Source organism: Gluconobacter sp. ESL1110 (assembly GCF_058107395.1).
In genome coordinates, this window is sequence record NZ_JBYLUK010000011.1 from 342,989 (window position 1) to 399,275 (window position 56,287).

The window sequence follows — 56,287 nt, forward strand, 5'->3', positions numbered from 1 at the left end:
ACGTATCCGTATATGGGCCCGATGTATCATAGACGCGTACAGGTTCTTCATTCGCAGACGGATGCAGCGCGATCTCGCGATATGGCACCAGAATGTCCGGACGCCCCGGCGCCTCGGACCACTTCTTACACGAGCCCTGGATCGGACCTGTCGTCACGTGGCCGACAGCCGGCCCTTTGTTCAGATTATTTGGAATATCACCCATGGTCGCCCCCTTTTTCGCAGCGGGGGCAACAGCATGGCGTACCGGCAGCGCCGGTTGTGCTGTGTGTCATCACCATTCCCTCCGCCGGTTCTAACCGGATCAGGTTTCCCGAACGCAGGATGCGCCCGGCAGGGTCGTCACACCGCAGACTTCTCAGTCCTTCAGTGACCTCTCAGCTTCTTGTGGCGAAGCTCCCCCTGGTGAGGGCAACACTCATCGCATTGGTGTCATGCTGTCAATGCGTTTCCCCGTGAGGATCACTTTTCGCGATCCGCAGAAGTGTGCCGTTGTGATCTTCAGACACCAGCAGACTGCCATCTGCCATTTCCGCTACGGATACGGGAGCCTCCACAGGGGAGAGTGACGTACGTCCCTCCCAGCCCCAGACCAGCGGTTCGGGCACACCTACAGGCTCCCCACTTGGGCTGATTTTCAGGGTCATGATCCGATGACCGGTCTTCCGATACCCATGATATGGCAGCACAAGTTGCCCTTGCAGGTCTGAAAGCGCGTCGCCCTGATAAGCCAGCAACCCAAGTGGAGCGGCATGAGCCGGAAGCAGCAAGGCAGGCTTTTCCATGCCTGCACAGGCATAATGCGGGTATTCCGGGCTGGGCTGATTGTCATCAAAGCAATAGGGCCAGCCATAATTCGCCCCCGGACGGATCACGTCATAGGTGTCGTGAGGCAATGCCGTATCAGACAAGGTAGGATCGGCTTTGTTGATGGCGTCCCGTGCGTTAACAGCCGCAACCAGCGTTCCATTCGGCAGCACTGCCAGGCCCATGCTATTGCGTAGACCCGTCGCGACCAGTTTTGTGTCTTTCCAGACGACTGGATTTGGTCCCGGACGAACGCTCATAATACTTGCACGCGGCGGATTTTGTGCTGTTTCAGGGCAGGCTTTCTGCGCGTCAGGCGCATCGCCGTCCGGCGTTTCACAATGATCGGTTGCCGATCCGATATTGATGTAAAGCTGCCCGTCTGGCGCAAAGGCCAGCGCTGTCAGAGGATGCCTCCCCGTTTCAGGGAGGCCTGTGACAACATTCCGCATTTGGGGCTTCGCCCCGGACAGGTCCACACGAACAACCTTTCCTGCAATGCCCATATAGAGGGCACCATCCGTCCCAGAGACCAACGCGCTAGGCTCATCGAGCCCTGACAGCAGAACCTCCGGAGGGGCATGGCCGTCCTGCTTTAGTCGCAGCAACCTGCCTTGGCCTTTTCGCCAACCGCCCATATCCAGAACGAACACATCATGGCCGATAGCTGCCACCCCGCGCGCAAACCCCAGATGACTGGCCACCAGCCCCACACAAAGACCGGGCCGCGTCTTCAGAAAGACCTTCGGAAAGCCATCACAACTGTCCTGCGTCTGATACTCCCGCGCAGACGCAGTTCCCAAAGGAACGAGGATAGCAAGAAGGGCGGCAACTCTAAGCACGGACACCATGGGAAAGATCCTTTTCAAAGCTCTGACCGACTGACTTCATCTCTACGGCACAAAGCTGATATGACGTTTTGGAACCAAGGAGATGCTCTTTTGAAGCTGTATGTGTTCTATCTGGGCGGAAGCGCCCCCGGTGCGAATATCGAAGTCCATGACGTTCAGTTCGCCATCGCTGAAAAACTGGAAGATGCATACCCATCCCTTGGTGAACGCTGGTTCGGCATCCGGAACTCCCTGCATGTCGACGCTTATGGTGAAGTGTCCTGGGCGGACGGCTATGCCGTAACACTCAGCGCAACCAAGCCCACCTCAGACAAAACCCTCTATTTCATCAATATGGGCGGTTATGCGCCGGGTGAACTGAAGGAAGAACACGCCTTCACCTTTCTGGTTGCCAGTTCCGAAGCGGAAGCAAAGGCCAAAGCCAATACCTGTCTTCTGGTTGGATACGACCATCAGCATCGGGACAATTTCATGGAAGTCGATGACTGCCTTCCTCTGGAACAGATCGATGGTCTCTACATCACCCTGACCCCACAGGTAGACGGCCAGCCCGTCACGGCCCTCTGGCAGGGCTACAAACGCATCTGATCCCTGATGACTGGAAACTTTCTCATGACCGAACCCGCCTCAGTCCTCCTGTTCTCTTACGGCACACTCCAGCAGGAAGATGTCCAGCTTTCTTCATTCGGCCGCTTATTGGACGGAGAAGAGGACGCCATGACTGGCCACACGACTGCCATGGTGGAAATCACGGACCCTGACGTCCTGCGTGCAAGTAGAAAGCGCTTCCACCCTGTGGTGATTCCCAGCAAGAACCCATCGGATGAGGTTGCGGGGAAAGTCTTCCGCATTACGGAAGCAGAACTGCGGGCCGCGGATGCCTATGAAGTGTCAGACTACAAACGGGTCGAAGTCACATTGCGCTCTGGCCGGACAGCCTGGGTTTACGTTCAGGCCTGACCCCATGCACAAAAAAAAAGGCAGCCCGATGTGGCTGCCTTTTTTCTTTTAGGTTGAATCGCCCGCTTACGCAGCGACAGAGCGTTTAAGCTGACGCTCACGCCACAGCGTGGAGACGGCTTCAACCAGCTCATCAATCGCTTCATTGGTATGAAGCGGCGTCGGCGTCAGACGCAGACGCTCCGTTCCGCGCGGTACGGTCGGGAAGTTGATCGGCTGGATGTAGTGACCAAACCGGTTCAGCAACTCGTCTGACAGGTCACGACAAAGTTCGGCCTCGCCCACCATAATCGGCACGATATGGCTCGGATTACCAACATGCGGGATGCCAGCCTTGTCGAGCGCCGCACGCAGATAGGCCACGGCGCGCTGCTGCCCCTCACGCTCGGCACTGCTGCGCTTGAGATACCGCACACTCGCCAGCGCACCAGCCGCAATCATTGGCGGCAGAGCCGTGGAGAAAATGAAGCCTGAGCCGAAGGAACGCACAAAATCGCAGAGTGGCGCGGAGGCAGCAATATAGCCACCCACAACGCCATACCCCTTGCCAAGCGTCCCTTCGATGACCGTCAGACGATGGGACAGGCCCAGCTTTTCAGCCACGCCCGCACCGTGATCGCCATACATGCCCACGGCATGGACCTCATCGAGATAGGTCATGGCGCCATACTTATCGGCCAGATCACAGAAGGCCTCGATCGGAGCAATGTCGCCATCCATGGAATAGACGGACTCGAACGCGATGATCTTCGGAACATCCGCCGGGAGCTCCTTCAGACGACGCTCCAGATCTTCAACATCGTTGTGACGAAAAATCTGCTTTTCAGCACGGGAATGGCGGATGCCTTCAATCATGGAGGCGTGATTCAGTTCGTCCGACAGAACCACACAGTTCCGCAAACGCCCTGCAATCGTTCCCAGCGTAACCCAGTTGGAGAGGTAGCCCGAGTTGAAGAGCAGCGCACTTTCCTTGCCGTGCAGGGACGCCAGCTCTTTTTCCAGTTCCACATGATAGTGGTTTGTGCCGGAAATGTTGCGCGTTCCGCCTGCGCCTGCGCCCGTCTCATCAAGGGCATCATGCATCGCTTTGAGAACTTCCGGGTGCTGTCCCATGCCGAGATAATCGTTGGAACACCACACTGTGACGTCACGACCGAGCCCATGATGGTAGGCTTTCGGAAAATTGCCGGACCGGCGCTCGAGTTCCGCAAAGTAACGGTAGCTGCCATCAGCACGCAGACCGTCCAAAGCGGACTGGAACATCGCATCATAATTCATCGCGTTTTCTCCTGCGCGGCACTGTAATCCTGTGACATCTTTCCGCCAAGTGCCCGCTCCAGATAGGCCAGCAGAACACGCAGTCTGGCTGGCATCTGCAGGCGTGTCGCACCACACCCAACGACCATGAACCAGACCGACAGGATATTCCCCTGCCATCCTGGCAAAACCTCGACCAGCCGACCTGCCTCAAGGTCTTTCCGCAACATGAAATCTGGCAAAAGCGCCAGTCCTGTGCCGTTTCTCAGTGCCGGAAGCAGCATATCACCATTATTGACAGTCATTCTGCCGCGCAGTCGAACGGATGCCTGTTTCCCATCATGATGAGTCAGTCTCAACAGATCCGGCAGGTCGGTATTCGCGTACAGCAGACCAGATTTGCCAGAGAGATCTTCCGGAGTCTCCAGAGGGCCAAGACTCGCTTTCAGGTCGAGTGAACACACGAACCTCACCATGGATCGACACAGGAGATGCGCCCCACCGCTGGACGCGGGCGGCAATTCACCCGGCGTAATTCGAACTGCTGCTTCAAACCGTCCGCCGAGCAGATCTACGGTCCGGTCATCCAGATCAATTTCCATCGAAATATCCGGATATTTTTCCAGAAAGGCAGGCAGAACCGGCCCCAGAATATCCAGCCCGAACCCCATTGGAACTGCCAGCCGGATTGTTCCACGCGGGCTGACTGATCCTTCCCGCAGTTCGGCCTCCAGCCACTCCCCATCCGAAAGCATTCGCCTTGCCCGCTCCAGACAGGCGACACCTGCTGCCGTCAGGGAGAGATGGCGTGCGCTCCGTTGAAAGAGCGTTGTTTTCAGACGATGCTCCAGCCGGGCAATGACTTTGGAGACTGTTGGGGCCGATAGTCCCAGTGATCGTGCGGCGGACGCAAACGAACCGCTTTCCGCAACTCGCGCAAAAACAGCCCAGCCTTCAAGATCAGGCAGCATCAGAAGCCTTTTTATGACGTTTCTGGAAACTTTACATTTCCATCAGTTCCATTTTCTTTACCTTGTCCGAGCCCCATGTTGGAAGTCAGAATAAACCAACAGGAGCACATCATGCTCGACATCAGACCTTTTTCTTCGCTTGGACATGCCAACCATGGCTGGCTGGATGCCCGGCACCACTTCTCATTCGCTGGCTACATGGATCGTCACCGCATGCACTGGGGGCGCCTGCGTGTGTGGAACGACGACCGGATCGAGGGTGGCACCGGCTTTGGTGCCCATCCTCACAAGGACATGGAAATCATCACCTATGTCCGCACGGGCGCTATTTCCCACGAAGACAGCCTGGGAAACAAAGGGCGCACAGAAGCTGGCGATGTTCAGGTCATGTCCGCAGGCAGCGGGATCACCCATGCGGAGTTCAACAAGGAAACCGAGGACACCACGCTGTTCCAGATCTGGATCATTCCCAATGAACCAGGAGGAACGCCAGGCTGGGGAACAAGACCCTTCCCGAAAGACGCGCGTAACGGACGGTTCGTCACGCTCGCATCCGGTTTCGAATATGACGATGCGCTACCGATCCGGGCCGAAGCCCGCGTCCTTGGTGCTACTCTGAAAGCAGGCGAGACAGTGACGTTCGAGACGCGACGGGAGAATTTCTCCTATCTCGTACCCGCAACCGGCAGTCTGGAGATTGACGGTCAGAGTGTCGCAACACGGGATGGCGCAGCCCTGACCGACGTGGAACGCATTGTTATTACGGCCAAAGAAGATGCTGAAATTGTTCTGGTCGAAAGCGGCCCTCTGGACTGACGCAAAAAGGGAGGAAACATCACGCGAAGGTGTTTCCGCCCTGTGAGACTGAACCAGACTTCATGCGTTGTCAGTGCAGGGCCAAGTCCCTCCGGATGCGGCCAGTCCCTCCCTTGTTGAGGAGTACAGGTCATGACCACCACCGTTAAAACCAAAGGCGAAAAAGAAACCTCCCTGTTCGTTCGCTTCGGCGACTGGCTCAGCAATGCCAGTATGGACAGGTCAGGCCTAACGGAAGTCACCATCCGCTTGATGCGTGATGACTGTCATCTTGCAACGCGCGTCAGTGAAATCCACAACACTGAAGCCAATCCCCTCACACCGCAGGAAGTTGAAGTCCTGATGGGCGAGAAGCACCTGAAGTACATTGCTGACCAGACCGGACAGTCGCTTGAAGCCATTGAGGATGCCCTGACGGAGGTCCTGCCCATGCTGGGCAATCTCCTCCGAGTCGATCCTGAACGTCTGTTTCAGTATCAGTGTAAAATCTGACGCAAGTGCATGTCGTGTCAGCAGGGTGAGACATCCTGCTGACACTGTCCGTCATAACCCCTCTGCCGTCCGACTCATCCGGCGGCGGCGTGTACGCCCTTCTGTTCCTGCAAAACGCTCTGCAATCTGCGCCGTCGTTTCTGCGGGTAGAAGAGCCAGGCCAGAGGCCTCTACACAACCGTTTTTCTGCACGAAATCCAGTTGTGCTGGTGTATCGACGCCTGTAGCGCGAACATGCAGGTCAAGGGTTCTCACTGCGTCAAGCGCAGCCCGGAAGAATGCCACAGCTCCCTCGTCCAGTTCCGGTACATCTCCCTTCAGAGACCATGAGAGCGTGGACGCTGACAGAACAGACGTATCGAACTGCACCCCATCCAAAAGGCCACTGATGGCCCGGTCTCGCAGGAGTGTCAGGCTGGAAGGGGCAATCCCGAAGCCATTGGTAAAGATCTGCACCCCTCGGTCCCGAAGTGACGCAAGCGTACAGCATACTTCTCGCTCGCTCTGGGCAATACCGCTTTCCTGAAAAACCAGATCCAGACGGGAAACAGGGAAACCGGTCTGGTCCAGAACGTCATTCAACCGCTTGTTGAAAGCAACATCCGGCGCCTGATCGTCTTCAAGAGAGACCATCAGTCGCATGTCGTCGGGCCATGTCGCTGCCTGGGCACAAGCGGTCTGAAGGAGTTCAAGGTCGAACTCCCGCTGCTGCTGATCCAGTGACTTTCGACGACTGCGACGCACTGTCCTTCGGGGAATAGCCAGCCATAACTGGCTCATGTCCACCTGTGCGCCAATCAATTTTTCCATCCCCCCACGCGCACTGGCAAGTCTGGGAAGCCACCTTAACGGAGGCAGCGCACTTTTTTGACGGGCCCGGCGACTGCGCAAGGTCGTAGCAAACATTCCTGCACTTGGCGGAGGGACAGCCCCTACAGGGCTACCGCTTTGCAGTCTGGTCCTTCCGGTTTCTTTTGCCCCCTCCAGAGCACGAGGCGCTGCCGTCCCGTAACTGACCTCCTGTCCCATGTCATCCAATTCGGACATCTCCTGTTCTATCCAGACAGGAAAATGACGCCAGACCCCTAATTTTCCCTTAACAGCCTGCGTTTTCTCCTCACTTTGCCGTGTGATTTCAGTGAATCCTGCTGGAACTGTAGGGGCTCATTCTTCGTTCGCGCAATCAGGACGAATCTGCTACCGATTTATCCCTGCGGATTTTCCGTGCCACTTCCATTAAGCGTGCAGGTTCAATCTGCCTGTCAGGACATTGTTGATGACGGACGCCTCTTCCCGCTCCGCCCCGAACACGTCTTCCCGCAGTTCTCTCAAGGCCCTCCTCCCCTATTGGCAAGTCACGTTCGCCTCTTTTCTGGGATGGTTTCTGGACGCCTTCGATCAGACATCGCTGATGTTCACACTGCCAGACATCGCCCATGAATTCGGATGCACCATCAGCGCTCTGGGCATGATTCTGACGGCCCAATCCATTGGCCGTGCGATTGGCAATACAAGCTGGGGCTGGCTGGCGGATCGCTACGGGCGCCGTCTGGCGTTCATGCTGGGTGTCGTCTGGTTTGGTGTATTTTCCGCCATGACGGGCCTGTCTCATGGATTGCTAATGCTTGGCATTGTGCAATTCCTGTTTGGGATCGGCTTTGGTGGCGAATGGACAGCCTCCGCAGCCCTTCTGATGGAAAGCGTTCCAGCATGGACGCGACCCATGGCGTCCGCGCTCATGATGTCCGGCTATGAAGTCGGTTATTTTGCTGCTGCCGGAGCACAGGCGTTGATCCTGCCGCATTATGGCTGGCGGATGCTGTTTTTCATCGGATTGGCCCCGGCCCTTCTGGCGATCTTCATTCGGCTCGGCGTGAAAGAAAGTCCGGTCTGGCTTCGCAATCGTGCGGAGCGGGCAGCGGGGCAGGCCCGAACACCAACGCAGCCTGTACCAAAGGTTCGGTTCCGTCTGGATGGCGCGGCCATTCAGGCCATTGCCTTCATGGGCTTTCTGGAGTTCCAGAAAGCGGCCATTTATACATTTTATCCCACCATCCTTCGCGGGTCGCATCATCTGACACCGCAGGACGTTTTCATCCCGATCACACTTTACTGCATCGGATCTTTCAGCGGGAAAATCCTTTGTGGATGGTTGGCTGAGCGCTTCGGTGATTTGAAGGTCATGCTTGGTGCGATCGCCATTGTTGTACTGACAATCTGGCCGTTCCTGAGTGCTCCGTCATGGAATATGCTGCTGACGGCTGCTTTCATCATGGGTGCTGCTGCTTCCGGGATTTTCGCACTTGTTCCCCATTATCTGGCCAAGTGCTTCCCGTCCGAAACACGCAGCTTCGGGATGGGCCTGGGTTATGCTCTTGGCTCCATCGGGCAGGGTATCGCTGGATGGATTATTCCGGGCATCGGACGGACGCCCGTTACCCTACCTCTGACGGCTGAAGCATTTGTGGTGGGATCAAGTGCCGTAACGGCGGGTATCGCCCTGCTTCAACCGAAGCATCTGCCGGGCGAGACCATGGAAGGTGACGAGGAAGCAGCGTCTTAAAGAGACGCTGCAAGCCACTCCGCTGTGCGGATGCCATCAATTCCGGCGGATAGTATACCGCCAGCATAACCCGCGCCCTCGCCGGCCGGGAACAGACCCCGCAGGGTCGGGCTTTGTCCGTCCCTGTCTCGCTGAAGACGGATGGGAGACGACGTGCGGGTTTCAACACCTGTCATGACCGCATCTTCCATCGAGAAGCCCTTCAGCTTGCGCTCGAAACGCGGCAGAGCCTCACGGATGGCTTCGCAGACGAAATCTGGCAGACACAGCGTCAGATCGGTTGGGGTCACGCCCGGCTGATAGGACGGCACCACATCGCCCAGCGTGGTGGAGGGTCGTCCCGCCAGAAAGTCACCAACCCGCTGAGCAGGAGCGCGATAATCGCTGCCACCTGCCACAAACGCTGCCTTTTCCCATTTCCGCTGAAATGCGACGCCGCCCAGAACATCATCCGGGAAGTCCTTTTCAGGCGTGACTTCCACGACAATGCCGCTGTTCGCATTCCGCTCAGCGCGGGAATACTGGCTCATGCCATTGGTCACGACCTGTCCAGTTTCAGACGTTGCCGCAACAACCTGCCCACCGGGACACATGCAGAACGAATAAACCGAACGCCCGTTGGAGGCGTGATGCACCAGCTTGTAATCCGCGGCACCAAGGATCTCATTCCCCGCATCGGAACCAAAACGGGCGGTATCAATGACGGACTGTGGATGCTCAATCCTCACACCGATCGAGAACGGCTTCGCATCCATTGCAACATCAACCTGGCGCAGCATTTCGAACGTATCGCGTGCTGAGTGTCCAACCGCGAGAATGACGCGCTCGGCTGAGAGAATTTCTCCCGTTGAAAGGTGAAGCCCGCGCAGACGACGCTCCGTGCCCTCGCCTTCCATGTCAAAACCCTCAACACGGGTTTCGAAGCGGTACTCCCCGCCCAGACGCTCGATTTCTTCACGAATGAACATGACCATCGAGACGAGACGGAACGTGCCGATATGGGGCTTGGACACGTAGAGGATTTCTTCCGGCGCACCGGCCCGAACGAACTCCTCGATAACGCGACGTCCAAGATTCCGTGGATCGGACACACCGGAATAGAGCTTGCCGTCCGAGAACGTTCCTGCCCCACCTTCACCGAACTGCACGTTGCTTTCGGGCGTCAGAACCGATTTGCGCCACAGGGCAAACGTGTCCACCGTCCGGGAACGGACATCCTTTCCGCGCTCGATGATGATTGGCTTGAGGCCGGCTTGCGCCAGTGTCAGGGCCGCCATGATTCCGCATGGTCCAGCCCCAACGACGACAGGGCGCGGCGTCCCTTCTGGCAGGGTCGCTTTGGGAAGATGATAGGTCGTGTCCGGCGTGGGACGGACATGCTGATCGCCCTCATGAGCCGTCAGAACAGCCGCTTCATCCGCAACGTCACAATCGATGCTGTACACCAGAACGATATGGCCGCGCTTGCGGGCGTCATAGCCGCGGCGGGCGATCTTGAAATCTTTAAGAGCGTCAGACGGAATGTTCAGACGCGTCAGGACTGCCTCCCGGAGCGCACCTTCCGGGTGCTCCAGCGGCAGGCGCAGTTCTGTCAGGCGGATCATGCGTCGTGCTTTTCTTTATTCTGGGCGGTTTCTGGCTGCGGGTCAGCGTGATGCGTATCCGGCGAGCCTTCCATGATGCGATCCATGACGGCCATCAGAACACCGGAAACAACAAAGGCCAGATGAATCCCGACGCTCCATTCCAGAGCACGCGTGGATGTCTCATCCACACGAATGAAATCAGCCAGAACATGGATGGCAGACATGGCAACGATGGACGCCATGAGCTTGATCTTGATGTCCCCGAACGTCACATGCCCGATCCAGGACGGGTAGTCCTCATGCTGGCGGATATCGAGACGGGAGACGAAGTTTTCGTACCCTGAGAACATGACGATCAGCAGCAGATTGGCCAGCAGGACCAGATCGATCAGATCCAGCACCCCAACAAACACGTCATCAAAATCCAGGCCTGTGGCTTTCAGGACCAGCCCAATGAGTTGCTGGAAGAACTTGAACGCCACCAGAAGCAAGCCGATCGTCAGACCGAAATACAACGGTGCCGCAATCCAGCGCGTCGCGAAAAACGCACGCTCCATGACGTGTTCCGTGCGTCTGGAAGACAGAGGTTTGTTGCCGGGCTGCTGGCCCTGCGGAGAAGAAGGAGTCGTCATGCTCCCTCTCTACGATTTTGCGCCCCGGTCCGCCAATGCCTCTTTGCTGCGAGGACTCTTTTTAACAGGAAGGCCAGAAGCTTAGTGCTATGGTCCAGACCTTGGCCCCGGCGCCGCTGAGGACGAAGATATCTGCTCGCGCCGCGCTACAGACCACCACACCGTAAAGGCAGACAGCGCCAGCCCTAAAGCCGAAGACACAAGCATGCCCAATGCAGCCCCCATAGCCCCCAGATCCGGCATCAGCAATCCCAGCCCTGCCATCAACGCAAGCGTTCTGACCACCCGAACCTGAAATGCACGACCCGCATGCCCCGTCGCGATCAGCGCCGGCTCAAAGCTCACACCAATCAGATCCAGAGACGCGGCGATACCCAGCACTAGCAGCATAGGGTAGGCGTCCAGATAACTCTGCCCGGCCACCAAACGCAGAACCGGCCTGCCCAGCGTTCCGAGCACAAGCGCAATCGTAACGCCTGCCCCCAAGGCCAGCCGCGTCGTCCGGTGCAGCAGCATTCGCACATTATCCCGGTCCTGACCGGCATGCGCGCGCGCGAGTTCTGGCAGAACAGCGCGGGAAAACATCTCGGATACCCGGGCCAGGGCCTGACTGAGCTGATAGGCCAGCCGATATTGGCCCGCATCGACTGCACCCGTTGCTATGCCGACCACCAGCACAACCAGATTATTACACCCCGTACCCATGACCGAACCCAGATTCACCATCCATGTAAATCGCCAGATACCAGGGTTTTCAGCAGGTGCACGCCAGCCTTGACGCAGATCAGCAAGAGCCAGGGACCGGGGAGCAACCCGTACGACACAGATCCAGTAAGCCAGCGCCGTCACGATATCCGCCACCGCCCAGGCCAGAAGAAAGCCCGTCACCGTGGCTCCACGAGCCACCACCACCAGTGCCCCTATGAAGCGCACCACAGGTGTTACCGCATCCGCCATTGCTCCCACACCAAAACGATCATGCAGACGCAGAAGGCCAACGGCCGTAGAGCGCACAGACAACAGCAGGACGAAACAGAAGGCCAGCGCCGCATGAGATAATCCGCTTGACCAACCCAGCAGAGGGGCAAGCAGCGTCACACCGCCCCATGCGATCAGACAGCCTGCGATGGCTTCGGTAATGTCGAGGCCGATACAGAAACCCGCCAGTCTGGCCAGCGCTCCTTCATTGCCGGCGGAGACGTGATGTACGCCATAACGGATGACGATCTGCCAAGTCTGAAAACTGACAACAGCGGCGATTGTCTGCGCAGTTCCGAAGACCAGCGTGAACTGACCAAAACCTTCGGCACCGAGGGTTCGGACGGCGAGTCCCAAGTAAATAAGACTAAGCACCGCACCAAGACCCTTGCCCGCCAAAAGCCATGCGACATTCGCTAGCGCGCGCCTCAGTAATCCTTTGTTATGTAACAGGGCAGTCAAGGATGCTGTTTTTCATTACAGAAGAAAATTATAGCTGCTGACATTATGAAAATTGCATTCCTATACATTGCCGAAGCCTACCAGTGCTATCACGGGGCGACAATCGCTTTGGAACTGGCGACCCGTCATGGTATAGATATTACGAATTATTACAACGATCCGGAAACGCCCCACCACCTTGAGCGTGTGCGTCTGGCCGCGGGGGCTCCTGCAGCGCCCTGTCTCCCACTACATCGATCCAAATTCACGACCCTGATGCAGTCGATCCGGTCTTTGGGCATGTTCAAAAATCTGGTCCTGCGTGACAATGTGGCGGAACTGAATCATTATGACGCAATTGTCACGGTCGAGGATACTGTGGCGTCTGCCCGATCGCTGGGAATTACGCACCCCCGCCTGATCTACGGCCCCCATGGCTGCGGTGATCGCGCGCGCGGTTTCACAGACGAAGTGCGGGCTTTCGATTACGTTTTGCTTCCAGGCGAAAAATCCGCACGACGGATGCTGAAAAGCGGCCTGATCCAGCCAGACAATCACACAGTCATCGGGTCTGTGAAGCTCGAAACCTGCGCGATGCTACATCGTGCGGATGGCCCTCTTTTCAGCATTCCTCGACCAACAGTCCTCTACAACGCGCATAAAGCGCGTGGTCTGTCATCATGGGGGCGATTCATTGAACCAATGCTTGAACTGTTTGGAAGACAATCCACATTCAATCTGATCGTGGCGCCGCACACCAAGATGTTCCGTCGCCGCAGTCATGCGGTACGCAAGCGGTGGAATACACGCACCACGCCCGGTATTCTAATTGATACCGGCTCGGATCGCTGCGTTGATATGACTTATACTTCCGCCGCCGACATTTATGTCGGGGACGTCAGCAGTCAGGTCTATGAATTCCTTATCACGCCCCGCCCCTGCGTCTTCTTGAACGCTCACGGAATCGACTGGCGCAACAATCCCGACTTCGCCCACTGGCACCTTGGAGACGTGGTGGATGATCCGAAGGATCTGATGGCCATCATCCACGCCGCCCCCGCACGCCACGCCATCTATCGCGATCGACAGGTGGAGATGGCGAGCCGTTCTCTGGGAAATCGTTCACCAGGCGCTGCACGACGGGGCGCGGATGCGATTCTTGATTTCATCCGGTCATGAAAATCCGCCGCGAGTAACATCTCCCATTCGGGGAGAAAGCAGCCTTTCGCGGCGGACAACCTGGTCGGGTAAAAATCAGATTTCGATCTTCGTGCCCAGAACCTTCAGGAACTGGCCAATCCAAGCCGGGTGCGCTGGCCAAGCAGGGGCTGTCACCAGCTTGCCGTCCGTCACAGCACCATCAATCGCAATCGCCTGATAGTCTGCACCTGCCAGGATCATTTCAGCACGACAGGCCGGATAAGCAGAAACCTTGCGACCGGAAATGACATTGGCCGCGGCGAGAAGCTGCGGGCCGTGACAGACAGCGGCAATTGGCTTGTCAGCCGTCACGAAAGCCCGGATCAGATCCAGCACGCTCTCATCAGTGCCGAGTTGTTCAGGCGCACGACCGCCCGGAATGACCAGCGCATCGTAATCCTCCGCTCTCGTGCCCGCATAGGTGGCGTTGAGCGTAAAGTTGTGACCGCGCTTTTCGGTATAGGTCTGATGGCCTTCGAAATCGTGGATGGCCGTCGCCACCTGCTCTCCAGCCTTCTTGCCCGGCGACACCACGTCCACCTTGTGTCCAACCATCAGCAGCATTTGAAAGGGCACCATGATTTCGTAATCTTCAACGAAATCGCCTGCGAGCATTAGAATACGTTTACTGGCCATGAGATCATCCTGGCGATTAGGGGTCAAAAGACAGCGTCCCTCTTACCGTATGCTGAAGGACTATAGGTAATTAGATAACGACACACAGTCCTGCCACCCACTTGCCGGAGAGGCAAAGCTGCCTCAGAACTGTTAGTGATATTGCCTGTCAGGGACCGCGTTCATCCATGAAGACTGCCGCCGCGATCGAGGTTCGGGACCTCCGCAAGACGTATCAGGTCCGCGATGGCGGAAGCTGGCGTGGAAAGACGCGTGAAATCACGGCGCTGGACGGCATTTCCTTCACGGTTCCGGCTGGTGAAATTGCCGGGTTTATCGGTCCGAACGGGGCAGGAAAATCTACGGCCATCAAGATCCTGTCCGGTATTCTGCGCCCGACATCCGGCACGGTACGCGTGGGGAATCTGGTTCCGTGGGAGAACCGGATTGCCCATGTCGCTCGCATTGGCGTCGTGTTCGGTCAGCGGACGCAGTTGTGGTGGGATCTGTCGGTTGCGGAAGGACTGGCACTTCTGCGCGATATTTACAGCGTGGAGCCGGAGCGGTTTAGGCGAAACCGGGACCGTCTGGCGGAGGCACTGGACCTGAATGGAATCATGGATCAGTCCGTCCGGCAGTTGTCACTGGGGCAGCGGATGCGAGCTGAGATCGCTGCGGCTCTGATCCATGATCCGGATGTGGTCATTCTCGATGAGCCGACGATTGGGCTGGATGCACCGTCCAAACTGGCAGTCCGTGCTTTTGTGCGGGACTTGCGGCGAGAACGGGGCACGACGGTTCTGCTCACCACCCATGACATGCACGACATTGAAGCCTTGGCAGACCGGGTTATCGTCATTGGGCATGGCCGTATTCTGGCAGACAGCCCGTTTGAGGCGCTTCAAGCGACAACACTGTCCGAGCGTATTCTGGAAGCGGATTTCACGGGCCCTCCGCCGGAACTGTTTCTGCCAGACGGCGCAGTGGAAACCGAGCGCGGAACACGCAGCGTGACCATCACGTTTGATCCGCAACTCCTCCCCGCTCCGGCTCTTGTTGCGCACCTCTCCACATTCCCGGATCTGGGAGATCTGCGGATCGGCCGCCCGGCGATTGAGGAGATCATCACACGCTTCTACGCGGATCATGCCTCGTGACGATCCGCCCGTATGTGACGTCTTTCGTCCTGCAATGGAAAATTGGGCTGCGGTATCGCCTCGCCGTTCTGGCGGGGCTTGTGGCGCAGATGTGGTTCGGGGCGATCTCGCTGATGGCCTATGCCGCCGTGTATCACCATGCACCGGACGTGAATGCGCCGATGACGCTGCGTCAGGCCATGACCTACACCTGGATTCAGCAGTCTTTTTTCACGCTGCTCCCGCTTGGCTGCCTCCCCGCGATTGGCGAAGCCGCAAAAAGTGGGGCCATTGTCTATGATCTGCTTCGCCCGGTGGATCTGTGGAACTGGTGGCTCTCTGCTTCCCTTGCCCGTCTGTTGGGTAATGCGATTCCCCGCGCCGTTCTTCTGGCTGTCGTCGCCGGCCCTTTGGCCGCACTCGTTGGCCTGAACGGGTGGAGCCTCGCCCCGCCTGCGTCTTTTGAGGCTGCCCTTCTGGCGCTGGTATCTTTTATTCTGGGGGCCTTCATTTCAGCCAGCATCGTGATGTGGTGGAACATCATCGCTGCTCGCACCCTGTCGCCCCTTGGCACCTATGCCGTGGGAACCCCTCTGGCTGTCCTGATGTCCGGCATGTTGCTGCCACTTCCGCTCTATCCGGACTGGGCCCGCGAACTGCTCCTCCTCCAGCCCTTCGCGGGTATTTCGGATATTCCGATCCGGCTTTACATGGGTATGCCCATTCCGGGGGGCGTTGTGGCCGCTCTGGGAATCCAGTGTTTCTGGCTGCTGGCCCTGACCATGATCGGGCGTTTCTGGATGAATCGCACCGTGTCGAGGATGGAGGTTCAGGGCGCATGAATGCCTTTACGCTCTATCGCCGGATGGCTGGTGCCTCGATCAAGGCACAGCTTCGCTATCCCGGAACCTTTGCTCTTCAGCTTGTCGGCAATTTCGTCACGACGCTGCTGAGTTTCTTCGGCATCTGGAGCCTGTTCCACCGTTTTGGCAGTATTGCGGGCTGGGATATTGGAGCGGTCGCCGTTCTTTATGGGCTGGTGAACGTCTCTTTTTCAGTGGCCGAAACGCTTGGTCGTGGCTTTGATGTGTTCGGCAGCGAATACGTCAAGACCGGCTCATTTGACCGGCTTTTGCTTCGCCCACGCTCAACGCTGGTTCTTCTACTCGGGCATGAACTGCGCCTCAGGCCGATCGGTCGCTTTCTGCAAGGAGCGTTCGTGTTGGGGGCAGGTTTCTGGCTCTCGCCTCATGTGTCGTGGAATACAGTCTGGCTTCTGCCCTGGGCCGTGGCAGGCGGAGCTGTGATGTTTCTCGGTATCCTGATCGGGCAGGCCGCGCTGTGTTTCATCACAGTAGAAGGGCTGGAGGTTGTAAACGTGCTGACCTATGGCGGCGTGGAAGCCGGACAGTACCCGATTACCATGTTCGCCCGCTGGCTGCGGCGTTTCCTGACATGGGCCCTTCCGCTCTCTGCCGTTTGCTACTACCCGGCCCTCGCGATGCTGAACCATCCCGACCCGCTGGGGATGCCGCTCTGGTTCGGTCTGCTGTCCCCCGCTATGGGCTTCGTTTTTCTTGCCCTCATGCTGCTGTGGTGGCGGCGGGGGGTCGCGGGATATGTGTCCAGCGGGAGTTGAGACTATTTGGCGGGATAGCCCCATTTGTTGATACGCGGATTGGTATCGAAACACATCATGATCAGCAGGGGGATTGTTCCGATGACTGTAAGGTACAGCAGCGTCCACCAGCCTGAACGATTGATGTCATGCAACCGTCTGACAGACACGCTGAGATCCACGACAAACAGATAAAGCCACGCGAGGGAAATCGCGATCTCCAGCAGGCCGACACTAATCCCGCTGCTGTGCCTCAAGTCACCGGAAATCAGGGAAAACAAGCCGGAACAGACAATTCCGAAGATCCTGAAGTACCAATATTCCTTCCGGCGGGAGCGCCCCTGAAAATCCGTTACCCGACGGAAACAAGCCTGAATGGCCTCTTTGAAAGACATATCCGCTGCGGGTGCGAATTGCCCTGCGCGAACATCCAGAAACACGTTATTGGCCATTGTCCCCCAAGGCTCGAAATCAACGCGCTGCCCCTTCTCAGGCGCCAGAGTGTCCCGCCAGTTTATTTTCGAAAATGAGTACCGAACGTCCTGATCATTCAGGATCACACCTTCACCTGTCAGATTATCAAAACCGAGGACGGTACCCTTCATGAACACTCTCCGTGCAAGTCCCCTCTGCGGACATGCAGGGTGTGACATTCCATGTGTTACGGAACGACACATTCGTGTCCAGTCATGATGATCCGAGACAGCCGCCGCCCTGCCCGACAGAAGGTCACTCAACGCCTCTCGCACCGTTGCCAGATCATTGCTTGGGTTGAAGCATGGACATGCAGTATGATCTTCGGATCAGCCACAGACCTGCCCGGACATGACCACAGAATCCCATCACGCCTGTTCGCATGACCATGCAGATCATGCCCACGATCACTCGCACGGGCACGAGCACACACATGAGCATAGCCATGACGGACACGACCATGATCATGGATCCTGTGATGGACATAACCACGGCTTCGGGTTCGGGCATCAGCATGTTCATGCCCCCGCAAGCTTCGGCCGGGCATTCGCCATCGGGATCGCCCTGAACACGGTTTACGTCATTGCCGAAGCGCTATGGGGTGTCTGGGCGCATTCCCTGTCTCTGCTGGCAGACGCCGGACACAACCTGTCCGATATTCTGGGTCTGGGAGCAGCCTGGCTCGCGGAAAGTCTGGCCCGACGTGCACCGACGACCCGCTTTACCTATGGCCTCCGCCGATCAACCATTCTGGCCGCCTTGGCAAACGCCACGATCCTGCTTCTGGTGACAGGCGGGATCATCTGGGAATCTGTTGTCAGGCTTTTTGTTCACGGGCCGGTTGAAGGCATGACCGTCAGTTGGGTGGCGCTTGTAGGAATTGCGGTCAATGCCGTTACGGCGCTTCTTTTCATGAAGGGCGCCTCCAATGATCTCAATATCCGCGGGGCCTTCCTCCATATGGCTTCGGATGCCATGATGTCCTTCGCCGTGGTTATTGCGGGGCTGCTGATTGTCTGGACGGGCTTCCAGATCATTGACCCGATCGTCAGTCTGGTCGTTTCCGCGTCCATCATCATGGCAACGTGGTCTCTGCTCAAAGGCGCAGTCTCCCTGTCTCTGGATGGTGTGCCAGCAGGCATTACGCCCGAAGAGGTTCAAAATGCCCTGCTTGCTGTTCCGGGTGTCTGTGGGCTGCATCATCTGCACATCTGGCCCATGAGCACCACGGAGACGGCCCTGACCGTGCATCTTCTGCGTGAAGAGGCCGCATCCCAGACCTCTGAACAGATCATCACACAGGCAAGCGTGATTTTGCGGGAGAAGTTTGGTATCTCCCATCCCACGTTCCAGATCGAGAGCCCTCCAGTGTCCTGCGATCTTCAACAGGCCTGCTGTTAAGGACCTTCATGCCTTCGACCCGTATCAAGATTGCCCGCGCTTCCATCGGGGTGAGCGTGGTGGTTCTGGCCATCAAATACGCAGCATTCTGGGTTTCCGGTTCCGAGGCCCTGCTGTCAGATGCCATTGAAACGATCCTGAACGTCATTGCTGCTGCAGGAACACTCTGGGCTCTGTCCATCGCAGCACTCCCCGCAGACGACAATCACCCTTACGGCCACGGCAAGGCAGAATATCTGTCTGCTGTCATTGAGGGTGTTCTGGTTGTTCTGACCGCACTCGGCATCATGGTTATTGCCGTACACGACTGGATGCACCCCACGCCGGTTCATGCGCCATTTCAGGGTGTTGCGCTGAACGCACTGGCCGGAATCGTTAATCTGGTCTGGGCGCGCATTCTCATTGGTTTTGGCCGGAAAAATTCCTCTCAGGCCCTCCTGGCGGCGGGTGAGCATGTCCAGTCCGATGTTTGGGCAACGGTCGCTCTTGTTATTGGTGTGTCGCTGATTCCGCTGGTGAAGTGGGACCGTCTGGATGCTGTACTGTCAGCGCTGGTGGCTCTGAACGTGCTTCGTGCCGGTTTCTCGATGATGAGCATTTCAATGTCCGGCCTGATGGATGAAACGCCGGGCGCTGACACGGTTGAGACCGTCAAAAGCATTATCTCCGTCAGCGGAACAGGAGCGCTGGAAGCGCATGACCTACGGATGCGCAAGGTTGGCGTCCTGCATTTCGTGGAATTTCACCTCGTGGTCCCCAGCGAAATGAGTGTTCATGACGCCCATGAAATCTGCGACAGCATTGAAGCGGCCCTGCGTGAAGAACTCGGACGCGCTTCCATTCACATTCACGTCGAACCCGCAGACAAAGCCAAACATTCCGGCGTTCTGGTGCTGTCCTGAGCGTCGGAGCTTTCTGATATGATCAGCCTTTTTGACCTCTTCCGTATCGGGCTCGGCCCGTCCTCGTCCCATACGGTTGGTCCCATGCGAGCCGGACTGGCCTTTGTGCAGAACCTGCTCGCAGATACGCCCGTGTCCCGCATTCAGGTCACACTGTATGGCTCCCTTGCCTGGACAGGTGTTGGTCATGCAACAGATACCGCCGTACTTCTGGGTCTCGAAGGCTGGTTGCCAGACGACATTGCACCGGATCACGCACGCCACGTCATTGAAACGATCCAGTCCACCAAGCGCCTGACCGTGAATGGACACACAATCCCTTTCGACCCGGCATCAGATGTCGTGTTCGATTATGAAACCGTTCCCCCGGTTCATCCGAACACTCTGCAATTCGAAGCTTTCGATGATACGGACACCGTTATCTCCTGCGAGCGATATTGCTCCATCGGTGGTGGCTTTATTGTGCCGGAAGATACCTCTCCGGCTACGAAAGTTATTCCTCCCGTCAGCGTCCCCTATGATGTGACCTCCGGGCGCAAACTGCTGGAAGACTGTCGAGGGACGGGGCTGGGCATTGCCGGTCTTATCCGGGCCAATGAAGCAACGTTGCGGGCCGATCAGGACGTCACAGCCTATATTGATCGTATTCTCGATACGATGATGGACTGCATTGACCGTGGGCTGAAGGAAGATGGCGTCCTTCCCGGCAAACTCCATGTCAAACGTCGCGCTCCGGCCCTTTTCCGAAAGCTGGAAAATGGTGTTCGCTGGAACCAGCGTGCACCGCACGAGATCATGGACTGGGTTAGTCTTTTCGCCATTGCCGTGAATGAAGAAAATGCGGCCGGCGGCCGTGTCGTAACAGCGCCCACCAATGGTGCATCCGGCGTCATCCCTGCGGTTCTGCGCTATTATCGAGATTTCTGCCCCGGAGCCTCTCGCGAGGGAATGCGGGAGTTTCTTCTCACGGCCACTGCCATCGGTGCCCTGTTCAAGCGCAATGCCTCCATTTCCGGTGCGGAAGTCGGATGTCAGGGCGAAGTGGGCGTTGCGTGTTCCATGGCGGCGGCTGGACTTGCAGCGGCATTAGGCGCCACTCCGGACCAAGTAGAAAATGCAGCAGAGATCGGCATGGAACATCATCTGGGCATGACCTGTGATCCCGTCGGGGGTTTGGTGCAGATTCCGTGTATCGAACGAAATGCTTTTGGCGCGATCAAGGCCATCAACGCGGCGTCTCTTGCGATGCGGGGGGATGGGGTACACCATGTTTCTCTGGATCAGGTCATCCGGACGATGCGGGAGACTGGTGCTGACATGAACCACCGTTACAAGGAAACATCTCTGGGTGGTCTGGCTGTCAGTTTTCCCGAATGTTGAGCCCGGTTTTTCAGTTATTTCACTGATTTTACACTTGATCGGTTCAGACTGCTTGACCCGACGCGAAGAAGACTGGCAGGACCGGGACTGTAACGCGCGGGTCTGAACCGGGCGTATCTTCCCTTGCCCGACACTCCTTCCCGGACGTCTTCCATTGGCCGATACTTCGCCCCAAGTTCCCGACTCCGCACCCAAGCAAATACCCGCAGGGCATTTGTCCTCAAAGCACGCCCTCCGCCGCAAAGACCGCATTCATCATCTGCGCCGGTCTGCACGCGCCACGACGACACAGTGGCGCCGCACAGCCATCTACTGGATCGGTGCGGTTCTCGTCGGCGTCATTGCTGTTCTGTTTGCGCATATGGGTGATGCCGCAGCCGATCTGCGATCCAGAATTATCGCCTGGCACCCATGGGCCATGCTGCTCATTGCTCCTGCTGGTCTGGCCTTCATCACGTGGATGACCCGTACGATCTTCAAAGGTGCACAAGGGTCAGGCATTCCGCAAACAATTGCGACCCTCCACATCGACAATTACACGGTTGTAGACCGTGTTCTGTCTCTCAAGATTTCAGTCGGCAAGATCCTGCTCACCTGCCTGGGGCTGATCTGCGGGGCGTCGATTGGCCGTGAAGGCCCAAGCGTGCAGGTTGGGGCGTCCGTCATGCACGGTTTCTCCCGTCTGCTCGGACAGTCCAATATCGCAGCCAAGCGCAGTATGATCCTTGCGGGAGGCGCGGCCGGTATGGCTGCCGCGTTCAATACGCCTCTGGCAGGGATCGTCTTCGCCATTGAAGAACTGTCTCACTCCTTCGAACAGCGTACGTCCGGCCGCACACTCACGGTTGTTGTGGTTTCCGGTGTCACAGCCATCGCCCTGCTGGGCAATTACACCTATTTCGGCCATGCTGATGTGGATATTCCCGTTGGCACGGCCTGGATTGCCGTACTGACCTGCGGCATCCTTGGGGGGCTGGCCGGCGGCACCTTTGCGGCGCTTGTTATTAAAGCCTCCCGCGGCCTCCCCGGCCCTGTCGGACGCTTTGCCGGACAACGGCCGATTGCGTTTGCCGCTGCCTGCGGACTGGTTCTTGCGATTATCGGCCTGATTTCAAAAGGGACCACTTACGGCACCGGCTACGCACAGGCCCGCGCCATTTTCGCAGGGACGGAGCATTATCCGGCATCCTTCTTCCTGCTGAAATATCTGGCGATGCTGGTCTCTTACTGCTCCGGCATTCCGGGCGGGATGTTTGCGCCTTCGCTGGCCATTGGTGCCGCCATCGGGGGCTGGATCGAGCAGTTTCTGCCTCACACAACACCGGGCGCTGTCGTGCTTCTTGGCACGGTCGCCTATTTCTGTGGGGTGGCGCAGTCCCCGCTGACGGCAACAATTATTGTCATGGAAATGTGTGACAACCAGCAGGTGACGCTGGCGCTTCTAGCCACATCATTCCTGGCCTTTGGCGTCTCGCGAATGGTGTGCCCCCGCCCACTTTATACCGCGCTGGCGGATCGCTTTATGGAAGCCAATGAGCGCGCCAGTCGTCCACCGCCTCAACCTGATATTCAGTCCACCCCTGTTCAGGACGCTAAAAAAGCGCCCTGAATCAAGCCTGTTTCAGCGTTCCGACAAAATGGAATGAGCGGCAGCCTCAACTTCAATGGCGCACTCGGCTGCATCGGGAGCAGGCGTTGCTCCCTTCATGGCTCTTAGCTCTTTCCGCGCCGCAATAAGATCATCCTGAAGTTCCGGTGCATCAAGCAGCGTATCCATCTCGGACGAGGCATTCAGGAAACCGGCCTGCACGTCAGATTTCCAGTGAGCCCCGCAGACAATCCGGCTTTCTCCAAAGACACGTCCGCGCTGCAGGATCATAGTGGCATGTTCCGGCAGCAGGTGAGCCAGCAGAAGAGCCATGCCGTATCCAGCCGTTGTGTGACCGGACGGATAGGAGGAATGAAGCCCTAACCCTTCCGGAGACGTACAGATCGGCAGGTTGGTTCCAACGAAGGGTCGTGTCCGATGCCAGTAATGCTTGGCCTCGGAGGTCCGATGCACAATCGGGTTTTCCATCTGCTTCAGGACTGCCGCGAGATGAGGCGCCTTGGACAAATCCAGCGTATATCCAACCGCACAGGAGAAATCCTTTACCAGATGCGGCACTTCCAGATCCGCATCCCGCTGGGCCAGCGCCCATCTCGGCGTATCTTTCAGACTGCGTGTTTCATGAAAGACCCGATCATCATCTGCCTGTGCTGCGCTGCCTGAAACAGGAGGCGCAGGAAGAACCAACCGCGCATCAGGAATAGCTGTTTCCGGGATCGGCTGATGCACAGGCGCCGTGCAGGCTGCGAGAAGCGTCGTACACATCAGAACTGTAACTGGCAGGCGAGCAGCGATATTCATGCGGTTCAGGACCTCACAAGGTTGAAAAGACAGTTCGTCTTCATAATGTTCTCTGTGGACGGTCGGAAAGTGTTTCTTTGTGACCGCCGCATGACGTGTCTGCTCAAGGCTGTGGCGGAACCCTGCTACTGTGTCATGATGAACTGACATTACGCCTTTCAGGAAAGCCTTATGTCCTCTACAGCGCCCCGCGTCTCAATCCGCTACTGTACACAGTGCAACTGGCTCCTACGATCCGGGTGGATGGCACAGGAACTGCTGTCCACCTTCGGGCAGGCTCTCGGAGAAGTGGCGCTTCTTCCCGATACGGGGGGACGCTTCGAAATTCACGTCGATGATGTGCTGATCTGGGAGCGCAAGCGTGATGGCGGGTTTCCGGGGCCAAAAGAGCTTAAGCAGCGCGTACGGGACGTGATCGCTCCAGAGCAGGATCTGGGTCACACGGATCGTTGATCATGCGCCCCTGTCATAATGATTCCGTAGAAATACCGTCAGATCATTGGCTGGCCAGCTATACGGAATCTGCTTCAGCATGTCGCCGATGAAGCCCCGGTGATAGGTCGCATGATTGATGACGTGGAGAATGATTTCCTCCCGGGTCATGATCCCGGTCTGCCCGTCAATAAACGCAAAGGCAATCTGCTCCTTTAGATCCTCCATGCTCCAGCCAGCACATGCTTTTATATACCACTGATGGAGTGCCTGTGTCGCATGCCACCACTCTTCTCTTCAAGATCCAGTATCTGGTCGGCCTGCCGTGAACGATAACCATGTTCCGTCCCCTGAAGATGGTGATGGAACATGTCGTCCACGACATACACATGCCCCAGCGTCTGCAAGATCGTACCGAACGTTGTCTGGCGAGGCTTCACAATTTCCTCATAGGAAAGCTGAAGAAGGGCCTCATATGTCAGCCTGTCGGCCCACGCCCGATACTCAAGAAACATGCCAGTTGTTCGCAGATGATCCGGAAAAGACTGCCCAGACATAAAGTTACCTTATGACATTTCTAACCTGACTATGAGATAATTTCGGACAAGCAACAACACTCTGCCATCCACCGGAAAGGCAAAACACTTCCCGATGCATATCCTATCTAAATATCAGAACGCATTGAGCGTCTTTATGATATATCCGAGAACGCTCTATCCATGAAAGTATCTCGCAGGTCCTTCTTCAAGCCTGCGGAGATCCCATTATGACCGCAACCTGCGCCAGCCTGCCCTCGGCCTCCGTCGATCTTCCGCGGAACTGCACGTTCGAACCCGCAGACTGGCAGATCCTTGCCAGATCCTGGTATCCGGTTGCGCTGTCCCGCGATCTGGGGGACAGCCCGATGGGCGTGACTCTGCTGGATGCACTGCTGGTCGTCTATCGCGCGGATGGGGATATCGTCATTGCGGACGATCTCTGCCCGCATCGGGGTGTTCCCCTGAGTATGGGGAATGGCAATGGCAAGACGATTGCCTGCGCTTATCACGGTTTCCGGTTTGGGCAGGATGGAAGATGTGTGCGTGTTCCGGCCCATCCCGACAGCAAAATTCCGCCGAAACTGCACCTGCGAACCTATCCGGTCGTCGAACGCTTCGGTCTGATCTGGACGTGTCTGCGCCCGACCGGGGAAACCAACCTGCCGCCCATGCCGCACTGGGATGATCCGGCGTTCCAGCAGATCACATGCCCCTGGATCGACATCAAGGGCTTTGCAGGTCGCCAGGTCGAGGGTTTCATTGACGTTGCGCATTTCGCCTTCGTCCATACCGAGACGTTTGCCGACCCCGAGAACCCGGTCGTTCCGTCCTATTCGCCGAGGCTGACTGAAACGGGTTTCGAGGCCGAATACCGCAGCAACGTCTCCAATTTCCCACATGGGCTTCTGGGCGTTGAAGAGTTTGCAGACTTCGAATGGCTGCGGCATTTCAGGGTTTTCCTGCCGTTTACCGCAACGCTGGAAATCCACTTTCCGAACGACGGCAGGCTCGTCATCATGAATGCTGCCTCCCCGGTTTCTGCCCGCGTGACGCGGATGTTCGCACCGATCTGTCGGAACTTCGATACGACCGGATCGGTGGAGGATGTTTACGAGTTCAACCGGCGCGTTTTTGAAGAAGATCGCCAGATTGTCGAAGCGCAGAAGCCGGAAAACCTGCCGCTCGATCCCAATCTTGAAGCTCATGTCATGGCGGATCGGAGTTCCATTGCCTACCGTCGCGGTCTGCGCGGCATGGGCCTGAGCCACTTCTTCACGGCCTGAATAAAAAAGAGGCGTCCCGGTTCAGGGACGCCCCCTTTTATGGTTCTGCATAACGAACGTACCGATCAGCTATTTTGCGGACAGGTCCACAACGCCAACTGTTCCGTCTTCCGTACCGAAAATGATTGCGCCCCCCTGCGGTGTGAAGCTGATACCCGTCACTTTTCCACGAGCACTTTTCTGCCCTGAGCAAAGAGGAAGGACGCGCTGATCCCCGCCGCCGATTTCGGCAAGCAGGACGGTGCCATCTTCATAGCCACCGGCAATGATGTCTTCCTTGGGGTTCGGGCAGACCGCACTGACGAACAGACCTGGCAGACGCGCCAGTTCGGACGGGGCCTTGCCCATCGGACCGCCACCGAAGAACGGCCACAGCACAATGGCATCCGCACCCGCCGTCGCCAGCCAGCGACCATTGCGTGTGAACGCCATGGACCGCACCTGCTTCGGATAACCGCTCATGCGCATGTTGTGCCCATCGGCCAGACGCCAGCCGTGCAGATCGTTTTCCTGCATGGACGTCACAAGCGCCTCACCGCCAGGATGGATGGCAATCCCAATATGGCTGCCCTTCCATTCGAAGGGGCGCACTGTGTCAATCTTCGCCTGCACGAACCAGACCGACGCACCGTTGTAGTGCGAGGCTGCAACCCGCTTGCCCTTGGCGTCGAACACGATACCCGTCACGGATGACGGGTGATCCAGCGTCTTGAGCATCGTCTTGCCTTCAGCCGCCCGGACTTCCAGTTCACGCCCTGCCGAGAACGCAAGATGCGTGGTGGATGTCGCGATGCAATTAACCCAGCGTCGCCCCTCCCGCAGAACCTCAGTCCGACCATCAGCGTATGTCCGGACCAGCTTGCCGTCTTCCCCACCCGTCAGAAACGCATCAGGCAGGCAGTCCTGTGACAGGCAGAGTGCACCGTCATGAACCTGTAGAACGGTCCATGATCCCAGCGTGGTCATCTGATCGCGCGGGATGAGAATGATCTCGCCATCCGCAGTCGCTGCCGCGAATGTTTTGCCGTCACGCGACGATGCGACACCAATGATCGGGCTTTCGAAACGGCGCTCGGCGCCGCGATCTTCAATGATTTCCCGTGTCATTCCGCGATGCAGCTTTCAAAGCCGCGACGCAGCTGCGGGCGGTTCAGGTTGCGGCCAATGAAGACCAGACGAGAATCCCGGCTTTCACCGTCACGGAACGGGCCGATGAAATCCCCATCTGCCATCATGTGCACGGCCTGAAACGCAAAGCGCTGTTCTTCACCCTTGAAGTTCAGGATGCCCTTGGAGCGCAGAATATCGCCGCCCTGTTCCTGAAGGAGCGCACCAATCCAGGCCTGGAAACGACGCTGGTCAATCTGCTCCTTCACCGAGAGGGAGATGCTGACGATCCCCTCTTCGTGGGAATGGTGATCGTTCTCCAGAAAGTCCGGCATTGTGGAAAGCGCACGCTGAAGATCAAAGCCACCACGGTCCAGAATATCCGTCAGCTTGACGCCACCGTGCTGAGCTTCATGGATCTCCGCAACAGCATTGATCTGACGGATGCGGGCAATGATTTCCTTACGGCGCTCTTCATCCGCAAGATCGATCTTGTTCAGAACAATCACATCCGCAAACGCGATCTGGCTGACAGCCTCGGGGCTTTCGTCCAGTGTCTGCATGACGTTGAAGGCATCCACAACCGTGACGACGGCATCCAGACGGGCCTTTTCGCGGATGTTCTCATCTACGAAAAAAGTCTGCGCGACAGGTGCCGGATCGGCAAGACCAGTCGTCTCGACGATGATCCCGTCAAAACGCCCGCGACGACGCAGCAAACCACCAAGGATGCGGATCAGATCACCGCGTACGGTGCAGCAGATGCAGCCGTTGTTCATTTCGAACACTTCCTCGTCGGCATCCACTACGAGGTCATTGTCCACACCCAGCTCGCCAAATTCATTGACCACCACGGCGTATTTGCGGCCGTGTTCGGCGGTCAGGATATGGTTGAGCAGGGTGGTTTTTCCGGCTCCGAGAAAGCCTGTCAGAACGGTAACGGGAACGGGAACGGTTCCGGTGCGTGCCGGGTCACTGGTGCTGGACATGAAGGGCCTCCGTAATCTGAGTTACGATATAGGCTTCTGCGAGCGGTCTTGAAAGCCATCGCGGAACGCCAGTCCAAGCCCCAGCAACAGAAAGCCCCATCCACCCAAAGGCAGGTTCAGGAAATCGGAGGCCGAAGCAATAGGCCATTCCTGGATGAATACGGCGGCGAACAGGCCAATGGCAATTGCTGAACCCTGCTGCCCCGGCCAGAGGGCCTTGAGCCAGCAAGCAATCATAATAATGAACAGAATCAGGCCGGGAATGCCCGCATTCACCAGAGCCTGAAGGTAATGATTGTGCGGATGCTGGACGCACAGATCCGTCCATCCACCCGGCGGATGCTCCATGGAAAGCCATGGCACCCCATAAAACGTGGAGGGGTTCGCACAATGATGACGATAGGCGTCGTAACCCTGTCCCAGCAGCGGATGCTCCTGTGCCATGACAACAGCATGGGTGTAGATTTCGCCGTAGGGGGACTGGCTGAAATGCGTCAGTTGCTGGCGAGCCAGCACAACAAGATGGGAGAAACTGCCCGGTGAGACCACGCTGGCGGCAAAGACCAGAAGCGGCATCAGCGCAGCGGCCACGAGTGCGGCTGGACGCATCGGACGATAGAGCAGCGCACAGATCCCGATCCCGAACAGGGACAGCGCGAAAGGCATTCTTTGCCCCGCCAGTACCATGATCGCCACGGCCAGAACCGTTGCAGCGCAAAGGCCCAGCGTTCGCGACAGACGCGTCTTCCAGCCTTCGATCAGTGTGCAACCAAGCATGAGCATGGGGAGGATCAGGCGAGAAAGGGGAGCGGCAGCACGCGGGTGCGTGTAAGGGCCGGTCAGGGTTCCGTCATGGAAGCGAGGCACACCGAACAGATTGTACCCGATCGTTGCCTGCAACAGCATCTGGACGGCAATATAGAGCCCGCATCCGCAGGTGGCCCAGAGCGTTCGTTGACGCCAGACAGCGTCACGCAGAACCCAGCATCCCAGAGCAGCCGCGGCCACGGGAAAGCGGATCGCTGCAAGAGACTGTCCCAAAGCACCATGTCCCGGTGAAACCCAAAGCGTGCAGAGCACCTGCCAAGCCCACCAGCAGAATGTGGCGACAATCCACGGTTCCCGCGCCCATCCCCACTGCCTGTTTCGGGCGGAATAAATCAACAGAAGAACCGCCAGACAGTCCATATCCGCTTCCGCCAGCCCCCGAAGATGCGTGAGGGTCAGGGGCAGGATGACGGCAAGCCACTGGCCGAGGCGTGTAAGGGTCAAGGAAGACTGGCGCATAGACAATCTGGATGACGGGTTTCGACTTTCCATGCAACCACCCCGGCGGGTATGCGCTTTTTTGAAATAGTCCATTTCCTACGGAGACAGACATTGTCCACCGACACCATTCTCATTCCAGGCATTGATACGCCAATCTCTCGCGTTGCCCTTGGCACCTGGGCCATCGGCGGCTGGATGTGGGGCGGTCCTGACGATGAAAACGGCGTCCGCACCATTCACGCTGCTCTCGATGACGGTATCAACCTGATTGATACTGCTCCGGTTTACGGCTTCGGACATTCCGAAGAAGTTGTAGGCCGCGCGCTGGCTGAGAAGCCACACAAAGCATTCGTCGCCACAAAACTGGGCCTGAACTGGACGGATGACAAGCCGGAAGACCGGAAGGTTTTCCGTGACTCCCGCCCGGCCCGGATCCGGCAGGAAGTCGAGGACTCCCTGCGCCGCCTGCGCGTTGAGACAATCGACCTTGAGCAGATCCACTGGCCAGATGCCAAGACGCCGGTTGATGAAAGCGCACGCGAGCTTCAGAAGCTGCACCAGGAAGGCAAGATCCGCGCGCTTGGCGTCAGTAATTTCTCACCGGAACAAATGGATATTTTCCGCGAAGTCGCACCGCTGGCCACGATTCAGCCGCCGCTGAACCTGTTTGAGCGGACCTGTGAAAAGGACATTCTGCCGTACGCTAAAAAGAACGATGCCGTTGTTCTGGCGTATGGCGCACTCTGTCGCGGGCTTTTGTCCGGCAAGATGAGCAAGGACACGACGTTCCCGAAGGATGACCTGCGTTCGGGCGATCCGAAGTTCCAGAAGCCGAAGTTCGAGAGCTATCTGGCCGCCGTCGAGGACTTCAAGAAGCTGGCTGCCAAGCGGGACAAGTCCGTTCTCGCCTTTGCCGTTCGGTGGGTGCTGGATCAGGGACCGGTCATTGCCCTCTGGGGCGCTCGCAAGCCGGAGCAGGTCTCAGGCGTGCGAGATGTGTTTGGCTGGTCTCTGACGGATGAAGAAAAGAAGGCCGTGGACGACATTCTGGCGCATCATGTACCAGAAGCCATCGACCCGACCTTTATGGGACCGCCGAACCGCGACTGAAACTAACGGCCTGTTGGCGCAGTTCCAGAAGCTGCGCCCTTGCCTGTTCCAAACCAAACATAGCTGCTCTTTCGCGGCCTTTCTGACCCAGTTCGGATCGGAGGGCCGCCTGATCCATCAGGCGGCAGAGAGCATCCTCCAGCGCACCCGCCTCATCAGGAGGCGCCAGAAGCGCAGCATCTCCTACAACATCAGGCAACGCACCGACGGGTGAGGCAATGACAGCCGCCCCGCAAGCCATGGCCTCCAGAGCAGTCATGCCAAATGGCTCCGGCCACCGACTGGGCACGACCACAATCGAAGCCTCAGCCATGGCCTGCAAAATACAGTCATGAGGCTGATAGCCCGCCATGCGCACTCCGGCCTGTTCAGCCTTGGGGCGCAGATGGGTCAGAAAAGGTGTTTCCGGGGAATCCGGGCCAAATCTGTCTGCTCCCATGAGGGTTGCAGTCCATTCGGAATACCGGGAACTGATCGTTGTCCAGGCTCTGACAAATGCATCCACGCCTTTGTCAGCCACGACACGCCCGACGAAAAGAACCGTCTTCTGGCGTGGACGCGCCTCAGGAACCTCTGCAAGATCCATGCAGTTTGGCTGGATGGCAACGGACAGGGGACCACACCCTTCCAAGAAGCGCTCTGCCACCCAGCGTGACACTCCACAAACCAGCATCCTGTCTGCAAGATGTCGTCGCTGGGCCGGGGTTTTCGCTCCCCGCATTGAACATGGATCATTATGCAAAATCAGCCGAACACGCGCGAATCGGGACAGAAAAAGTGCGAGATCCGGGCGGTTATGGACCTCAATCAGGTCTGGTTTGAACCCTCGCGCCACAGACAGGCAGGCAATGCCATATTTCAGGCGCCGGGAAAGCGGCCAGCCAGATAGTCCAAGGGGAACAAAGTGTCCGCCAGACAAAGCCTGTCCGCTGATCGCCTTCCCGGTAATCCGATCTTCCGGTTGGGCCATCCGGCTGACAAGCAATGCAATCGCACCAGCATGCCCCTCCGCATAAGATTCGCGCGGTGGGAGAACCGTCAATACACGCAATGACACTGCTTCTTGCCTTTCCCAACCCACCTTCCAGCGCTTAGCCCGGAGACGGGACAGGCTTAACAGGCCTCACAAGGGAAGCAAAAGTCTACCGGTCAAGAAGAATGCTGAAGTCTCTGCTCTTCTTCGATGCGCTGACGACGGACAACTTTGCGGGTCTCGCGGAGAATGCGATATTTCTCCAGCGCGGACATATCCTTCCGACCGGACTTTCGGCAGTCGGACGGCCGCCCGGCGGCCGTGCCCGAAGCAGATTTCCCGGCGTTCACAAAAGCGGTCATTGTCTTTCCCTACGGCTTAGAAAGAGAATCCAGACATATTAAGTAACACAAGAAAGACCACTGCTATCGGAATAAGTCCGACCAGACAACCGCTAAACGTACGATACGAACAGGGGGTTCCTTCTCCTCACGCTGCGGGTCTTGAGTTCCAGGTCTCTATCGCGCACATGCCATAAATACTTTCGACATTGCCCCGCGCCCCGCATGCCGGCGCATTTCTCAGGAGCACTCCATGAAGATCAACGGCACGGCCTATCGCAGTCTCTGGCGCCCTTCTGACGACGCCAAAAGCATTCGCATTTTCGATCAGACGCGCTTTCCGTGGGAAGTGGAAATTCTTGAACTGCGCGATATGGGCGCAGTCGCCCACGCAATTCGCAGCATGCAGGTTCGTGGTGCGCCTCTGATTGGCGCTGTTGCAGCCTATGGACTGGTTTTCGCTCTGCAGGATGACGCTTCTGATGCGGCCTTGGAGAAGGCGGCGGCTGATCTGATCGAAACGCGTCCAACAGCCATCAATCTCCGCTGGGCCATTGAGCGCATGGTGACGCATCTTCGCGCCCTGCCAGCAGAACGCCGCGTTGATGCCGGGTATGTGGAAGCTGATGCGATCTGCGATGAAGACGTTCAGGTCAATGAGGCTATCGGCCGTCACGGGTTGGAACTCATCCGGGAGATTTGGGAGCGCAAGGGCCGTCAGGGTCGGGTGAACCTGCTGACGCATTGCAATGCCGGCTGGATTGCAACCGTGGACTGGGGCACCGCACTTGCCCCGATCTACATGGCGCATGACGAGGGCATCCCGGTGCATGTCTGGGTGGACGAGACCCGCCCTCGCAATCAAGGCAGCCTGCTGACGGCCTGGGAACTCGGCAGCCATGGCGTGGCGCATACGGTCATCGTAGACAATGCTGGCGGCCATTACATGCAGGCTGGCGATGTTGATATGGTCATTGTCGGCACGGACCGCGTGACGGCGCAGGGCGACGTTGCCAACAAGATCGGCACCTATCTCAAGGCGTTGGCCGCCAAAGACAACAATGTTCCGTTCTGGGTGGCGCTACCATCCTCGACAATCGACTGGCGCGTTCGCGATGGCGTGAAGGAAATCCCGATCGAAGAGCGGAGCCAGAACGAGGTTCTGTTCATGACAGGCCTGACAGAAAGCGGTGATCCGGGACGTGTCCGCATCGCACCAGAAAACAGCCCGGCGGCCAATCCGGCTTTTGACGTAACACCAGCCCGTCTGGTGACCGGACTCATCACCGAGCGTGGCCGGTGTGATGCTTCCGAAGAAGGGCTGAAAAGTCTGTTCCCGGAAAGCTGAGGACGATGAACTGTAGCCATTCCAGTTCTTCGGGACGAGTGGCTACAGTTTTCTCAGGCGTACACTCCTCAGGCCCATATTGTTAGATGCGGCAGTGTGGGCCTTAAACTGGCCTTAGTAATAAGAACTGCCTTTGCGCGGGGGGCTCAACAACATGTTTGCCGGTCTTCCACCCTGCACGTCCGGATGATTTTCCGGCATCTGATGTGCATCATATCGGCCAAACTGCTCGCTTGTGAAAGTCTGGCACCCTGTCAGTCCAACCAAAAGACATACCATCAACAAGCCAGACGCGATTTTATAAATCATCTGAACCTCATTCTTTACTGTATGCCGCACAAAAACCGAATTCTGTTATTTCAGGCCATTTCAAGAAAACTGAAGCACTACTGGAGCACCATCGCAAGTCATTGGTTCTCCCCCGTATCTGCGCCGCCCAGAACACAGTGACGTTCTCAGCGCCTCAAACCTGTCCCCCTGCTCGAAGAGCGTTGCCCTTGACGCTCCATCGCACTTGCCGTTCAAGATGAGGCTTCATCGAGCCCGCATGAGGATGATTGTGTCAGACTCGCATATCTTCTGGCGAACAGCCGCTACGGCCGCACTGTTCGCACTGACTGGCTGCGCCAGCCAGACCAGTGTCCGCCCGTATCCGGCCCAGACGCCCAACGCTCAGTATGCGAACGGCACAACCGGAACTCTTGGCTACAACAGCCATGTTCCAGATTTCGCCAGTCGGAATTTCGAGCCGTTCAACCGTCAGGATGTCGCAGCCATTGCCCTGCGGGAATGGCGGATGTTTGGCTCTCCGGTTTCGGATGATGATCCGGAAGATCGTCCGGAACCGACTGATCCGGCCCTCAAGCCAGAACGTATTCCCGGCCTGTGGCAACGTATTGGCGAATACTGGTGGATCGGCCAGGACCCTTACGAAACGGAAGTCGCCTGGACGGGTAAAACCGATGCCAACGGTACGCGATTCGATGCGGCTCACGATGGGCATTACGCGTGGTCAGCCGCGTTCATTTCGTACGTCATGCGGGTTGCAGGCGCCAATGATCGCTTCCCGTACTCTCCCAATCACGCCACTTACATCAACGCAGCAGCCAGCGGGCAGTCCAGCGGTGTGAGCGCACATGATCCGGGGAGCTATACCCCCAAATTGGGCGACCTGATTTGCGTCGGACGTGGGCGGAGCAAATCCGTAACGTTCTCTATGCTACCAACGTCCTATGGCTTCCCAGCGCATTGCGGCATTGTCACCGCCGTCAACCAGACTGCCCAACCGTTCGGACATGAGCTGAGCATCGTGGGCGGCAACGTGGACGATACGGTGTCCCTCACCCACGTTCCGACCGATACAAATGGCCGGATCGCGGATGCATCAGGCCACAGCTATGACAGCCGCTACCCGTGGTGTGCGGTTCTTGAAGTCCACTACGATGCGGATCAGGAACCTGACAGCGGTCTGTGAGTGAACGGCAGTCCCTCGGCGCGCCAGCCTGTGCCGGGGCCATGCTTGTCTTCAAAGCCATCAACAATGTTTGTCACATCCGCATAACCGGCATGTTCTGCCAGAAGTGCGGCATTGTGCGAGCGCATCCCTGAACGACACAGGAACAGCACACGGCTGTTCTGATCCGGGACTGCTTCCAGCAGACCTTCCAGAAAAATCTGCTCCAAACCGGGCTGCCAGGTCAGGCACACAACAGGCCGTGGCAGAGCTGAAGAATCGGGCAAACCGATTTCCGCCCATTCCACTGGCGTTCGGACATCCACAAGGACGCTGTCGGCCTCATTTACAAGCACATCCCATGCCTGCTTTGCTGTCAGTACCTTCATGGCCTTCCTCATCCTTATAAAACGCGGTCTAATTCCGTCAGCACAGGAGAAAACGTATGACTGACATCACCGACGCACACCAGTCCGTTTCAAAAGGCTGGCAGGCTCCGTCTGCTGGCATGACGGCCGCCATCGGTGGCACGCCGCTGATCCGCCTGAAACGTGCCTCGGAAGAAACCGGCTGCGAGATTTATGGCAAGGCTGAGTTCATGAATCCGGGCGGCTCTGTGAAAGATCGCGCGGCCCTTGCCATTATCGAAGATGCGTTCCGCACAGGTGCGCTCAAGCCAGACGGCACGGTTGTTGAAGGAACGGCCGGGAATACCGGCATTGGCCTGACGCTGGTGGCACAGGCCATGGGCTGCAAAGCGATCATTGTCGTGCCTGAAACACAGAGCCGTGAGAAGCTCGATTTCCTGCGTATGATTGGTGCCGACCTGCGCCTCGTTCCCGCCAAACCCTTCCGTGATCCGGGCAACTATGTCCATGTTTCGCGGCGACTTGCTGAAGAAACCGGTGGTTTCTGGGCTAACCAGTTTGACAATACCGCCAACCGCGAGGGTCATCGCACAACAACAGCAGTGGAAATCTGGAACCAGACGGGCGGGAAGATTGATGCCTTCACCTGCGCCTGCGGGACCGGCGGCACATTGGCTGGTATCGGAATTGGTCTGCGCGAACAGGCTGCAACAGCCGGAAAGACGGCTCCGAAAATCATTCTGGCTGATCCGGAAGGATCTGCGCTGTATGGCTGGGTGAAATCCAACGATCTAACGATCAGCGGTGGTTCCATCACAGAAGGAATCGGTCAGGGCCGCGTGACTGCGAATCTTGAGGGCTGCGCGCCGGACGATGCTGAACGCATTCCAGACCCGGAAGCTCTGGAGCAGATCTTTGCTCTCACGGCTGAAGAAGGGCTCTCCGTAGGTGGCTCCTCAGGCATCAATGTTGCAGCGGCCATTCGCACTGCAAGGAAGCTTGGCCCCGGACATACGATTGTTACAATTCTGTGCGACGGTGGCGCCAGGTACCAGTCAAAACTGTTCAACCCTGAATTCCTTCGCGCCAAGAACCTGCCTGTTCCATTCTGGCTGGCCTGAGCACGAAAGTGGCGCGGGGGACCTGAACCGCGCCACAAGCCTACGGAAGGTAATACGATCATGGGTACGGAAACCCTGCCCCATCTTCTGGTTGTAGATGACGACCGCGAAATCCGGGAACTGCTGAGCAAGTTCCTTGAACGCAACCATTTCCGCGTTACTGCGGCACGCGACGGCCGTGAAGCCCGCAAGGCATGGGCCAATGGCCATTACCAGCTCGTCGTGCTGGATCTGATGCTTCCGGGCGAGAGCGGCCTTGAAGTTGCGCGCTGGCTGCGGTCTCAGGATAATGTTCCTATTATCATGCTGACGGCCATGAGCGATGAAACGGATCGTATCATCGGGCTGGAATTCGGCGCAGATGATTATGTCGCCAAACCATTCAACCCGCGGGAATTGCTCGCCCGCATCCGTGCAGTTCTGCGCCGTACGGTTGACGCTTCCGAAAAACGGCAAGCCACGGATACCCGCAAGATCATATTCGCCGGATGGTGCCTCGACCCGGTCAGACGCCGCCTGCTCAACCCGGATGGTGCAGAAATTTCCCTAACGGGAGGCGAGTATGATTTGCTGATGGCCCTTCTGGACCGTGCAAACAGGGTTCTGACCCGCGACATGCTGCTTGAACTGCTCCGTGGCCGTCAGGCTGGTCCTTTTGACCGCGCCATCGACGTCGCCATCAGCCGCCTGCGTCGCAAGCTTGAAGACGATGGTCGCAATGCTCAGGTCATCAAAACCGTCCGTGGCGGCGGTTATGTTCTGGCCGCAGAAGTCGAACGCATCTGACCATGAAGTTCCTGCCAGGCTCTCTTGTTGCCCGAACCAGCCTTGTCCTGATCGTAGGACTTGCCGTTATTGAGCTGGCAGGATTGGGTATCCATGCGCTTGACCGTCTCGATATGGCCGAGCGCAGTGAGATGCATGATTACCAGATGCAGGCCTTCTCCATTTACCGCACCATTGCAGAAGCAAAGCCTGAAGATCGTCAGGCTGTCATTGACGATCTGCATATTCCCTCAAACACAACGGTCCTGTTGCGCTCCGGCCCAGATCAGGAAATTCACAGCCACAAGATCCCGCTCCCTTTTTTCCCTCCTCCAAAACCGGCTTTTTCAGACCATTTCCAACCCGGCCCTCACGATGTCTCCCCTCATGCAGGTCCTTTTGAGCCGCCTAACCCGATGCAGGAAGGGCCAGACGGCCACTCACCGGCAGACATGGAGCCTTTTCCAGATCCGGGACATCCGCCATTTACACACCCTGACGGTCCAGACGGATGGCACTTGCCCAATGCGGAAGAACACCGTCATTTCCAGAATACTTCCCCGGGTGGGCGCTGGCCGTTCCTTCCTGTTTCCCTTTACCCCCGGGAAATCTGGAGCGGACAGGAACTGCGAACACATTCAACGTCCCTGCTATTACCAGATACACAGTCCTGGGTCGTGGTGCGCTATGCCATGCCATTGCCCAACCCATTCGAAGCGCCCACATTCATCATAGCCTTTCTGGTGATGTCTCTTTGCGGTGGCGCCCTGATCGTCTGGGCTACACGAAGACTGATTTTACCCGTTACAACCCTGGCGGACGCTGCCGAAGCCCTTGGTCGTGACGTCAACAGTTCGACCGTTCTGCCAGAAAACGGGCCTTCCGAAATTCGTCGGGCGGCCATTGCCTTCAATACCATGTCCATGCGGATCAGACGCTTCGTCTCTGACCGCACCCTGATGCTGACAGCCATCGGACATGATCTGCGGACACCCATCACACGCTTGAAACTGCGAGCAGAATTCATTGACGATGATGAGCTTCGCACCAAGATGCTCGCGGATCTTGATGAGATGGAATCCATGGTGGCGGCAACTCTGGCATTCGGCCGTGACAGCGCATCAAACGAACAGGTTGTTTCCCTCGACCTCCGCGCCCTTCTTCAGACGATCATGGACGAAGCAGCAGAAGCCTACCCGGATCATGCCGATGCTCTGGTGTATGAATCGCCCAGTGTCCCCGTCCGGGTCATGGCGCGATCTGTGGCGCTGAAACGTGCATTGAACAATCTGATTCTCAATGCCGTGAAATATGGCAACAGCGCCCACGTCACTCTGCTCCCGCCTCCTCAGAAGAAAGAAAAGGACAGGTACGCGCGCATAATCGTGGAAGACAACGGTCCCGGCCTGCCCGACGAAGAGCTGGATCGTGTCTTCGAGCCTTTCGTCAGGATCGAAACCAGCCGCAATCGGGAAACAGGCGGAACGGGACTGGGCCTGTCCATTGCCCGGACAATCCTTCGGGCTCAGGGCGGCGATGTGCGTCTTATGAACCGTCCCGAAGGGGGACTGCGCGCCATCATCACACTGGAAGCCTGATTACACAGCCCATCACAAATCCGAAAACTGGTCTTTTTTAACCAGCCTGCCGGTTACAATCTGCGTCAGTTATCTTTCTATGTCAGAGACAGTCTCGGAATAAGGATAATCGATCATGAGCGAACAAGGCTTCCGGAGCATTCTTACAGGTTCGTTTTCCACCCCCTGCGCCGACAATCCTACCGTGGCGATGGTGGAAGCAGGCTACCACCATGCCGGTCTTGATGCCCGATACATCAACTGTGACGTCAAAGCCTCCGGTCTTGCGGATGCCGTCAAAGGCGCCAAGGCCATGGAGTGGGTGGGTTTCAACTGCTCCCTGCCCCACAAGGTCGCCGTTCTCGATCATCTGGATGATATTGCGGAGTCCGCCCGGCTGATCGGCGCGGTCAACTGCGTGGCCATTCGGGAAGGAAAGCTGATTGGCCATAACACTGATGGCAAAGGCTTTCTGGCATCCCTGAAAACGGTAACCTCTCCTGCCGGCAAAAGGGTTGTGATCCTTGGAGCGGGCGGAGCAGCCCGCGCAATTGCGGTAGAACTTGCTCTGGCAGGGGCGGCGCATATCACGATCGTCAACCGGGATGCCTCAAAAGCAGAAACCATCGCAGCACTGATCAACGACAAAACCGAAGCGACCGGCGAAGCTCAGGCCTGGTCCGGGAAATTTTCCCTTCCCACTGGAACGGACATTCTCATCAACGCAACGTCTATCGGTCTGGGTGATCCCAATGCGGCCCCTCCCGTTGAAATGGGCAGTTTGACAAAAGAGACCGTCGTTGCGGACGTCATTCCCAACCCGCCTCAGACCCGCTTCCTGAAAGATGCCAAATCCCTCGGCTGTACGACGCTGGATGGACTAGGAATGCTCGTCAATCAGGGAGTCATCGGTGTGGAAATCTGGCTGGGCCGCACACTCGACAGCGCTGTCATGGCTCAGACGCTGGAAAATATCTTTGGAACAGAAAACAAGTAAGCTGTTTCGCCTCTGCCCGACCGATGGGCAGGGGCATATCGTGTAACTGAGACGATTTTTGCGCGGCAACGCAACCAGACCGTCAAGGCAGGACAGGTAGGTCCAATGCCCCCCATCATAGATCCTAAGCAGAAAACAGTTCCGTAAAACTGAGGCACGTCATGCTGCTGAACGGACGTATGGTCGATGACCCGTACTTGCCTCAGACTGATCCCCGCAAGGAAGAAAATCAGTTCGAAACCAGATTGACAATCTTACCTTTGAGTCGTTCCACCATGCCTGTGATGTCCAACGCAGCCGGTCGTTTCTTGAAGAGCATTGCCAAACAGCATCATGGATTTCCCATACTCTCCTTATGGGATAGCTCAACCATCCCCGATCAGGGTCGCATCCATCAAAGTCTCTTCGAGAGCCTCAATCTGCCGTATTGCTTCGGAAAACGATCCTTTTTCCTGCGCCCTACACAGAAACACCGCATCATGAATACAAAGCGATTTAATGGTACAGCTTTAATGCTTACACAGATCTAGAACAACGCCCTATCAGGAATTGTATTTCCCTCAGGAGAAATCATTTCTATTGTTCGTTCATAATGATCATTATCAGCATATTTTTCTGAAGATTTACTTACAGAACACCCTCCCAAAGAAAGAGAAAATCCCATCATCACAAAGGAAAGGAGAATATATTCTTTCCGGATCTTCATCGTTTTTTCCTTATTCTTATTTCTCCAAACGATAGTCCTTAAAAAAATTATTAAAATTAGAAATTTTGGAATAGTCATAAAACTTTCATAAAAATAATTTATGAAGACCCCGCTCTCAAACACCGGATGATTCTGAATGACCAGAGGGTATTTTTACCTACGATCCGGCCATGCGTTCCCTCATCCTCCGCTGTCAATGATGACGCCGAACTTTGAAAAAACCATGATACAGAGTTGGGCTGAGCATCCGCTGCAATGGGAAAGACATGCTGTGTCAGACAGTGGAGTCTGAGCACGTCTTTCGACAATCCGAATCAAAAAACCCCGCCTGAGCAATCAGGCGGGGTCTGGCATCAAACCTTGATCAAACGGGCCGCGAAAAACCCGTCCATCCCGCCTCGGTCCCACCAGAGACCTGGATGTGTACGGAAGAAACCTTCAGGAGTACGAGCGATGGACATTTCTGCCAGCTCAGCGTCCGTAAAAGGTTCATGTCTCCAGCCGCCACGTTCCAGGGCTGCGCGAATGCGATCCGGGCCTTCCTCATCCTGAAGAGAACAGACAGCATACATCAGCATGCCACCTGGCTTGAGCATCTCACGCGCGGAATCAATGAAGGCATCCTGTCCTTGCGCCAGTGCGGTGACGTCGCGGGGCCGCTTAATCCACAGCACATCCGGATGACGGCGAAATGTCCCGGTGGCTGAGCACGGTGCGTCAAGCAAAACGGCATCCACGGGAGCTTTCGGACGCCAGGTCAGGCCGTCTGCCACGATCGTTTCAGCCTCTACACGCATCCGCGCAATATTCTCGCGCAACCGTACAGCGCGTGCTTCTTCCTTCTCGATGGCAATCACCTGAGCTCCAGCCGTTGCCAACTGCGCCGTCTTACCGCCGGGGGCCGCACACAGATCAATGATGGTCTTGCCAGAGACACTCCCCATCAACTTCACAGGCATTGCGGCGGCAACGTCCTGTGCCCAGAACTGGCCTTCCTCGAAACCTTCCATTGTAGCGATGCGCGTTCCAGCCGGATAACGCACTGTCCCCGTTGGAAGCACATCCCCGCCCTCCGGGGCCGTTGCGCCGGGTCGCAGGCTCAGATCCAGCGGGGCCTCACGATGAAGGCCACGGGAAATGGAACGCGCGCGTTGTCCCCATGCTCCCCACATCCAGGGCTGGACGTCCAGACGAGCCTCATCCAGCCCTTCCATCAGATCCCGTCCTTCACGAGCCACGCGACGCAGGACCGCATTGGCCAGCCCCGCGAACGGCGCCAATCCACGACGACGCAGAAGATCCACAATCGTACCAACAGCCGCATGGGGCGGCGTTTCCAGATGCAGAAGCTGTGCGACACCTAACAGAAGTGCACAACGCACAGGCTCAGGCGGCTCCCGACGCAGCATGGGCTGCAGAATTTCGGTCATACTGCCAAGGTAGCGGAGCGTCGTCGCTGCCAGACGATGCGCGGAAGCACGATCCCGCAGATCCATCGGTCCCGCGCGATCCAGCGTCGTTTCCAGCATCCGGCGATGCTCGACCACACCGCAGACGATATCAAAGGCCAGGTCGCGCGTCGGGTCAGGCGCAGGGCGGCGCTCCTGTCCCTGTTTCGGACGGTGTCCTCCCTGACGGGAAGCAGACGGGTTCTTCGGACGGCCGGAGCCGCGGGGGGGCGTATTCTGTGTCATTTTCAGGCGTCGATCTCTCGCATGCTGCCGAAATCGCATCTTGCGGCTTCTGACGCAATGGAGTCTTCTGCCGCCATGTCCGATCAGATTGCAGAAAATCTCTCCCTTATCCGCAGTCGCATCCTTCATGCGTGCGAAAATTCGGGGCGTTCAGCCTCGGATGTTGGCCTCGTCGCCGTCAGTAAGTTTCATCCGAAAGAGGCCGTTGAAGCAGCCCTAAACGCCGGTCAGCGTGTTTTCGGGGAGAACCGTGTTCAGGAAGCCGCCTCAAAGTTTCCGGATCTTCGCACAACATGGCCGGACCTACGCCTTCACATTATCGGTGGCCTCCAGACCAACAAGGCTGTTGACGCCTGCCGCATTGCCGATGTGATCGAGACTCTGGATCGGCCGGCTCTGGCTGACGCTCTTGAAAAAGCTGCAGACAAGCTTGGTCGGCTGCCGGAGCTTCTCGTTCAGGTCAACACCGGCAATGAACCTCAGAAGTCAGGCGTCCCACGTGACGAAGCCGACGCCTTTATCAAAACCTGCAGGACAAGGTTCGGCGCCAAGGTACGGGGCCTGATGTGCATTCCTCCGGAAGACGAGGATCCATCTGTGCATTTCCGTTTTCTGACGGGTCTGGCCAAGCGTCATGGATTACCGGTTATTTCCATGGGCATGTCTGCCGATTTCGAAGCGGCCATCGCCGAAGGAGCCACGCTTGTTCGGGTTGGAAGTGCCATTTTCGGCTCCCGTCCCATGACAGGATCCTAACGCACAGCTTGCATCCCTGTAAGAAATCCTGTCTTGAGGGAAAAGACCGTGCTCCGACACGTCCGTGTGAGGTGTTGGGAGTGCTGGTTTCCTGCGATGCCCGTAAATGGAACCACCGATGCCAGAACACGACGGCGATAACGCTCCCCCTCCTCGTCCCGGTGTCGGGGTACCAGTGGAGAGCGGCGAAGTCCTGCAAACCATCGATCAGGCCCGCAAGGATGGAAACACCGCCGAACTTGGGGATTCTGAAGGCAGCAGTCACAAGAAGCCGGTAGGCTTTGGTGCACTTCTTGCCGTTCTGGGTGTCGTGTATGGCGATATCGGAACAAGCCCGCTCTATGCGCTTCAGTCTTCGGTCAATATCGTCGGCTCCGCCAAACATCCGGCCGCCGCATGGGAGATTATGGGGCTGGCCAGCCTGACGTTCTGGGCGCTCATGCTGATCGTGACATTCAAATATGTCCTGCTCATCATGCGCGCCGATCATGATGGCGAGGGCGGTATCATTGCCCTGATGTCCCTGGCCCAACGCGTCTGCAAATCACAGAGATTCCGATGGCTGTTCGGCCTCGTCGGCATCGCGGGCACCTGCCTGTTCTTTGGTGACAGCATCATTACGCCTGCCGTGTCCGTTCTTTCTGCCGTCGAGGGCATTGAAATCGCGGTTCCATCCGCCAGCCATGTCATCATCCCGATCGCCATGATTGTTCTTGTGGCGCTGTTTGCGGCACAAGCCATGGGAACGGGGAAGATCGGCAAGGCTTTTGGTCCGATCATGGTTGTCTGGTTTGCGGTTCTGGCCATTCTCGGTGTACGGGGCATTGTTCTATACCCCCATATCCTGCTGGCCCTCTCCCCGACCTTCGCGCTCGAATTCATCGTTCTGCACGGCTATCTGTCCTTCATCGCACTCGGTTCGGTCGTTCTGTCCGTAACGGGTGCGGAGGCACTTTATGCGGATATGGGGCATTTCGGCCGCGCGCCAATCCGCAAGGCGTGGCTGTTTTTCGTACTGCCGTCCCTGACATTGAACTACTTTGGTCAGGCCGCCCTGCTGATCCACGATCCAGCCACACTCGCCAATCCGTTCTATCATCTTGGCCCACACTGGGCGCAGATCCCGCTTCTAATCCTTGCCACCTTCGCAACCGTTATTGCGTCTCAGGCAGGGATCTCGGGCAGCTTCTCGCTTTGCCGTCAGCTCATCCAGCTTGGTTATCTGCCCCGGACCCGCATTGTGCATACGAATGCGGATGAGGAAGCGCAGATTTATCTGCCATCCCTGAACTGGATTCTGGCCTTCGGGGCGCTAGTGCTGGTGCTGTCCTTCCGCTCCTCTGCCGCACTGGCTGCGGCTTACGGCATCGCTGTGACCGGCACCTTCCTGTGCACCTGCGTCCTGGCCATGGTGGTCTTCCGCCGCACCTTCAAATGGAGCGCTGTGGCCGTTGGAGCCGTGTTCGGTCTGTTCTTCGTTGTGGATGCGGTCTTCTTCTCCGCCAACGTGCTAAAGATCCCCGATGGTGGCTGGGTCCCACTCGCAATCGGCATCATCAGCACCATCGTCATGACAACATGGAAGCGCGGCCGTGGCCTGATTGCCGCCAAGCAGCAGGCAGATTCCATGCCGATGGCCTCGTTTCTGGCTCGCCTGCCGCAGTCCCGCACCATCCGCGTTCCGGGCCTCGCCGTCTTCCTGACGGCCAACCCGGATGTGGTCCCGAACTCGCTGCTGCATAACCTGAAGCACAACAAGGTTCTGCATGAGCACGTCATGTTCGTAACCGTGCAAAACCTTGATCAGCCGGAAGCCGAGCGCGGACACCGCACGATCGTTCAGGAACTGGCGCCGAACATCAATCGCGTGATCGTCCGCTACGGCTTCATGGAAATGCCAAACCTGCCGCGTGCCCTGATGGAACTGAAGGCGCTTGGTGTCGCGTTCGATGCCATTCAGGCCTCCTATTTTACATCCCATGAGCTTGTGGTTCGCTCCCGCGTTCCCAAGATGCAGCTCTGGCGGATGTGGCTGTTTCTGCTCCTCCTGCGTAATGCTGCCTCGACCACGGAATTCTTCCGCATCCCGCCTGATCGCGTGGTGGAGTTCGGCGTCCGGATTGCAATTTGACCGAACCTCTTTCCCTATACATTCACTGGCCGTTCTGTCTGGCGAAGTGCCCTTACTGCGACTTCAACTCCCATGTCCGGGATGAAATCCCGCAGAAGCGCTTCGCCGCAGCCCTGCGTCGGGAACTGGCACATGACGCGGCCCGTCTGGGCCGTCGGCCCCTCCGCTCGATCTTCTTCGGCGGTGGCACACCGTCCCTGATGGCTCCGGAAACAGTCGCAGCCCTTATCGAAGACGCACATACGCTCTTCGACGCCGAGCCTGATCTGGAAATTACACTGGAAGCCAATCCGACAAGCGTGGAAGCCGGGAAATTCTCTGCCTTCCGTCAGGCAGGCGTGAACCGTGTGTCTCTCGGGGTGCAAAGCCTACGGGACGACGCACTCAAAATGCTAGGCCGGGAACATTCGGCCGGACAGGCCATTCAGGCACTTGAAACTGCCCGCTCCCTGTTTCCGCGCATTTCTTTCGATCTGATTTACGCCCGACCGGGCCAGAGCGATTCTGACTGGGAGAACGAACTCTCCACGGCATTGGATCTCGTGGCCGATCATCTGTCGCTCTATCAGCTTACAATCGAACCCGGTACGAAGTTTGAAGCCCTGCATCGCAGAGGCGAACTCACCCTGCCGGATGCCGACGATGCTGCACGCCTCTATGACCTCACCAGCGAGACGGCGGCCCGACATGGCCTCCTGCCCTATGAAGTCTCCAACTACGCCCGACCGGGTGCAGAAAGCCGCCATAATCTGACCTACTGGCGTTACGCGGATTACATCGGCATTGGCCCCGGAGCGCATGGGCGCCTCACACTGGACGACGGATTATACGCTACCCGACGCCATCGCGCGCCCGAACCATGGGCAGAGCGCGTTGAGCAAACAGGATCTGGCAGCACTGACGAAACGGCCCTGTCCCCTGAAGAAAAAGGACGGGAAGCTCTCCTGATGGGGTTACGCCTCTCCGAAGGGATCCACGAAACCCGCTTTGCCCATCGTACGGGCCGGACACTGGAAGACTGCGTAGATCCGTTCATGCTCGAAGCCTGCCTGGAAGAGAATTATCTCATTCGGGAGGGGGGTATTCTGAAAGCAACGGCCGAAGGCAGACTTCGTCTTGAAGCATTGCTGGCAAGATTGGTCACTTGAGGGCATGATCGGGCGTTAATTAACAGGACGAGACCATGCGCCGATCCATTCTCTCTGCCCTCTTTGCTGCCTGCGCCCTGACCGGCATTGCTTCCGCTGCCCCTGGGGCTCTTGGATACTACATTCAGGATAACGACTATCTCGGCCCAGGTGGATCAGACATCCAGTCCGTCATTCCGCTGCTGAACCGCGACAACGTCAATCTTCTGGCCCTGACCGTCACGGTTGGCGATGACTGGGAAAACGCGGAATCGGCCCATCTGCGTCGTTTCCTCGAAATCGCCAAGCAGACCCAGATCCCTGTAGCCGATGGCGCAACGCTGCCGCTCGTCAACACGGTGGCTGCAACGCGACTGCGTGAAAAGCAGTACGGTACCATCCCCTGGAAGGGCGCCTGGGGCGGCCTCGGCTCTATCGACAAGACGCCCGCGACCCAGCCTGCTCTCGGCAAAATGCCGGACGGGACGCCGCACATGGCCGTCGATCCGCTTCCTGCCGCCATGGTTCTGATCAAGGCCGTTCACGACCATCCCCATCAGGTAACGATCATTGCCGCAGGCCCGCTAACGAATCTCGCACTTGCCATCCGCCTGGACCCGACCTTTGCAGCAACTGCCAAGCAGCTTGTTTTCATGGGGGGATTGCTGGATTCCAGCATGATGTCCGTCACGGGCAATGCTGACTTCGCTTCTGACTTTAACATGATTGCAGATCCCGAAGCCGCACACATCACACTGACGGCTCCGTGGGCATCCATCACCTGTGTCGGCAATGTCTCGAACGATATCATGATGACGCATGAACTGATGAGCCGCATCGCGGAGAAGAAGACGCCGGTTACGGAATATCTTCAGAAGTTCTACGCACCCCTGCCGTTGTGGGATGAGCTGACATCCGCCATCGCCGTCGAGCCAGATCTGGTGACGAAGTCCGTCGATGCCTATATGGATATCAACACGGCTCCGGGCATGGATTACGGCCACGCCCATGTCTGGCCGGATGCAACAGCACCTAAAGGAATGGGCCTGCAGAAGGTGAAGCTCGTTCAGTCCGTAGACACGAAGCGCTTCATCAATGAGTTCGTCGCCCAGGCACAGAACGCCATGGGGACCCACTAAGACCTAAAGAAAGGCAACCGACATGCTGAACATCATCAAGCTGGCCGTCGGTTGCCCGACCATTGAGGTTCTGCGGGAACGCATGAAGCATCCGCGGGTGAACGGTCATGGCGCCGTCCCCACGCGCACGATGCCCAAACGGGCCGCCGAGGTTCTGGACGGCGGCTCCCTGTATCGCGTTATGGACGGCATGATCCTCTGCCGTCAGCCTATCATTGGGCTGGAGGCCTGCCGGCGCCCGGATGGCACTGAAGGCACGCTCATCGTCGTGTCAGACGACATCATACCCGTACAGCCGCGTACGATGCGTCCCTTTCAGGGCTGGCGCTATCTGGACCCGAAGGATGCGCCTCCGGATCTCGGACAATCTGCTGGTGGCGACGGCATCGCTGATCTCCCTCCGCATCTACGTCGGGAACTGGCAGAGCTGGCTCTGATCTGATCCAGCCTTTTAAAAGGGCCGATCTGGAACAAGATAACGGAACGTGCGTTGAATGCTCACGTCATGCCTGCTCCGCAGGCGCCCTCCTGTTCTGCAAGGAGACCATCCGTTGTCGTTGTTTCAGATGCACACACGCAAAATCCGGCGATCCATCGCCCTCCTTCTAGGGACAGGCCTATCCCTTGCCGTCGCGCCCCAGCTTCACGCTGCAGACGTATCGGCGCCTGTGCCCAATGCTCCCGCAAAAGAGCAAATTCTTCCCGGCAAGATCGTTTACGCCCAACTGACCACGCCGGACCTCGACAAGGCCAAAGCCTTCTACGGCTCCCTGCTGGGTTGGAAGTTCAAGGACGTCACAGTCTCAAAAGGCCGATACACACAGGCGATCGTCAACGGACGACCTGTTGCCGGACTGGTCGAACGCCCGAATATGGTCGCGCATGGTGACCCGCTCTGGCTGCCATTCATCTCTGTGCAGGATGTCAGAGCCGCAGCAAATGCCGCAAAGGTCTGGGGCGGCCACATCCTGTTTAAACCGCAGAACGTGATAGGCCGAGGCGATGAGAGCGTTATTTCAGACCCACAGGGCGGTCTGTTTGCAGCCCTGCGCTCCGCCACAGGCGATACCCCCGATGACACGGTGCCCCCGCAACAGGGCGAATGGGTCTGGAATGCGCTGCTAACCAGCAAACCTTATGAAGCGGCTGGCTTTTATCAGAAACTGTTCGGGTATCAGGTTGAAGCGGCGCCGGACGCAAAACGGGGAAGCGCCTATCTTCTGGAATCCCAATCCATTACACGCGCCACAATTAACCCGCTGCCTCCCCGCTTGCCAGATGGCGCACATGCACGCTGGATGAACTTCATTCAGGTCGACAGTGTCGGGGCCACAGCTCAGAAGGCGGCTGAACTCGGCGGGAAGGTTCTGGTTCAGCCTCATCCTGACCGGCAGGACACCATCATTGCCATTCTTGCAGACCCTTCCGGGGCGGCGTTTGGCGTAATGGAATGGCATGACACCACCGCCACAGGAGATGCGAAATGATCACTCACCTGTCACGCACTCTGGCACTGGTCGGTGCTTTCTCCCTCGTTCCCTTTCTTTCAGGCTGTGTCGGGTATGACGGATATGGAGGCGGCGGTTACGGCGGCAGCTACTACAACACGGGCTGGGGCGGCGGAGGCTGGGGCGGCTGGGGCCCGGGCTACGCTGTCGGACCTTATCCAGGCCGAGGAGGCCGTTGGCAAGGAGGCCGCATAGATCGTGGCGGTCATATGGGCGGGCACCCTGGAGGGGGACCTGGGGGTGGGTTCTCAGGGGGCGGTCGTCCGGGCAGAGGCCCAGGTGGAGGCTCTCACGGCGGTCCCGGTCACGGTGGCGGCGGTCACGGGCCTGGTGGCGGAGGTGACCGTGGTGGCGGCCCAGGCGGTGGACGTTAAGCCACTCGCCGAACACCACGACCCTATGGCTTCGGAAGCGTTTCTGAGAGAGCGGGTACTGTGCGATCCACTCTCTCAAGGGCCGCAATCTCCGATCTGATTTTTCCGCTTTCGAGTTCCTCTGCAATGTCGGCAAGCGGCTCTCCGGCGGAAAGAGCCTCTGCCTTAGCCTGCCAGAACATAGCAGTCTCAGGATCAGGCACGCACAGACCTGCCGCCATATCAAAGCGCAGAAGCGTTACCTCACCGCTCAGGCGCCGCAACGACCGCAAAAGCTTGTGCGTGTGTTCGCTTTCCTGCCCGACGCTCGATAAACCACCCAAAATTGGTAAAGAACCACGCGCAAATTCAGCTCGCGTCGTGTCTACTCCGGCCTGGCGTTGGGCTCTGTCTGTGGTGAGAGTGTCATCACCATTTAGTACGGCAGCAAGATATCGCAGATTGCCAACAATCGCAGAACGCAGCAGGCCATTCATATCCTGTGTGACACCTTGCGGACAAACCGCAAAAGCACAGCCGAGACCTATCAGGCTGCCCACCGTATTATCGAGAATACGTAACCACGCGATGCCATGAGACGGCATCGTCATTTCCGTCACAATAATAAAATGCGCACTCAGAAACATGACGAGCAACGTGTAATTCACGGCTCGCATCGCAATCGCGCCAATCACGAACACCGCGAGCGCCACGGCCATTTCCGGCAGGCCCGGCAGGAATGGCGAAACCGCCAGAACCAGAACGCCACCACCAATTGTGCCCAGAACCCGTTCCAGAGCTCTTACGAGGGTGGTCTGACCGGAAGGCTGGATCACCAGAAGAAACGCAACGAGTGCCCAGAACCCGTAGCTGAGACTTAGCCATTGCGTCGCCAGATATGTTCCCAGAAGCCCGACAACCATCCGCAATGCATGACGCCAGATCACGGGCGTCAGACGGGCCACATGCCGTGGAGCTTCGGCGTCAAACGGCATCCGGGCTTTTTCTGCCAGCCCGTCCGCAAGATTACCCAATGTGTGTGCACTGGTTGCGACAAGCTCGCTAATCGTACCGGAACGAACGCGAATACTGCCAGCAAGCGCCAGCGCCTCCTGAGACAACGCTTCAAGATCAGGAACAGGCGCAAGGGCGGCCTCACTCGCATGCTGGCAGAGAGCAGAAAACGCAGCCAGCGTTCCGCGGGCCTCAAAGTCCAATCCGCGTGTTTCCACAAGATGTTCGACGGCCAACATGGCCGTAAACAGACGTTCCGCACCGGCCAGAGACGCAATCAATCGGGCACGCATACTGTAGCTGGCATGGCCCGCGTCAATCTGGAGCGCGACACCCCTCGCCCGCTCAATCGCCGTTCGGATTGTCTGCCGGTGTACGGTTTCCTGCAATCGGCCTGCAGCCAGTTCCCCAGCCATCACCGAGAGCAGCCTGTAACACCCTCCCACAGCACGACGTGCAGGAGCGTAGGGATGTTGTGGCCAGAGAAACAGGCATAGGAAAATGGCCCATACGCCTCCACCACCAAAGGCGTAACTGATGGTCAGCGCATCCGGTAGCGTATGGGCCGGGAAGCCAATACCAGCCAGCATGACACAGCCCAGAAGGGCACAGAGCAACGCCATGCTCGGGACAAGCGCCCGCGCCAGCCCCACGAATAATCCTGTCACGATCAGCCAGGGCAGAACGCCCCAGAAAGGCGATGTGGCAATCAGGGAAGCAATACCGCCCAGCACGGCACCCGCAACAGTGAAAATACCCAGAATACGGAACTGCTCGCGCGCCGTGCCACCGGGTTCAATCAGGCAGCACCAGAACGCTGCAAACGCAGCCCAGGCAAAAACAGCCTGATGAAAATAAAGAGCAGGAAGAAGGGCAACAACGGTTGCAAGGGCCGCCCGGACACCCTCAGCCGGAGCAAGCTGCTCGGGGCTGAGAGGAACCGAATGACGGGCCAAAAACTGGGACAGGAAAGTCAGGTGACGGGTGCGGTTCAATGAAGCCTGTCGCGTCAGTAGATCACGCACCGTCATCTTATCGTCCTGTTAAAATACGCTCCACGAGCTGGCCCACTGTAGGAACAAATCCGTTTGCATAAAAGGGATCGGTTCCGAAACGCCACGCGTTCGTGCCACCAAACATCAGGTTGTGGTCAACCACATCATCCGCATGTTCATCATTCGGAGCATGGGCAATGGTCTGAAGCGTTTTCTGGATGCAGAAGGAACGCGGGTCAGCTTTCTGTCCATTGGTATAAGGCTCTCGCTGCATCCAGTTGGAGAACTTACAGGCGGACAGACAGCCCATGCAGTTCGTCTGGTCCGCCAGAATTTCGCGAGCACTGTCTGGCGTCACAAACACCAGTGTATCATCCGGTGTACGAAGCGCTTCCGTGTAGCCCTGGGCTTCCCAACCAGCGATATGCTGACGATCTGTGGAAGAAACAAACACTTCACGTTTGCGCGCGCCCACACCGTAAGAGGCATCCAGTTCTGCAGTTGCTTCCGGGCTATAGGCGACCTGTCGCTCGGAACGACCGCGCAGATCCTGCATGAAGCTGTTGTTCACGGCGGAAGAATAGAAACCCGTTGGGGAGAAGCGGTTGAGATACACATCTCCCTTCTTCAACGTCAGAAGACGGCGCTTCCACGCATCGGGGATCGGGCTTTCCTTCGTGAGCAGCGGACGCGTTCCAAACTGAAACGCAATCGGCCCGAGATCCGGGTTCCCGATCCAGTGCTGCCAGTCTTCAAGTGCCCAGACACCACCCGCCATGATGATTGGGGTCTCATCCAGACCATACTGACGCATAACCCGACGCAGTTCGAGGACGCGCGGGAACGGGTCTTCCGGGTTCAGCGGATTTTCCGTGTTGGATAGACCGTTATGGCCACCAGCCCGCCACGGATCTTCGTAGACTACGCCCCCCAGCAGTTCTGGAGCCTTGCTGTAAGCCCGACGCCAGAGCGCGTTAAACGCACGACCGGAAGACACGATGGGATAATACGGAATACCGTGCTTGACCGCGATTTCCGACAGGCGATACGGCATGCCCGCACCGCAGGTTAGACCGTTGATCAGACCCGGGGCACCCTCAAGGATACCCTCGATAATCTCTTCTGCGCCGCCCATTTCCCAAAGGATATTGGCGTGGAGACGACCTTTGCCGCCAGCAATCTCATGAGCGATCTTCGCCTGCGCGATACCACCATCAATCGCATAGCGGATCAGTTCGCGCTGCCGCTCACGGCGAGTGCGACCATGATAGATCTGGGGAACAGGACGCCCCTGTTCGTCATAGCTGTCAGCGTTGACGGCGGAAATAGTTCCAATTCCGCCGGCAGCAGCCCAATGACCTGCCGAGGTACCGGTGGAGACAGAAACACCTTTGCCTCCCTCAACCAGCGGCAGAACATCCTGACCACCAAAACGAAGGGTGTCGATCAACTTCATGGGGACTCGATGTCTCCGATACTCACATAAAAAAGGCGGGGCCTTGCGAGCCCCGCCCGAGGACTCACTCGGCGTCGCGACGGGGCGGACGGCCAGGCTTGGCCCCCACGCTCTCCGTAATATCGGCACCGGTTTCCTGATCGACAACCCGCATGGACAGCTTGACCTTGCCGCGATCGTCGAAGCCGATGACCTTGACCTTCACGGCATCGCCCTGCTGGACGACGTCGGACGTCTTGGCAACGCGACCCTGCGTCAGCTCGGAGATGTGAACCAGACCATCACGAGGACCCAGGAAGTTCACGAACGCACCGAAGTCCGCCGTCTTCACAACCTTACCGTCATAGATGCGACCGATTTCCGGCTCTGCGACGATGCCTTCAATACGGGCAATCGCCTTCTGGGCCTGCTCGTCATTGGAGGCAGCGATCGTGATTGTGCCGTCATCACCAATGTCCACCTTGGCGCCGGAATACTCGACGATCTCGCGGATAACCTTACCGCCGGAACCGATCACATCGCGGATCTTTTCCTTCGGCACGGACATCGTGGTGATCTTCGGGGCATTGCCGGACACGCCTTCACGGCCTTCCGTCAGAGCCTTCGACATTTCGCCAAGGATGTGGATACGGCCGCCACGAGCCTGTTCCAGAGCGATCTGCATGATTTCCGGCGTGATGGACGTGATCTTGATGTCCATCTGAAGGGCCGTGATGCCCTGCTCCGTACCGGCGACCTTGAAGTCCATGTCACCCAGATGATCTTCATCACCCAGGATGTCGGACAGAACCGCAAAGCCACGATCTTCCTTGATCAGGCCCATGGCAATGCCAGCGACCGGACGCGGCAGCGGCACACCGGCATCCATCAGCGCCAGAGACGAACCGCAGACGGTCGCCATGGAGGAGGAACCGTTGCTTTCCGTAATCTCGGAAACCACGCGCATCGTGTACGGGAACTGCTCCTTGGACGGCAGCAGCGGATGCAGAGCGCGCCATGCCAGTTTGCCGTGACCAATTTCACGACGACCCGGGGAGCCCATACGACCACACTCACCGACCGAGTACGGAGGGAAGTTGTAGTGCAGCAGGAAGTTGGAGCGGTATTCGCCTTCAAGCGCGTCAATGACTTGCTCGTCCTGGCCTGTGCCAAGCGTCGCGACAACCAGAGCCTGCGTTTCACCACGGGTGAAGAGCGAGGAACCATGCGCACGCGGCAGGATACCGACTTCTGCAAGGATCGGGCGAACCGTCTTAAGATCGCGACCGTCAATACGGATGCCCGTCTTGAGGATAGAGCCGCGAACGACCTGTGCCTCAAGCTCCTTGAGCATCGGCTTGGCCAGTTCAACGTCAAAGCCTTCTTCCGCCAGAATCTGGTTGATCCGGTCCTTGGCCTCGCCAACCTTCTTGTAGCGGGCCTGCTTGACGCGCTCCTTGTAGGCTTCGGCCATCAGCTTGTTGCCGACCTTCTCGACGCGCTTGCGAAGGGCGATTTCTTCCTTCGACAGCGTCGGCAGATCCCACGGAGCCTTGGCGGCGTGTTCAGCCAGAGCAATGATGGCTTCGATCACAGGCTGGAAAGAGGTGTGACCAAGCGTCACGGCTTCCAGCATGGTCTCTTCCGAAAGCTCGCTGGCTTCGGATTCAACCATCAGCACGCCTTCGGACGTACCGGCAACAACGAGATCCAGGGTGCTGTCCTTGACTTCGGACAGCGTCGGATTCACGACGAGCTTGCCATCAATGCGACCGATACGGGCCGCACCAACCGGACCAAAGAATGGAATGCCGGAAAGCGTCAAGGCAGCAGAGCAGCCGATGAGGGAAACAATCGCCGGATCGTTTTCCATGTCGTGGCTCAGAACCGTTGCCGTGACCTGAACTTCGTTACGGAAGTTCTCCGGGAACAGCGGACGGAGCGGACGGTCGATCAGACGTGCATTCAGCACTTCTGCTTCAGACGGACGGCCTTCGCGCTTAAAGAACCCACCCGGGATCTTGCCAGCTGCATAAGCCTTTTCCTGATAATTGACCGTCATCGGGAAGAAGTCCTGTCCCGGCTTGACGCTCTTGGCGCCCACAGCCGTACACAGAACAACCGTGTCACCATAGGTGACCATGACAGCTCCGTCAGCCTGACGGGCAATCTTACCGGTTTCGAGGATCAGCGGGCGTCCGGCCCACTCGATTTCCTTACGGAAATAATCGAACATATCGTTCTCCTAAACTAGGAACGAGCCATCATCTGGACAGTCCGGCAGGTGACGGAGCAGCGTTTCGGACGGCATGGCGGTGGCAACGGGAGAATACCCGCAACGACACCATGTGGCCTGAAACGCCGGTCGCGCACCCCACCTGCGGAACATCCGATGGCAGGGATGTCCGGGGGCAAGCCCCCGGACGACGTATCAGCGACGCAGGCCGAGACGCTCGATCAAACCCTGATAGCGGGCCTCATCCTTGCGCTTCAGATAGTCCAGCATGCTGCGACGCTGACCGACCATCATCAGAAGACCACGACGGGAGTGGAAATCCTTTTTGTGGGTCTTCAGGTGCTCGGTCAGGTTGACAATGCGCTCGGTCAGGATCGCGACCTGAACTTCCGGGGAGCCCGTGTCGGTCTCGTTCTGGCGGTATTCAGCGATCAGAGCCGTGCGGCGTTCTGCAGTAATCGACATCGTGTTCTCCAAAAAACTCGTGGTTTTCCAGCATCCGTGCTGCCCTGAGCCGTCCATCGCGGATCTGACACAGGCCAATCACGTGCTCTCCGATCATCGCACGCCACAGTTGGTCTCCCTCCTGTGACACGGCCGGCAGAGGATACGTCAGATCAGCGGGGTCAAGAGACTGCCCCCAGATCAGTATCCTTCCCTCCGCTTCGGTAACGGCCAGCGCCGGGATGTCGACCAGCGCGGTCGCTACATCCAGCAGAGGAGCCGGAAGAGCATCGGCCTTGTCCACAGTTTGAGCCGATTTGTCCAGTGCTATCTGATCTATCGTCATGGCATGGGACAAATCGAAAGGTCCGCATTTCGTCCTGCGAAGGACTGAAATATGCCCGACCGTTCCACACGCCAGAGCAATGTCGCGGGCCAGCGAGCGCATATAAACACCCTTGCCAGATTGGACTTCAAAGAGTGCCGTGTCCGCATCAGGACGCGACACCAGAGTTATCGAATCGATACGTGCAGGGCGTGGAGGAAGCTCAGGCGGACGGCCGGAACGCGCCAGATCATAAGCGCGCTGACCACCAACACGCAGCGCTGAAAAGACAGGAGGAACCTGCATGACGTCACCGGTCAAAGATGGCAGGCAGGCGCGGAGTTCTTCATCCGTCGGACGATAGGATGAGGTTGCCAAAACCTCACCTTCCAGATCATCAGTCGTGCGGCTTTCACCCATCGTCAGCGTGAACTGGTAACGCTTTGTCGCATCCATGATGTAGGGGATGGTGCGTGTAGCCTTGCCGAAAGCGATGGGCAAGATACCAGAAGCCAGAGGGTCAAGCGTACCAGCATGGCCAGCTTTCTGAGCGTCAAATGCCCAACGCAGCTTGTTGACCATATCTGTTGAGGTCGGACCAAGTGGCTTGTCGAGAATCAGCCAACCGTCAATCTCGCGTCCACGTTTTCTCGCCACTGTCCCAGCACCCTTTGTCCATGATCGGGCGCTGATAGACCAGTCAGACGGGTAAATGCAAAAAACTCCTCCTGACGAATGTCAGAAGGAGTTTTTCAAATCAGTCTTCCAGATCGCGCTTCACTTCCGGAGACCGGAAAAGCTGATCCAGTTCCATCGCATTGTCCAAAGCCGTATCTGGCTGGAAATGGATTTCGGGAACAGTCCTGAGCCGAAGCATCTTGGACAGACCCGTGCGAAGGAAAGGAGCAACCCGCTTCAGCGCCGGAAGAACCTCTTCCACATCGCTGCGCCCCAGACGGGTTACAAAAGCCGTCGCATGACGAAAATCCGGAGAAATCCGAACTTCCGTCACAGTCACATGAACATCCAGCAGTTCCGGATCACGGAACTCCGTACGGGCAAAGATTTCCGCCAGAGCACGACGGACTTCCTCAGCCACCCGAAGCTGCCGGGTGCTTGGTCCGTGAGCAGAGACGCCCGCCGGACCTTTCAGGTCATTTCTGGAACGTGAGCTCAAGCCGGGATCACTTCCATCTCATAGCACTCGACGACATCGCCTTCGCGCAGATCATTGTAACCTGCGAAGGACAAGCCGCACTCAT

General features: G+C 57.6%; 58 protein-coding genes (2 of these 58 cut by a window edge). 30 read left to right on the forward strand and 28 right to left on the reverse strand.

Annotation, left to right across the window (positions count from 1 at the left end; translation table 11 throughout):
* On the reverse strand, positions 1–205 hold the 5' portion of the coding sequence (gene thiC / locus AC3B6F_RS14810; protein ID WP_489824923.1) for a phosphomethylpyrimidine synthase ThiC. The gene continues 1,649 nt to the left of window position 1, outside the view; only the first 205 of its 1,854 coding nucleotides appear in the window; its start codon is at positions 203–205; its stop codon lies off the left edge, out of view.
* Positions 206–440: 235 nt separating this feature from the next.
* Entirely contained in the window at positions 441–1,658 is a 1,218-nt protein-coding gene (locus AC3B6F_RS14815) for a PQQ-dependent sugar dehydrogenase (protein ID WP_489824924.1), read from the reverse strand.
* Between the two features lie 60 nt (positions 1,659–1,718).
* Here AC3B6F_RS14815 and AC3B6F_RS14820 point away from each other — a divergent pair, with 60 nt between their 5' ends.
* Both AC3B6F_RS14820 and AC3B6F_RS14825 read left to right on the forward strand, forming a co-directional pair.
* On the forward strand, positions 1,719–2,246 hold the full coding sequence (locus AC3B6F_RS14820; protein WP_489824925.1) for a DUF1543 domain-containing protein: 528 nt from the start codon (positions 1,719–1,721) through the stop codon (positions 2,244–2,246).
* A 24-nt stretch (positions 2,247–2,270) separates the two neighbouring features.
* Positions 2,271–2,618 (forward strand): gamma-glutamylcyclotransferase family protein, encoded by a 348-nt coding sequence (locus AC3B6F_RS14825; RefSeq protein WP_489824926.1) that lies wholly within the window; start codon positions 2,271–2,273, stop codon positions 2,616–2,618.
* A gap of 66 nt (positions 2,619–2,684) precedes the next feature.
* On the opposite strand, the gene hemA is transcribed toward AC3B6F_RS14825, so the two are convergent.
* Together hemA and AC3B6F_RS14835 are read right to left on the reverse strand one after the other, a co-directional pair.
* On the reverse strand, positions 2,685–3,896 hold the full coding sequence (hemA, locus tag AC3B6F_RS14830) for a 5-aminolevulinate synthase (RefSeq protein WP_010500986.1): 1,212 nt from the start codon (positions 3,894–3,896) through the stop codon (positions 2,685–2,687).
* On the reverse strand, positions 3,893–4,846 hold the full coding sequence (locus tag AC3B6F_RS14835; protein WP_489824927.1) for a LysR family transcriptional regulator: 954 nt from the start codon (positions 4,844–4,846) through the stop codon (positions 3,893–3,895). The genes hemA and AC3B6F_RS14835 overlap by 4 nt, the downstream gene beginning before the upstream one ends.
* Positions 4,847–4,957: 111 nt before the next feature.
* On the opposite strand from AC3B6F_RS14835, the gene AC3B6F_RS14840 reads away from it, so the two are divergent.
* Positions 4,958–5,662 carry a pirin family protein gene (locus AC3B6F_RS14840; protein WP_489824928.1) on the forward strand — a complete coding sequence of 235 codons (705 nt, stop codon included), beginning with the start codon at positions 4,958–4,960 and terminating at the stop codon, positions 5,660–5,662.
* Between the two features lie 132 nt (positions 5,663–5,794).
* Positions 5,795–6,154 carry a YidB family protein gene (locus AC3B6F_RS14845; protein WP_010500982.1) on the forward strand — a complete coding sequence of 120 codons (360 nt, stop codon included), beginning with the start codon at positions 5,795–5,797 and terminating at the stop codon, positions 6,152–6,154.
* A 51-nt stretch (positions 6,155–6,205) separates the two neighbouring features.
* Here the strand turns inward: AC3B6F_RS14845 and AC3B6F_RS14850 are convergent, their stop codons facing one another.
* Entirely contained in the window at positions 6,206–7,201 is a 996-nt protein-coding gene (locus tag AC3B6F_RS14850; RefSeq protein WP_415573213.1) for an EAL domain-containing protein, read from the reverse strand.
* A 229-nt stretch (positions 7,202–7,430) separates the two neighbouring features.
* Here AC3B6F_RS14850 and AC3B6F_RS14855 point away from each other — a divergent pair, with 229 nt between their 5' ends.
* Entirely contained in the window at positions 7,431–8,717 is a 1,287-nt protein-coding gene (locus AC3B6F_RS14855) for an MFS transporter (protein WP_489824929.1), read from the forward strand.
* On the opposite strand, the gene AC3B6F_RS14860 is transcribed toward AC3B6F_RS14855, so the two are convergent.
* From AC3B6F_RS14860 to AC3B6F_RS14870, 3 genes are all read right to left on the reverse strand, one after another.
* Entirely contained in the window at positions 8,714–10,321 is a 1,608-nt protein-coding gene (locus AC3B6F_RS14860; protein WP_489824930.1) for an NAD(P)/FAD-dependent oxidoreductase, read from the reverse strand. The two genes, AC3B6F_RS14855 and AC3B6F_RS14860, sit on opposite strands and share 4 nt — an antisense overlap.
* The gene (locus tag AC3B6F_RS14865; protein WP_062017526.1) at positions 10,318–10,935 is read right to left on the reverse strand and encodes a TIGR00645 family protein; all 618 of its coding nucleotides are present in this window, start codon (positions 10,933–10,935) and stop codon (positions 10,318–10,320) included. The genes AC3B6F_RS14860 and AC3B6F_RS14865 overlap by 4 nt, the downstream gene beginning before the upstream one ends.
* An 87-nt stretch (positions 10,936–11,022) precedes the next feature.
* Positions 11,023–12,375, reverse strand: coding sequence for a lipopolysaccharide biosynthesis protein (locus AC3B6F_RS14870; RefSeq protein ID WP_489824931.1), 1,353 nt, complete (start codon positions 12,373–12,375; stop codon positions 11,023–11,025).
* Between the two features lie 45 nt (positions 12,376–12,420).
* Here AC3B6F_RS14870 and AC3B6F_RS14875 point away from each other — a divergent pair, with 45 nt between their 5' ends.
* Positions 12,421–13,533 carry a hypothetical protein gene (locus tag AC3B6F_RS14875; protein ID WP_426065770.1) on the forward strand — a complete coding sequence of 371 codons (1,113 nt, stop codon included), beginning with the start codon at positions 12,421–12,423 and terminating at the stop codon, positions 13,531–13,533.
* 75 nt (positions 13,534–13,608) lie between these two features.
* Here AC3B6F_RS14875 and AC3B6F_RS14880 read toward each other — a convergent pair whose 3' ends face one another.
* Complete coding sequence (locus AC3B6F_RS14880) at positions 13,609–14,190, reverse strand: DJ-1/PfpI family protein (RefSeq protein WP_489824932.1); 582 nt, start codon at positions 14,188–14,190, stop codon at positions 13,609–13,611.
* A 167-nt stretch (positions 14,191–14,357) separates the two neighbouring features.
* On the opposite strand from AC3B6F_RS14880, the gene AC3B6F_RS14885 reads away from it, so the two are divergent.
* The 3 genes from AC3B6F_RS14885 to AC3B6F_RS14895 are packed head-to-tail and all read left to right on the forward strand — an operon-like array spanning position 14,358 to position 16,944.
* Positions 14,358–15,326 (forward strand): ABC transporter ATP-binding protein, encoded by a 969-nt coding sequence (locus AC3B6F_RS14885; RefSeq protein ID WP_489824933.1) that lies wholly within the window; start codon positions 14,358–14,360, stop codon positions 15,324–15,326.
* Positions 15,323–16,147 carry an ABC transporter permease gene (locus AC3B6F_RS14890; protein WP_489824934.1) on the forward strand — a complete coding sequence of 275 codons (825 nt, stop codon included), beginning with the start codon at positions 15,323–15,325 and terminating at the stop codon, positions 16,145–16,147. The genes AC3B6F_RS14885 and AC3B6F_RS14890 overlap by 4 nt, the downstream gene beginning before the upstream one ends.
* The gene (locus AC3B6F_RS14895; protein WP_489824935.1) at positions 16,144–16,944 is read left to right on the forward strand and encodes an ABC transporter permease; all 801 of its coding nucleotides are present in this window, start codon (positions 16,144–16,146) and stop codon (positions 16,942–16,944) included. The genes AC3B6F_RS14890 and AC3B6F_RS14895 overlap by 4 nt, the downstream gene beginning before the upstream one ends.
* A gap of 2 nt (positions 16,945–16,946) precedes the next feature.
* Here the strand turns inward: AC3B6F_RS14895 and AC3B6F_RS14900 are convergent, their stop codons facing one another.
* A complete protein-coding gene (locus AC3B6F_RS14900) occupies positions 16,947–17,528 on the reverse strand; it encodes a DUF805 domain-containing protein (protein WP_062017514.1) in 582 nt (193 codons plus the stop codon).
* 220 nt (positions 17,529–17,748) lie between these two features.
* Here AC3B6F_RS14900 and AC3B6F_RS14905 point away from each other — a divergent pair, with 220 nt between their 5' ends.
* The 4 genes from AC3B6F_RS14905 (at position 17,749) to AC3B6F_RS14920 (ending at position 22,689) form a co-directional block, all read left to right on the forward strand.
* A complete protein-coding gene (locus tag AC3B6F_RS14905) occupies positions 17,749–18,798 on the forward strand; it encodes a cation diffusion facilitator family transporter (RefSeq protein ID WP_010500959.1) in 1,050 nt (349 codons plus the stop codon).
* Between the two features lie 8 nt (positions 18,799–18,806).
* Positions 18,807–19,700, forward strand: coding sequence for a cation diffusion facilitator family transporter (locus AC3B6F_RS14910; protein ID WP_010500957.1), 894 nt, complete (start codon positions 18,807–18,809; stop codon positions 19,698–19,700).
* Between the two features lie 18 nt (positions 19,701–19,718).
* Positions 19,719–21,080, forward strand: a complete 1,362-nt coding sequence (locus AC3B6F_RS14915; RefSeq protein WP_489824936.1) for an L-serine ammonia-lyase — start codon at positions 19,719–19,721, stop codon at positions 21,078–21,080.
* Positions 21,081–21,234: 154 nt separating this feature from the next.
* Positions 21,235–22,689, forward strand: coding sequence for a chloride channel protein (locus AC3B6F_RS14920; protein WP_489824937.1), 1,455 nt, complete (start codon positions 21,235–21,237; stop codon positions 22,687–22,689).
* Positions 22,690–22,701: 12 nt separating this feature from the next.
* On the opposite strand, the gene AC3B6F_RS14925 is transcribed toward AC3B6F_RS14920, so the two are convergent.
* A complete protein-coding gene (locus tag AC3B6F_RS14925; protein WP_489824938.1) occupies positions 22,702–23,490 on the reverse strand; it encodes an acid phosphatase in 789 nt (262 codons plus the stop codon).
* A gap of 171 nt (positions 23,491–23,661) precedes the next feature.
* On the opposite strand from AC3B6F_RS14925, the gene AC3B6F_RS14930 reads away from it, so the two are divergent.
* Entirely contained in the window at positions 23,662–23,943 is a 282-nt protein-coding gene (locus AC3B6F_RS14930) for an Rdx family protein (RefSeq protein ID WP_026017371.1), read from the forward strand.
* On the opposite strand, the gene AC3B6F_RS14935 is transcribed toward AC3B6F_RS14930, so the two are convergent.
* Positions 23,944–24,150 carry a DinB family protein gene (locus AC3B6F_RS14935; protein WP_489824939.1) on the reverse strand — a complete coding sequence of 69 codons (207 nt, stop codon included), beginning with the start codon at positions 24,148–24,150 and terminating at the stop codon, positions 23,944–23,946.
* Positions 24,151–24,170: 20 nt separating this feature from the next.
* Entirely contained in the window at positions 24,171–24,479 is a 309-nt protein-coding gene (locus AC3B6F_RS14940; protein WP_489824940.1) for a DinB family protein, read from the reverse strand.
* A gap of 209 nt (positions 24,480–24,688) precedes the next feature.
* Here AC3B6F_RS14940 and AC3B6F_RS14945 point away from each other — a divergent pair, with 209 nt between their 5' ends.
* The gene (locus AC3B6F_RS14945; RefSeq protein WP_489824941.1) at positions 24,689–25,744 is read left to right on the forward strand and encodes a Rieske 2Fe-2S domain-containing protein; all 1,056 of its coding nucleotides are present in this window, start codon (positions 24,689–24,691) and stop codon (positions 25,742–25,744) included.
* Between the two features lie 69 nt (positions 25,745–25,813).
* On the opposite strand, the gene AC3B6F_RS14950 is transcribed toward AC3B6F_RS14945, so the two are convergent.
* From AC3B6F_RS14950 to AC3B6F_RS14960, 3 genes are read right to left on the reverse strand one after another with little or no spacing between them, the layout of a single operon-like run.
* Positions 25,814–26,851, reverse strand: a complete 1,038-nt coding sequence (locus AC3B6F_RS14950) for a WD40 repeat domain-containing protein (RefSeq protein ID WP_489824942.1) — start codon at positions 26,849–26,851, stop codon at positions 25,814–25,816.
* Positions 26,848–27,840 carry a CobW family GTP-binding protein gene (locus AC3B6F_RS14955; protein ID WP_489824943.1) on the reverse strand — a complete coding sequence of 331 codons (993 nt, stop codon included), beginning with the start codon at positions 27,838–27,840 and terminating at the stop codon, positions 26,848–26,850. The genes AC3B6F_RS14950 and AC3B6F_RS14955 overlap by 4 nt, the downstream gene beginning before the upstream one ends.
* 21 nt (positions 27,841–27,861) lie before the next feature.
* Complete coding sequence (locus AC3B6F_RS14960) at positions 27,862–29,127, reverse strand: O-antigen ligase family protein (RefSeq protein WP_489824944.1); 1,266 nt, start codon at positions 29,125–29,127, stop codon at positions 27,862–27,864.
* Between the two features lie 93 nt (positions 29,128–29,220).
* Between AC3B6F_RS14960 and AC3B6F_RS14965 the strand changes: the two genes are divergently transcribed.
* Positions 29,221–30,219, forward strand: a complete 999-nt coding sequence (locus AC3B6F_RS14965; protein ID WP_211567604.1) for an aldo/keto reductase — start codon at positions 29,221–29,223, stop codon at positions 30,217–30,219.
* On the opposite strand, the gene AC3B6F_RS14970 is transcribed toward AC3B6F_RS14965, so the two are convergent.
* A complete protein-coding gene (locus AC3B6F_RS14970; protein WP_234930870.1) occupies positions 30,194–31,270 on the reverse strand; it encodes a glycosyltransferase family 4 protein in 1,077 nt (358 codons plus the stop codon). The two genes, AC3B6F_RS14965 and AC3B6F_RS14970, sit on opposite strands and share 26 nt — an antisense overlap.
* Before the next feature lie 98 nt (positions 31,271–31,368).
* Positions 31,369–31,554, reverse strand: coding sequence for a hypothetical protein (locus tag AC3B6F_RS14975; RefSeq protein ID WP_023944831.1), 186 nt, complete (start codon positions 31,552–31,554; stop codon positions 31,369–31,371).
* Between the two features lie 232 nt (positions 31,555–31,786).
* Between AC3B6F_RS14975 and mtnA the strand changes: the two genes are divergently transcribed.
* Positions 31,787–32,881, forward strand: a complete 1,095-nt coding sequence (gene mtnA / locus AC3B6F_RS14980; RefSeq protein WP_489824945.1) for an S-methyl-5-thioribose-1-phosphate isomerase — start codon at positions 31,787–31,789, stop codon at positions 32,879–32,881.
* Between the two features lie 553 nt (positions 32,882–33,434).
* A complete protein-coding gene (locus AC3B6F_RS14985; RefSeq protein WP_489824946.1) occupies positions 33,435–34,355 on the forward strand; it encodes a DUF2272 domain-containing protein in 921 nt (306 codons plus the stop codon).
* On the opposite strand, the gene AC3B6F_RS14990 is transcribed toward AC3B6F_RS14985, so the two are convergent.
* Positions 34,331–34,723: a rhodanese-like domain-containing protein gene (locus AC3B6F_RS14990; RefSeq protein ID WP_489824947.1), complete on the reverse strand. Its 393-nt coding sequence runs from the start codon at positions 34,721–34,723 to the stop codon at positions 34,331–34,333. The two genes, AC3B6F_RS14985 and AC3B6F_RS14990, sit on opposite strands and share 25 nt — an antisense overlap.
* Before the next feature lie 56 nt (positions 34,724–34,779).
* On the opposite strand from AC3B6F_RS14990, the gene AC3B6F_RS14995 reads away from it, so the two are divergent.
* The 5 genes from AC3B6F_RS14995 to AC3B6F_RS15015 all read left to right on the forward strand — a co-directional run bounded on the left by AC3B6F_RS14995 (position 34,780) and on the right by AC3B6F_RS15015 (position 39,692).
* Entirely contained in the window at positions 34,780–35,823 is a 1,044-nt protein-coding gene (locus AC3B6F_RS14995) for a cysteine synthase A (RefSeq protein ID WP_489824948.1), read from the forward strand.
* 60 nt (positions 35,824–35,883) lie between these two features.
* Complete coding sequence (locus tag AC3B6F_RS15000) at positions 35,884–36,609, forward strand: response regulator (RefSeq protein ID WP_023944825.1); 726 nt, start codon at positions 35,884–35,886, stop codon at positions 36,607–36,609.
* Positions 36,610–36,611: 2 nt separating this feature from the next.
* Positions 36,612–38,186, forward strand: coding sequence for an ATP-binding protein (locus tag AC3B6F_RS15005; protein ID WP_211567615.1), 1,575 nt, complete (start codon positions 36,612–36,614; stop codon positions 38,184–38,186).
* 115 nt (positions 38,187–38,301) lie between these two features.
* Positions 38,302–39,162: a shikimate dehydrogenase gene (gene aroE / locus AC3B6F_RS15010; RefSeq protein ID WP_489824949.1), complete on the forward strand. Its 861-nt coding sequence runs from the start codon at positions 38,302–38,304 to the stop codon at positions 39,160–39,162.
* Between the two features lie 161 nt (positions 39,163–39,323).
* On the forward strand, positions 39,324–39,692 hold the full coding sequence (locus AC3B6F_RS15015) for a hypothetical protein (RefSeq protein WP_489824950.1): 369 nt from the start codon (positions 39,324–39,326) through the stop codon (positions 39,690–39,692).
* Here AC3B6F_RS15015 and AC3B6F_RS15020 read toward each other — a convergent pair.
* Positions 39,689–39,868: a hypothetical protein gene (locus tag AC3B6F_RS15020; RefSeq protein WP_034881031.1), complete on the reverse strand. Its 180-nt coding sequence runs from the start codon at positions 39,866–39,868 to the stop codon at positions 39,689–39,691. The genes AC3B6F_RS15015 and AC3B6F_RS15020 overlap by 4 nt on opposite strands.
* 353 nt (positions 39,869–40,221) lie before the next feature.
* Positions 40,222–41,562 (reverse strand): RsmB/NOP family class I SAM-dependent RNA methyltransferase, encoded by a 1,341-nt coding sequence (locus AC3B6F_RS15025; RefSeq protein ID WP_489824951.1) that lies wholly within the window; start codon positions 41,560–41,562, stop codon positions 40,222–40,224.
* 21 nt (positions 41,563–41,583) lie between these two features.
* Between AC3B6F_RS15025 and AC3B6F_RS15030 the strand changes: the two genes are divergently transcribed.
* From AC3B6F_RS15030 to AC3B6F_RS15060, 7 genes are all read left to right on the forward strand, one after another.
* On the forward strand, positions 41,584–42,318 hold the full coding sequence (locus AC3B6F_RS15030; RefSeq protein WP_489824952.1) for a YggS family pyridoxal phosphate-dependent enzyme: 735 nt from the start codon (positions 41,584–41,586) through the stop codon (positions 42,316–42,318).
* 106 nt (positions 42,319–42,424) lie between these two features.
* Positions 42,425–44,449: a potassium transporter Kup gene (locus AC3B6F_RS15035; RefSeq protein ID WP_023944818.1), complete on the forward strand. Its 2,025-nt coding sequence runs from the start codon at positions 42,425–42,427 to the stop codon at positions 44,447–44,449.
* Positions 44,446–45,597: a radical SAM family heme chaperone HemW gene (hemW, locus tag AC3B6F_RS15040; RefSeq protein WP_489824953.1), complete on the forward strand. Its 1,152-nt coding sequence runs from the start codon at positions 44,446–44,448 to the stop codon at positions 45,595–45,597. The genes AC3B6F_RS15035 and hemW overlap by 4 nt, the downstream gene beginning before the upstream one ends.
* Positions 45,598–45,632: 35 nt before the next feature.
* Complete coding sequence (locus AC3B6F_RS15045) at positions 45,633–46,715, forward strand: nucleoside hydrolase (RefSeq protein WP_489824954.1); 1,083 nt, start codon at positions 45,633–45,635, stop codon at positions 46,713–46,715.
* A 22-nt stretch (positions 46,716–46,737) separates the two neighbouring features.
* Positions 46,738–47,157 carry a DUF1489 family protein gene (locus AC3B6F_RS15050; RefSeq protein WP_010500908.1) on the forward strand — a complete coding sequence of 140 codons (420 nt, stop codon included), beginning with the start codon at positions 46,738–46,740 and terminating at the stop codon, positions 47,155–47,157.
* 151 nt (positions 47,158–47,308) lie between these two features.
* Positions 47,309–48,202, forward strand: coding sequence for a VOC family protein (locus tag AC3B6F_RS15055; RefSeq protein WP_489824980.1), 894 nt, complete (start codon positions 47,309–47,311; stop codon positions 48,200–48,202).
* Positions 48,199–48,597 (forward strand): hypothetical protein, encoded by a 399-nt coding sequence (locus AC3B6F_RS15060; RefSeq protein ID WP_489824955.1) that lies wholly within the window; start codon positions 48,199–48,201, stop codon positions 48,595–48,597. Before AC3B6F_RS15055 ends, AC3B6F_RS15060 begins: the two co-directional genes overlap by 4 nt.
* Before the next feature lie 23 nt (positions 48,598–48,620).
* Here the strand turns inward: AC3B6F_RS15060 and AC3B6F_RS15065 are convergent, their stop codons facing one another.
* From AC3B6F_RS15065 to infB, 7 genes are all read right to left on the reverse strand, one after another.
* Positions 48,621–50,621 carry an FUSC family protein gene (locus tag AC3B6F_RS15065; protein WP_489824956.1) on the reverse strand — a complete coding sequence of 667 codons (2,001 nt, stop codon included), beginning with the start codon at positions 50,619–50,621 and terminating at the stop codon, positions 48,621–48,623.
* 1 nt (position 50,622) lies between these two features.
* Positions 50,623–52,041, reverse strand: a complete 1,419-nt coding sequence (locus AC3B6F_RS15070) for an NAD(P)H-dependent flavin oxidoreductase (RefSeq protein WP_489824957.1) — start codon at positions 52,039–52,041, stop codon at positions 50,623–50,625.
* A gap of 64 nt (positions 52,042–52,105) precedes the next feature.
* Complete coding sequence (gene pnp / locus AC3B6F_RS15075) at positions 52,106–54,256, reverse strand: polyribonucleotide nucleotidyltransferase (RefSeq protein ID WP_489824958.1); 2,151 nt, start codon at positions 54,254–54,256, stop codon at positions 52,106–52,108.
* A 195-nt stretch (positions 54,257–54,451) separates the two neighbouring features.
* On the reverse strand, positions 54,452–54,721 hold the full coding sequence (gene rpsO, locus AC3B6F_RS15080; protein ID WP_010500901.1) for a 30S ribosomal protein S15: 270 nt from the start codon (positions 54,719–54,721) through the stop codon (positions 54,452–54,454).
* Positions 54,681–55,682: a tRNA pseudouridine(55) synthase TruB gene (gene truB / locus AC3B6F_RS15085; RefSeq protein ID WP_010500899.1), complete on the reverse strand. Its 1,002-nt coding sequence runs from the start codon at positions 55,680–55,682 to the stop codon at positions 54,681–54,683. Before truB ends, rpsO begins: the two co-directional genes overlap by 41 nt.
* Before the next feature lie 100 nt (positions 55,683–55,782).
* Positions 55,783–56,202: a 30S ribosome-binding factor RbfA gene (rbfA, locus tag AC3B6F_RS15090; RefSeq protein ID WP_010500897.1), complete on the reverse strand. Its 420-nt coding sequence runs from the start codon at positions 56,200–56,202 to the stop codon at positions 55,783–55,785.
* On the reverse strand, positions 56,199–56,287 hold the 3' end of the coding sequence (infB, locus tag AC3B6F_RS15095; RefSeq protein WP_489824959.1) for a translation initiation factor IF-2. The gene runs 2,707 nt beyond the window's last position; only the last 89 of its 2,796 coding nucleotides appear in the window; its start codon lies beyond the right edge, outside the window; the stop codon is at positions 56,199–56,201. Before infB ends, rbfA begins: the two co-directional genes overlap by 4 nt.

Excerpts from the sequence above, each read along its gene's own strand:
- AC3B6F_RS14815 (WP_489824924.1), bottom strand. The coding sequence starts at position 1,658 with ATGGTGTCCGTGCTTAGAGTTGCCGCCCTTCTTGCTATCCTCGTTCCT.
- AC3B6F_RS14820 (WP_489824925.1), top strand. The coding sequence starts at position 1,719 with ATGACGTTTTGGAACCAAGGAGATGCTCTTTTGAAGCTGTATGTGTTC.
- AC3B6F_RS14825 (WP_489824926.1), top strand. The coding sequence starts at position 2,271 with ATGACCGAACCCGCCTCAGTCCTCCTGTTCTCTTACGGCACACTCCAG.
- hemA (WP_010500986.1), bottom strand. The coding sequence starts at position 3,896 with ATGAATTATGATGCGATGTTCCAGTCCGCTTTGGACGGTCTGCGTGCT.
- AC3B6F_RS14835 (WP_489824927.1), bottom strand. The coding sequence starts at position 4,846 with ATGCTGCCTGATCTTGAAGGCTGGGCTGTTTTTGCGCGAGTTGCGGAA.
- AC3B6F_RS14840 (WP_489824928.1), top strand. The coding sequence starts at position 4,958 with ATGCTCGACATCAGACCTTTTTCTTCGCTTGGACATGCCAACCATGGC.
- AC3B6F_RS14845 (WP_010500982.1), top strand. The coding sequence starts at position 5,795 with ATGACCACCACCGTTAAAACCAAAGGCGAAAAAGAAACCTCCCTGTTC.
- AC3B6F_RS14850 (WP_415573213.1), bottom strand. The coding sequence starts at position 7,201 with ATGTCCGAATTGGATGACATGGGACAGGAGGTCAGTTACGGGACGGCA.
- AC3B6F_RS14855 (WP_489824929.1), top strand. The coding sequence starts at position 7,431 with ATGACGGACGCCTCTTCCCGCTCCGCCCCGAACACGTCTTCCCGCAGT.
- AC3B6F_RS14860 (WP_489824930.1), bottom strand. The coding sequence starts at position 10,321 with ATGATCCGCCTGACAGAACTGCGCCTGCCGCTGGAGCACCCGGAAGGT.
- AC3B6F_RS14865 (WP_062017526.1), bottom strand. The coding sequence starts at position 10,935 with ATGACGACTCCTTCTTCTCCGCAGGGCCAGCAGCCCGGCAACAAACCT.
- AC3B6F_RS14875 (WP_426065770.1), top strand. The coding sequence starts at position 12,421 with ATGAAAATTGCATTCCTATACATTGCCGAAGCCTACCAGTGCTATCAC.
- AC3B6F_RS14880 (WP_489824932.1), bottom strand. The coding sequence starts at position 14,190 with ATGGCCAGTAAACGTATTCTAATGCTCGCAGGCGATTTCGTTGAAGAT.
- AC3B6F_RS14885 (WP_489824933.1), top strand. The coding sequence starts at position 14,358 with ATGAAGACTGCCGCCGCGATCGAGGTTCGGGACCTCCGCAAGACGTAT.
- AC3B6F_RS14895 (WP_489824935.1), top strand. The coding sequence starts at position 16,144 with ATGAATGCCTTTACGCTCTATCGCCGGATGGCTGGTGCCTCGATCAAG.
- AC3B6F_RS14900 (WP_062017514.1), bottom strand. The coding sequence starts at position 17,528 with ATGAAGGGTACCGTCCTCGGTTTTGATAATCTGACAGGTGAAGGTGTG.
- AC3B6F_RS14905 (WP_010500959.1), top strand. The coding sequence starts at position 17,749 with ATGACCACAGAATCCCATCACGCCTGTTCGCATGACCATGCAGATCAT.
- AC3B6F_RS14910 (WP_010500957.1), top strand. The coding sequence starts at position 18,807 with ATGCCTTCGACCCGTATCAAGATTGCCCGCGCTTCCATCGGGGTGAGC.
- AC3B6F_RS14915 (WP_489824936.1), top strand. The coding sequence starts at position 19,719 with ATGATCAGCCTTTTTGACCTCTTCCGTATCGGGCTCGGCCCGTCCTCG.
- AC3B6F_RS14925 (WP_489824938.1), bottom strand. The coding sequence starts at position 23,490 with ATGAATATCGCTGCTCGCCTGCCAGTTACAGTTCTGATGTGTACGACG.
- AC3B6F_RS14930 (WP_026017371.1), top strand. The coding sequence starts at position 23,662 with ATGTCCTCTACAGCGCCCCGCGTCTCAATCCGCTACTGTACACAGTGC.
- AC3B6F_RS14935 (WP_489824939.1), bottom strand. The coding sequence starts at position 24,150 with ATGGAGGATCTAAAGGAGCAGATTGCCTTTGCGTTTATTGACGGGCAG.
- AC3B6F_RS14940 (WP_489824940.1), bottom strand. The coding sequence starts at position 24,479 with ATGTCTGGGCAGTCTTTTCCGGATCATCTGCGAACAACTGGCATGTTT.
- AC3B6F_RS14945 (WP_489824941.1), top strand. The coding sequence starts at position 24,689 with ATGACCGCAACCTGCGCCAGCCTGCCCTCGGCCTCCGTCGATCTTCCG.
- AC3B6F_RS14950 (WP_489824942.1), bottom strand. The coding sequence starts at position 26,851 with ATGACACGGGAAATCATTGAAGATCGCGGCGCCGAGCGCCGTTTCGAA.
- AC3B6F_RS14955 (WP_489824943.1), bottom strand. The coding sequence starts at position 27,840 with ATGTCCAGCACCAGTGACCCGGCACGCACCGGAACCGTTCCCGTTCCC.
- AC3B6F_RS14960 (WP_489824944.1), bottom strand. The coding sequence starts at position 29,127 with ATGCGCCAGTCTTCCTTGACCCTTACACGCCTCGGCCAGTGGCTTGCC.
- AC3B6F_RS14975 (WP_023944831.1), bottom strand. The coding sequence starts at position 31,554 with ATGACCGCTTTTGTGAACGCCGGGAAATCTGCTTCGGGCACGGCCGCC.
- mtnA (WP_489824945.1), top strand. The coding sequence starts at position 31,787 with ATGAAGATCAACGGCACGGCCTATCGCAGTCTCTGGCGCCCTTCTGAC.
- AC3B6F_RS14985 (WP_489824946.1), top strand. The coding sequence starts at position 33,435 with ATGATTGTGTCAGACTCGCATATCTTCTGGCGAACAGCCGCTACGGCC.
- AC3B6F_RS14990 (WP_489824947.1), bottom strand. The coding sequence starts at position 34,723 with ATGAAGGTACTGACAGCAAAGCAGGCATGGGATGTGCTTGTAAATGAG.
- AC3B6F_RS14995 (WP_489824948.1), top strand. The coding sequence starts at position 34,780 with ATGACTGACATCACCGACGCACACCAGTCCGTTTCAAAAGGCTGGCAG.
- AC3B6F_RS15000 (WP_023944825.1), top strand. The coding sequence starts at position 35,884 with ATGGGTACGGAAACCCTGCCCCATCTTCTGGTTGTAGATGACGACCGC.
- AC3B6F_RS15005 (WP_211567615.1), top strand. The coding sequence starts at position 36,612 with ATGAAGTTCCTGCCAGGCTCTCTTGTTGCCCGAACCAGCCTTGTCCTG.
- aroE (WP_489824949.1), top strand. The coding sequence starts at position 38,302 with ATGAGCGAACAAGGCTTCCGGAGCATTCTTACAGGTTCGTTTTCCACC.
- AC3B6F_RS15015 (WP_489824950.1), top strand. The coding sequence starts at position 39,324 with ATGCTGCTGAACGGACGTATGGTCGATGACCCGTACTTGCCTCAGACT.
- AC3B6F_RS15020 (WP_034881031.1), bottom strand. The coding sequence starts at position 39,868 with ATGAAGATCCGGAAAGAATATATTCTCCTTTCCTTTGTGATGATGGGA.
- AC3B6F_RS15025 (WP_489824951.1), bottom strand. The coding sequence starts at position 41,562 with ATGACACAGAATACGCCCCCCCGCGGCTCCGGCCGTCCGAAGAACCCG.
- AC3B6F_RS15030 (WP_489824952.1), top strand. The coding sequence starts at position 41,584 with ATGCTGCCGAAATCGCATCTTGCGGCTTCTGACGCAATGGAGTCTTCT.
- AC3B6F_RS15035 (WP_023944818.1), top strand. The coding sequence starts at position 42,425 with ATGGAACCACCGATGCCAGAACACGACGGCGATAACGCTCCCCCTCCT.
- AC3B6F_RS15045 (WP_489824954.1), top strand. The coding sequence starts at position 45,633 with ATGCGCCGATCCATTCTCTCTGCCCTCTTTGCTGCCTGCGCCCTGACC.
- AC3B6F_RS15050 (WP_010500908.1), top strand. The coding sequence starts at position 46,738 with ATGCTGAACATCATCAAGCTGGCCGTCGGTTGCCCGACCATTGAGGTT.
- AC3B6F_RS15060 (WP_489824955.1), top strand. The coding sequence starts at position 48,199 with ATGATCACTCACCTGTCACGCACTCTGGCACTGGTCGGTGCTTTCTCC.
- AC3B6F_RS15065 (WP_489824956.1), bottom strand. The coding sequence starts at position 50,621 with ATGACGGTGCGTGATCTACTGACGCGACAGGCTTCATTGAACCGCACC.
- AC3B6F_RS15070 (WP_489824957.1), bottom strand. The coding sequence starts at position 52,041 with ATGAAGTTGATCGACACCCTTCGTTTTGGTGGTCAGGATGTTCTGCCG.
- pnp (WP_489824958.1), bottom strand. The coding sequence starts at position 54,256 with ATGTTCGATTATTTCCGTAAGGAAATCGAGTGGGCCGGACGCCCGCTG.
- rpsO (WP_010500901.1), bottom strand. The coding sequence starts at position 54,721 with ATGTCGATTACTGCAGAACGCCGCACGGCTCTGATCGCTGAATACCGC.